The organism is Clostridium sp. D53t1_180928_C8 (assembly GCF_015667795.1).
Taxonomy (GTDB): domain Bacteria; phylum Bacillota; class Clostridia; order Clostridiales; family Clostridiaceae; genus Clostridium.
The window spans coordinates 115343-162028 of record NZ_JADPEL010000006.1 but is presented as its reverse complement, the minus strand read 5'-3'; the positions used below and the strand labels follow the sequence as shown (position 1 = coordinate 162028).

Sequence of the window (46686 nt, the reverse complement as noted above, 5' to 3'; positions counted from 1 at the left end):
GTTAGTATTTTTTATAATTAATAAGTGATATAATAGAAATTAAATGTTTTTCATAATTTAATGAAATAAAAAAATAACAAATGATAAAAAGAGATTATTTTTATATTTTTAGTTAAGGATGATATATAAATGCAAGAAAGAATAGACTATAAAATTTTTAATTTTCAATTAGCGAAAGAAATATTAGGTGGAAAAAATGTAGTATTCACAGGAAGAGGGTTTTTAGTCAGGGGAGAGCTAATGAGATTGGCAAGACAAGCAGGGGCTAATGTAGATTCTGTAGTAACGAAGAAATGTGATATTTTAATAGTTGGAGAAAAGCCAGGAAGTAAGTTAAGAAAGGCTAAGATTTTAGGGTGTGAAATAATTACTATTTCAGATTTCAAAGATATATTACAAGGAAAGATTATGAAAGATGAAATAGAAATAGATGATACTTTGAATATAGATATAGGAAATGATGAAAAAGAAACAATAAATATTTTAAGAAAAAATATTTTATTACTTGTAGTTAATGAGACTATAAGAGAAAGAGTAGTTAGAGGGATTAAGTTAAATGGTGGAAATATAGTAAGAAATATATCTGAAAGTGATATATTAGTTTATCAACCTAGTTCAGGGTTTAATGAAGTTTTAGAAAAAGCAAAAAGTTTAAATATAGAAATATTAACTTTAGGTACATTTAATAAACTGCTTATGAGTAAGTAAATTAATGTTTAGGAGAGGGTAGTGTGAATAAAGGAAGAGACGGACACGTTCATAGTCATTATTGTCCACATGGAAGCAATGATAGCTTTGAAATGTATTTAGAAAATGCAATTAATAAAGGAATTTGTGAAATAACCTTTACTGAGCATATGACAATGCCAGAAGATATAGTAATAGAAGGAATGGAAAATAATTTTTTAGATAGTGTTTCACCAAGTATTGAAAATATAGATAAGTATATTAATGAAGTAAGGTATTATAAGGAAAAATATAAAGGTAAGATTAAAATTAATGTTGGATTAGAAGTAGATTATTTAGAGGGATACGAAGAGTTTACTAAAAAATTACTTAATAAATATGGGGATATATTAGAAGATTCCATTTTATCAACTCATATTGGAAAATATAAGGAAAGATATTATTGTTTTGATTGTATTGAATCTTTTGAAGTGTTATTAAAAGAGATAGGAAGTATAGAAAAACTATATGATTTATATTATAATACATTATTGAAATCAATAAAATGCAATTTAGGTAAATTTAAACCCAAAAGGATAGGACATCCAACTTTGGTTAGGATATTTAATAAAAAATATCCAATAAATTATTCTAATGTAGAACTTTTTAAAAAAATTATGGATGAACTAAATAAAAGAAATTATGAGCTTGATTATAATACAGCCGGGTTAAGAAAAATATTTTGTGGTGAAATATATCCTAGTGGAGAATTTTTTGAAATGGCTATAATAAACAATGTGAAAATGGTTTATGGTTCAGATTCACATGTTGCAAGTGATATAGGTTTTAATTTTAAATAAATTAGTTTATTAGATATAAATATTAAGGAGGAATTTTATGAGAAGCTTAAGATTAAGAAGGATACTAGTTAGTATAGCACTATCATGTGCTATATTTGGAGCAGTAGGTTGTACAAAAGATACTACTAATGGGAAAGAAAATTCAAATATAGCAGTAGATAATTTAAATAAAGAAGATTCAAGCGATAAGACAGAAAATAATAATACAGAAAGTAATAAGACAGAAAATGGTGACTTGGAAGAAATTGGTAGCATAGAAGAAAATACTGAAAAGGAAGCGGATATAAAGTCAATAGAAATGGTTTTATACTCAAAAGATGCAAATACAGAAGAGGAAGTAATAATAGGAAAAGTTGATATAAATGAAACTTTATCATTAGATGAAAAGTTGAAGGATTTAGCAAGTAATTTAAGTGAAAAAGCATTTAATAATCTTCCTATTGATCTTGTTAAAGTTAATGATGTTGATGGGAAGAAAATAGCATTATTTAATCTTGAGGAAATAGGTGAAAATGCTAAAGATATTACTTTTGATAAATATACTGGAGTAAATTGGGTTAATAATTATTTCGCTGGTTCTACCGGAGGAAATATAACAGAGTATACCTTGATAAAAACATTATTACAAAGTAATTATAATGGTGAGTGGATAGATGGATTAGAGTTCACTTACAAAAACTCTAAAATAGAATTTGATCATGTTCCAGAATTGAAAGAAATTATATATAGATAATATAAATTAGGTGAAGTTATAGTTGTTATAGTAGGCATATTAAAAAGTATTAATTTGCCTACTATAATATATATTAAGTGAAAATTATCAAATAGTTGCTTTTATTTTATAATTTAAGTAAAATTGATTTTGTTATTAAAAATATGAGGTGATAATTATGAGTAGTATAGCAGGTCATGGATGTGAAAGAATAGTTCCAGAAGAAGCTAAAAAAACTCTTGAGGAAATAGAAAGAAGTATAGTTAAAAGATATAGAAAACCAATTTGGTCTAAGTTTATAAAAGCTGTTAAAGATTATGAACTTATTGAAGAAGGCGATAGAATAGCTGTTGCAATATCAGGTGGTAAGGATTCTTTACTTATGGCTAAGTTATTTCAAGAGCTGAAAAAGCATGGGCAAGTAAATTTTGAAGTTGAATTTATAGCAATGGACCCAGGATATCATCCACAAATTAAAGAGTTACTTATTGAAAATTGTGAACATTTAAATATTCCAGTACATATATATGAGTCAAAAATATTTGAGATAATTGATGAAAAAGCTAAGGATTATCCTTGTTATCTTTGTGCAAGAATGAGAAGAGGTTCATTATATAATAAAGCAAGAGAACTTGGATGTAATAAATTAGCCCTTGGACATCACTATAATGATGTAATAGAAACTACAATGCTAAATGTTCTTTATGCAGGAAACTTTAAAACAATGTTACCTAAATTAAGGGCAGATAACTTTGAAGGAATAGAGTTAATTAGACCACTTTATTATGTTGAAGAAGAAGCTATTAAGAGATTTATTAAATATACTGGGCTTTGGCCATTAAACTGTGCATGTATGGTAGCTGCAGAAAAGATAGGTAATAAGAGACATGAAATTAAAGATTTAATTGCAGAATTAAAGAAAAACTTTAATGATGTTGATAAATCAATATTTAAGGCTGCAGCAAATGTTAATATGAATTCAATTTTAGGATGGGAAAAGGATGGAGAGAAATATTCATTCTTAGATCCAGAGACACCAAAAAATAAATAATAGGTGTATTTATAAGATATTTTGAGGGAATAAAACAAGCTATCTTGCTAATACTAAGTATATAATTACTTAGTGGAGGTGATATTATGGCAAAAAAAGGTCAAAGAGCAACATGGGAAAATGATCATTTTGAAGGTCCTAAAAAACCAGCAGCAGCAAGAGTGCCTGAAGTAAATAAAGTTGGTAAGAATAAATAGTTTGTCTTTCTATAAAAATTATATAAATATTATTATTAAGCTAAAGTACATATAATTATGGACTTTAGCTTAATTTTATATAAATCGAATTTTTAGATTAAGATAGAGGAGTATAACTGACATTTATCAGAAAAAATATAATTATGAGTAAATGTATTTTATATGATACAATTAATATAAATAATATGTGTACAAATGGAGGAATTTATGGATAAAGAAGCATTATTAAAAATGGATCCTAATATATTAGTAAGTATGATCAATATGAAGCTAAGAGATTTTTATTCTAGTTTAGATAATTATTGTGATGATATGGATATTAGTAGAAGCGTGATTGAAGAAAAATTGGCTAAAGCTGGTTATGAATATAATGTTAATTTAAATCAATTTAAGTAATTTACTAATTTGCTGTATTAATGTATAATTATACTAAATTATATTCTTATAAGTAAGTCGAGGTAAGATAATGAAGATTAAAAAGATGGGAAAGTTAGCAGTTGTATTAGCTGCATCAACTGCATTAGTTGCAACTTTAATAAATGATAAAAAAAATAAAGAAAATACTAAAGATAATTAAATATAAAATGTTTTAAATAATAATTAGATATATTATTCATTATGGAATGTATAATAAAAATAGTTAGCTATAATAATATTTAATTAGAGTTATAAATCAGAAGTGATAAATTATTTATTACTTCTATTTTATTGCAAAAAATAAGAAAGGAGTTAAGGTATGAAAAAAAAGGTAGATTTGGTATCGGACAATATCGTAAAAACATTGTTAACTTTATCATTACCTATTTTAGGTACATCATTTATTCAAATGGCTTACAGTTTGGTAGATATGATTTGGATAGGAAGAGCAGGGAGTGCAGCTGTTGCAGCAGTAGGAACAGCAGGTTTTTTTGCATGGTTCGGAAATTCAATGGTTTTGATAACTAAGACAGGAGCAGAAGTTGGAGTATCACAGGCTATTGGAAAAAATGATGATAAAGAAAGAAATTGTTATGTATATAGCAGTATTGCTTTATGTATTTTAATGTCAATAGTCTATGGAGTTATATTAATAGTTTTAAAAGATGAATTTATAGGATTCTTTAATCTTGGAGATCCTGTAATAATAAAAATGTCTATTGATTATTTAATAATAATATCTATAGGGATGATTTGCGCATTTTTAAATCCACAATTTACAGGTATATTTACTGCGTCAGGAAATAGTAAAACACCTTTTGTAGTTAATACAGTTGGACTTATTATGAATATAATATTAGATCCAATATTAATTTTTGGTATTGGTGGGATAAAACCCTTAGGTGTTGTAGGTGCTGCATTAGCAACAGTACTTTCACAAGTGTTAGTTACTATAATATTTATATATACATTTATAAAAAATGGATATAATTTTAGTTTTAGTAACAAGAAATTTATAAAATTAAAGTACATAAAAAAGATTTGTATTTTAGGGGGACCTACAGCAGTTCAAAATTGCTTATTTACATTCTTCTCAATGCTTATAGGAAGAATTGTAGCAAGTGCAGGACCAGTATCAATTGCAGTTCAAAAAGTTGGATCTCAAATAGAGTCTATATCATGGATGACAGCAGGTGGATTTGCTAGTGCACTAACAGCATTTGTGGGGCAAAATTATGGAGCAAAAAGAAATGATAGGGTTATAAAAGGTTATATTAGTACTATAATTATTTCTTGTATTTTAGGGGTATTTACAACTATACTCTTAGTATTTGTTGGAGGTCCAATCTTTTCAATTTTCATAAATGAAAAAGAAGCTATTTTGCAAGGTATAGATTATTTAAGGATATTAGGATACTCTCAATTATTTATGTGTCTAGAAATAACTACATCAGGAGCATTTTATGGAGTAGGTAAGACAATAACTCCATCAATAGTAGGTATTATATTTACTGGACTAAGGGTGCCAGTTGCAATGTTATTATTCAAACCAGAATTATTAGGAATTAATGGAGTATGGTGGAGTATAAGTGGAAGTAGTATGATTAAAGGAATATTATTAGTAATGCTATTTTACTTTATGGTAATAATACCTTTAAAAAGGGATATAAAATTTAATAATTAGATAGTAGAAGACAAATATATAATTTATTTTGATAATAATATATTTGTCTTTTTTATTATTAAATATGAAATTATAAGGTGTTTAGAATGAAAGTAATTAGATATAAAGTAAAGTCATAAAATAATATAATATATCATGGAAGAAAATAGAAAATAAAAGTAAGATTAAGTAGAAACAATTATATATGATAAATGTAAATTAATGGGAGGGTAAATGGTAATGAAAAATAAAAAGTTAGTTAGGAGTATAGCAACAATTTTATTTTTTAATCTAGCAACAAATACTATATGTTCTGCGGAGGCAATAAAAAAATTTGATAGCGAATATATATGTATGTTGGAAAAAGAAAGTTCTATAGAAAATTTATTGAAAAATGCAAGATTTGAAGAAGAAGGTACTAATGGGATAATTCCAAGTTGGAAGATTTGGAATGGAGGTAGTAAATCTCCGGGGATAGATTTAGAAAATGCATATGAAGGAAACAAATGTGCATATATAGTTGAGAATAGTTCAATAGCACAGGTAATAAATAATTTAAAGCCTTATACAACATATGAATATAAATGTTATATAAAACTTGAAAATAATGAAGATAGTGCTATCATTGGTGTAAAGGATTACGGCGGGGAAGAGATTAAGAAAAATGTTACTGGAAATATCTATACAGAATATACTATTAAATTTACTACAGGAAATCAAAGTAAAGCTGAAATTTATTTGTGGGATGGAGCTGGATTAAGCAAAAGTGGTAAGGCATTTATAGATAATGTATCTTTGGTAGAAACAACAGATAAAGGTGATGCTGAAGTAAAGTTAAATATGAATGAGTTAAAAATATCAGTTGGTGAAAGATATGAATTATTATCAAAGGTTATCCCTAACAGTGTAGTAGATAAAGGTGTAACTTATACAAGTAACAATGAAAATGTAGTTACAGTAGATAGTAATGGAATTATAACTGCAGTAGGTGAAGGTGAAGCAGTTATTACAGCTACTCCGGACTCTGGAGGAACATCATCTACATGTAAAGTAAACGTAACAAAAGATAAGCAACCTTGGTATACAGATGACGAATCAAGATGGACGCTAGTAATGGAAGATGAATTTGAAGGTGATCAGTTAGATACTTCAAAATGGACAGTAAGAGGAAAAGAATATAAAACTTATCATAGGTCTGATATGGTATCAGTTGAAGATGGAAAGCTAAAATTAGGAATACAAAGAGAACCTGATGGACAAGTAGTTTTAGGTAGAGTTGATAATCATGCTGAAGATTTTTCAGAAAACAAAACTAAGTTTGATCAAAAATATGGCTTTTTTGAAGCAAGTGCTAAAATACCGCCTACAGAACAAACGTATTTTGCTTTCTGGATGTTTAATTATCCAGGAGTATTTAATGTAGATGGTACAGGTAGGGAAGGAACTGAAATAGATATTACAGAAACTGTTTTTCAAGGCGATTCAACAGAGAGTACATTACATTGGGATGGATATGAAAGATGGCATAAAAGTAAATCAAGTCATAGAAAGTCAGCACCTAATATTCATGACGGATTTCATAGATATGGCTTAGAATGGGATGAAGATACATTGAAATTCTATTTTGATGGAAAGTTAACATGGACGTATGAAGGGCCAGCTGTACCTTGGGTAAAGGAAATATTAATATTATCTAGTGGATTAGGTATGTGGGGAGAAGGAAATATAAATAATGCAGATTTACCTTATGTTGCAGAAGTTGATTGGGTAAGAGTGTATACAAAGGATGGTTATGATGATAGAACTGATGGAATAAAGCCTATTTTATATGGTTTAAATGATATTAAAATTGCTATTAATAGTGACGATGATTTAATGAGTGGTGTATGGGCAATAGATAATAAAGATGATGAAAGTGAATTAAGTAAGTATATTACAATTGATGAGAAGTCTTTAGATAGATCAGCAGAAGGTATATATAATGTAATTTATTCAGTAGAAGATAAATCAGGAAATATAGAGAGTAAGGAAAGAGAAGTTTATGTTGTAGAAGAGTCTGAGGTGAAAAATAAAGTATTCAATGGTAAGTTTAAAGATCAGACTTTAGATAAATGGAGTGTTTCAGATCAAACAGGGCAAAGTATTGATTCTAACAATGCTGGAATAGTAAATGATGAAATGCAAGGAAGTTATGCATATTTAAGTCAAAAAAAGACAGCTGAACAAGTTGTAAATATAAAGCCAGATACTACTTATAGATTAAGGGCAAAAGTAAGAGGAGAGAATGCTTCTTCTAGAATAGAAATTGGAAGTGAAATGTATGGAAGAGATAAGCAACAAGCCTTTGCAGAAGGAAATGAGTGGCAAGAGATTGAAGTTGAGTTTACAACTGATATAGAGCATACAACTGCTTTAATATACATTCATAACCTTAATGATAATGAAAAGATATTTTTTGATGATGTAATTGTTGAAGAAATAGATAATAGAGATAAAGATGCACCAATAATAACAGGAATAAGTGATATTAGAATTCCATTAGGTAGTGAGTTTGATCCAAAGTATGGAGTTAATGCAAATGATAATAATGATGGAGATTTAACTGTTTGGGTAGATGTTAAGGGAAAGGTAAATATAAATAAGGTAGGAACTTATACTCTTACTTATTATGTTAAAGATATTGCATTAAATGAAACGATAGTTAATAGAATAGTGACTGTTTATGATGAAAACTTTACTGTTATGAATACTGCTCCAGAAATACATGGTGCAGAGAATATTAAAATAACTAAGGGAAATTCATTTGATATTACTAAAGGAGTAACGGCAAATGATAAGGAAGATGGAGATATTACATCTAATATAATAATTGAAGGTAAAATTGATGTAAATATAGTTGGAGAATATAAAATAGTATATAGAGTTGAAGATAGTAAAGGGGCAATTAAAACAATTGAAAGAATTGTAAGCGTAGTTGAAGATGAAGTAATAGAAGTAGATAAATCTAAATTAACTAATCTAATAAATAAATCAGAAAAGTTAGATCCATCAAGATATACTAATGAAAGCTGGAAAGTGTTAAATGATGCAATATTAAAGGCTAAATTAGTACTTGAAGATAAACAAGCAACAATAGAGCAAGTAAAGAAGGCTGAAGAAGATTTAGAGAGTGCAATAAATGGACTAGTTTATAAAGAAAATAACGATAAAGAAAATAACGATCAAAAGCCTGTTTTACCACAAACAGGAGGTGTTGTTAGTTCGTTATTTGCAATAGCAATAGGAACTGGATTAATGTATAGTGGTATCAAAAATATTAACAAGAAAAGAAAATAGTAGTAATTAAATTTGAGTATTAGAATGTAGAAAATTTATAATTTTCTACATTCTTTTAATTAATTATACATTAATGAGTATTGGAATGCTATACATTGTAAAAATAAACAATATATGATAATATTTTGATAATATACCTAATTCAAATAGGGGGAATAAGAGCAGTATGATTAAAATTAGTATTACAAAAAAATATTTTATAGCATTTACATCAATAATAGTCTTACCTATAGTAGTTGTTGGGTATCTTTTATATAGAGGTTATACAGGAATAGTTTTACAGAATGTATCTAATAAATCAGAAGAGTTATTAACTACTATAAGTACTCAAATTGAAGAGAAAAGCAGAGAAGCTCAATTAATTTTATCAACACTTGCTACAGATAGAGTAAATACACTTGAAGGTAATAGACATTTATGTGAATTGGTAAGTCTTTGGGATGAAACTAATGAGATAAGAATGAGATATGAATTATCAAAGGGAATAGATAATGAGCTAGATGAAATATTTTCTTATATAAATGGATTAGGAAGTATAAGTTTCTATTTAGAAAATGAGGGATTTTATTTTTATAGGGATTATCCAGAAAAAGATGAGATACTTATTCGTCAAGAAAAATGGTATAAGGAAGCTGTTGAAAACCCAGGTAAAGCTATAATTATAAATTCTTTTGAAAACGTTATAAATGATAAGGATAACAACTCTTATATATCAGCAGTAATATCACCTATAAAAGGTAACTATGAAAATAATGTTGAATTAATTTTAATAAATATGAAAATTAAATTATTTAATAATATAGCAAAAGATAAGGAGTATCAACTTTCTAGTAATACAATAATATTGGATAAGAATGATAAAGTAATATTTTCTAAGGATAAAACACTAATTGGAGATGAACAAATAGATAATAATAAAGTAAACTGGGGTAATATAGCAGTTAATGACAGTGTAAAATTAAAGATAAATGATGATGATTTTATGGTTTATGCTAAAGTAATTCCCAAAATAAAATGGAAAATAATAAATCTTTCTAATTATAACGATATAATAAAAAGTATTAACTATATAAATAAAATGTCAATTGTATTAATAATTATAATATTAGTTTTATTTATAATATTTTCTATGTATTTTTTAAGTGGAATAATTATCCCTATACATAATTTAACAAATGAAATGAGAAAAATGAGATATGGAGATTTAGATGTACAGGTTAATATAAAAGATGATAGTGAGATAGGAGAACTAGCAGATACTTTTAATATTATGGTAAAGGATTTAAAAAATTTAATTGAAGAAAACAATAATAAAGAAAGATTAAGAAATGAGGCTGAGATGGAAGCTCTTCAAGCACAGATTAATCCACATTTTATAGCTAATACATTAAGTTCTATACGATTTATGGCAATGATGGCAAAGATGAATAATATACGAGAAATGACAGAGGCTTTCATAAATATAGTTACAGCTTCTTTTAATAGAAATAGTAAATATAATACCATAGAAAAAGAAATAGAGATGTTAAGAAGTTATGTATATATTATGAAGGTTAGACATGGAAATAAATATGATGTTAATTTTGAAGTTGAGGAAGGTATTAAAGATAAATTAGTTTTAAAAATGTTGATTCAACCGATTCTAGAAAATGCTATATTACATGGAGTTAGTAGCCTAGATTATAAAGGGAGTATAAAGGTTATTTTTAAAAATATATGTGAGGATTTGATTGTAGAAGTAATAGATAACGGAATAGGAATAAGTAAAGAAGAGATTAATAGACTTCTTTCTATAGATTGTAGAAACAATAAGGGATTTACAAGCATAGGTGTAAAAAATGTAAACAAAAGAATTAAACTTAATTTTGGTGAAAAATATGGAATAGATGTAGAAAGTATTATTGGAGAATATACAAAGATAAAAATATTAATGCCTATAATTACAGGAAAGATGGAGAGGGTATAATGTACAATATAATGATAGTTGATGATGAGCCAATTTTTAGCTTAGCTATTAAATCAATTAGTAACTGGGAAGAAAATAATATTAATATTGCATACGAAGCTGAAAATGGTAGACAAGCATTAAAAATTTTAGAAGAAAAAGATGATATTGATATAATTATAACTGACTTAAATATGCCAGTAATGGACGGAATTGATTTTATAAAAAGTATAAAAAATAGAGGATTAAAGCAAAAAATAGTAGTTATAAGTGGGTATGAAGATTATGATTTAGTAAGAAAAGCTTTTAAATTAGGTGTTGAAGATTACTTGTTAAAAACTGAAATAGATGAAACTAATTTACTAGAGTTATTAAAAAAATTAATAAATGATGTAAATGAAAATAAATCACAAATATATATAAAATCAAAAGAAGAAAAGATTCTATTAAAAGAGAGTATTTTAAAAAGGTTGATAGATAGTACATCTACTATTGAATTAGAGAGAAGTATTATAAAAAATAATATTAACTTATGCGAAAGCAATATTATTTCTCTTTTTTTATGGGTTGATGATTACTATGAGATAGAAGAAAAGTTTAAAGCTTCAGGATTGAAAAATTTTGTTGAATTAGTTAAAAATACAATTAAGAATGTTGTGGATAAGGAGGAGTATGGAGAAATAGTTGTATTATCACCACAAGAATATGTTGTTATTTTTTCAGCTAAAAAGTGTGATATAAAATATTTAAGAAATAAGATAGAAAATATAATAAATAATATTATGGGTGCTTTATTTAATTATCTTAACATTACAGTAACTATTGGAGTTGGAAGTATAGTACAAGATTATGCTAATGTTAGTAAGAGTTATAAGCATTCTGAAAGAAACGTTCGCTTCAGATTTTTATTAGGTAAAAATAGAGCAATATTTAATAGTGATATATCTAATCTTGAAATTAAGGATTATAAGAGTATTTTAAAAAAGATAGATAATTTTTCAGAAGCTTTAAAAGAAGGGGATAAACAGAAAAGTATTATTGAACTTAATGAAGTATTTAAGGCAATTAAGGAAACAAAATATAATGAGTTAAACTATATTAGATTATATTATTCAGATATAGTATTTAGCATTATTAATTCTATAAAAGGGCTTAATGTTGAAATAGAAGATGTTTTAGGTGATGATGAAAAACTTTATGAAAAAATAAGTGAATATGAAACATATAGTGAAATGAATAGATGGATTAGTAGTATGGCCTTAAAATTTATAGAATATAGAGAAAAAAATAAGAAAACTAAATATAGTTATACAATAAGAAGGGCGATAAAGTATATAGAGGAGAATTATGATGATCCTAATTTATCAATTAAAAAGGTTAGTAGTTGTGTAGAATTAAGTGAAAGTTATTTTAGTGTGCTTTTTTCAAGTGAAGTAGGTGAAAATTTTAAGGATTATATTATTAATTTAAGAGTGAATAAAGCTAAAAAGTTAATTGAAGAAACAAATATGAAAATTTATGAAATATGTGAGGAAGTTGGCTACAGAAATGTAGAACACTTTAGTAGAATATTTAAAAAGGTAATAGGTGTTAGTCCAAATATTTTTAAAAAGAATTAGATATCAATAAAAAGAATGAGATATCATTTTAAGGATGTATATATATAAGTATAATATTAGATATAAAGAGATTTTAAAAGTTAGTGTATTAAAGGGTGATAGGTTATGGAATTAAAATTATTAGGATTAGACAGTGAGTTTGAGAGCGTTGTATCTAATGTAAGTAAGTTATTTAATATTTATTTAAAAGATGAAGGAGAAGAAATTAAAGTTTTAAAACTAGAGAATGAATCAGAAAACCATATTGAGATATATATTGGAAGTAAAAATATAATACGATATAAAAATAAAAATAATTTATTTAGGGCTTTAGGATTATATGCTCAATTTATAAGTGAAGGCAAGAAGAAGTATGAATATATTGAAAAGCCTATATTAAACTCATTAACAACACTAATTGATGTGTCAAGAAATGCAGTTTATAAAGTAGAGGAAGTAAAGAAATTATTAGTTAAGTTAGCTTTTATGGGATATAGTAAGTGTATGTTATATACTGAAGATACTTATGAAATTGATGAATATGAGTATTTTGGATATTTAAGAGGAAGGTATTCTAAAAGCGAGTTAAAGGAAATAGATGATTTTGCTTATTCTATAGGTATAGAGATTATACCATGTATACAAACTTTAGGGCATTTAAAGCAGACGTTAAAGTGGGATTATGCTGAGGAAATTAGAGATACAGAAAATGTATTGTTAGTTGGAAATCAAAAAACTTATGATTTTATAGAGTGTATGATAGCTACATTAAGAAGTGTATTTAGAAGTAAAAATATACATATAGGTATGGATGAGGCAATGGATTTAGGAAGAGGTGAATATCTAACAAAAAATGGTTACAAGAATCATTATGATTTGATGATAGAACATCTTAATAAGTTATGTGAAATAGTAAAAAGATATAATTTTAAACCAATGATGTGGGATGATATGTTTTTTAGAGCAGGAGCGCCAAATGGAGATTATTATAATGTAGATTCTATAATAACAGATGAGATATCAAATAGTATACCTAAGGATTTAACTCTAATTTATTGGGATTATTATACATCAGAAGAAGATAAATACGAAATGTTTATAGAAAAGAGAAAGAAATTTAATAATAAAGTTATGTTTGCAGGTGGAGTATGGAAGTGGCTTGGATATGCACCTACATATTCAAAAACTATTCATACAACAAACTTAGCATTAAAAAAATGCAAGGAAAAAGCAATAGGAGATATAATAGCAACAGTATGGGCGGATGAAGGCGCAGAATCACCATTAGATACAGTAATGATGGGATTAATATTATTTGGAGAGCATTTTTACCATCAAGAGGTATCAGATGAGTGGTTAAATAGGAGATGTGAATTTTTAACAGGTTTATCAGTTGATGATTTTATGTCTTTAGAAGAGATTGATTTAATAGGAAATATTAAAAGACCTAATAATAATCAGTTGAATCCATCAAAGTATTTAATATATCAAGATATTTTATTAGGAGCTTTTGATAAGCATATTGAAGGTGTTGAATTAGGAAGTTATTATAATGAATTATCAGATAAATATAAGCACTTATCAAGTAAGTCTATTCAGTATAAGGATATGTTTGAATTATTTGAAGCAATAAGTAGTTTCTTAGCAATTAAAGGCGACTTAGGTGTAAAAATTAGAAAAGCATATTTAGAGGATAATAGGAATGAGTTAAGAAGAATAGTTGAAGTGAAAATACCATTATTAATTGAAAGATTAGAAAAATTTCATGAAGTTTTTAGAAAAAATTGGTACAAGAGATGTAAGGGGCATGGATTTGAAGTAATTGATATAAGATTAGGTGGAATAAGAGAAAGAGCTAATTCCACAATTTATAGATTAAATCAATATTTAGAAGGGGAAATATCAAATATAGAAGAGTTAGATGATGAGAGATTATTTTATACAAAAAATATAGATCTAGACTCCAAACAAGTATCATTTGTAAAATATCAACATATTGCAACACAAAACATTCTGACATGGTAGAAGTTGCTTTTTTATTAAAACTGCTGTATAAAAGTACAGCAGTTTTAATTTTGAAAATACATTTAAACGTGAAATGAAATATCATAAAACAGAATAAAATATCATTTCATAGGGGTTTTAAACAAAGTATAATTAAATTGTAAACGAAAACAAAATAAATGGATTTAGAATAAAGGTAAGGTGAGAAAATTATGAAATCAAAATTAATAAAAAGTATATGTGTAATAACAGCAACTATTATTACAACTAGTGTTGTATTAACAGGATGTGGTAATAGTGATTCTTCAAAAGGAAAAGGAGGTAATGAGAAGGAAATAGTTTTAACTTTAAATGATAACTCAAAGGTTGCAAATGAATATGCTATAACAAATGATATTGTAGCAAAATATAAAGAGGTAGCTCCAAATGTAACAATTGAATTAGAGTCACCTAAAGATGGTACGGATCAAGAAAATCAGTTAAAAATAAGAAAATCAGCTAATGAGTTACCAGATATAATGATTGTAAATAAAAAGCTTATGACTGATCTTAAAGATTCGTTATTACCATTGGATGAACTAGAGTCAGCTAAAAACAATGAACTGTTAGACAATGGAATGATAGATGGTAAGATATATGGATTATGTACTGGATATAACCTTGATTTTGCATTTTATAAGAAAAGTGTATTTGAAGAATTAAATCTTGAAATACCTCAAACTTGGGACGAGTTTATAGAAGTATCAAAAGCTATAAAAAATGCTGGAAAGTATATTCCAATATTAATGGGAGCAAAGGATCCATGGGTAACATTCCCTTTATATGAAGCTATGCCATTTATTGAAGCAAATAATGGAGATGTATATAGCATGATGGCTTCAACAGAGGAACCATTTTCTCCAGGACAACCTTTTTATGATGCAGTTGAAAAAATTCAAAAATTAAATGATGCAAAGGTATATGGAGATGACCCAGTTGGACTTGGATTTGATCAAGTTAAATCAATGATTGGTAATAAAGGGGCAATGCTATTATCTAGTCAATGGTTTTTGGGAGACGCTGAAAAGGCAAATAATGGTGATTTGAGTGATATTGGTGTGTTTTTAATTCCATATAGAGATTCAGCAAGCGATGAGTTTAATGTTTTAGCACATCCATCTTCAAATATCTGTATTAATAAGAATTCAGAAAATGTTGAAGAAGCTAAAAAGTTTGTTGAGTGGTACTTAAGTGAAGAGTGGTTACCTGGTCAGTTGGAAGCAATAACAGCATTTTCACCAATTAAGGGACAAGTTGTTAATTTACATCCAATGATTACAGAGGCTATGGAAGCACAAGAAAAAATTAATTTAATTACTCAAAATATTGGTGGAAATGAGGATTTTATTAAAATTAAGAATGAAATTAAATTTGATGTTGATTCATTAGGACAAGAAATAATAGCAGGAAAAGATTATAAAGTTATCATGGAAGATTTGAATAGGGCTTGGAAGGATGCAAGAGAAAAATTAGGGATTAAATAATAGGAATTAATATAGTAGTAATTATGTTAAGGAAGTAGCTAAAATTAGCTGCTTCCTAATTTATGAAGAATGGAGATGAATTTATGAATAAAGCAATGAGACAAAAAAGAATTCTAATTTGTACTTTTTTAGTTGTACCTGTATTATTAACAGTTGCATTTGTACTATATCCAACTTTAGATATGATTAGAATGAGTTTTACTGATTGGGACGGAGTAAAGGACTTACAAAATTATGTTTGGTTTGATAATTATAAAAAAGTAATATTTGATTCTCCGGAAGTATGGCAGGCATTTAAAAATAGTTTGATTTATTTGGTTATAGGATTGTTATTTATACCGTTAGAAATAATTTTTGCTGTTTTTCTAAATAGTAAAATAAGAGCAGCAGGATTATACAAATCAGTAATATTTATGCCTTATATAATTAATGGTGTAGCAATAGCATATGCTTTTTCTTTCTTTTTTAGTCCAGAAAATGGAGCGTTTAATGGATTGTTAGAGTTATTTGGTTTAGGAAGTTCAATAAGAAATTGGTTAAGTGATACTGAAGTAGTTAATTATAGTTTATCATCAGTATTTATTTGGAGAAATTTTGGGTTTTTTACGATATTATTTTTAACAGGTCTTAAATCAATTCCTGAAGATTTATTAGAAGCTGCAACAATTGATGGAGCTAATGGTATACAAAAATTATATTATGTTGTAGTACCAGGAATTAAAAGAATAATTGATATAGTTATTTTTATGACAATAACATGGGCTTTACAAGTGTTTGATATACCATTTGTAATGACAGCTGGTGGGCCAGGAAATGCAAGTAGTACTTTCTCAGTATTTACAATAAAGACAGCATTTAATTTTAATGGATTTGGATTAGCAGCTGCAATGGGAGTAGTTATGATAGTAATAGTATGTCTAATAATAGGTATACAACAATTTGTTATGAGAAAAGGAGCTGAGTAGAATGGAACGAAAAAATGTTGAATTAGATAAAAGTATGAAGTTATATAATATTAGTAGTAGTAAGAATAGAAATGTAAAAATAAAAAAGATATTAACACATCTAGTTTTAATAGTATCAGTAGTAATAATAGTATTACCACTATTAGTTACATTATTTGCATCTTTTAAAACCCGTCAACAATTAGGAGTTGAGTTTCCATTAAAGCCTCCATCATCAATAAATTTTGAAAATTATAAAGTTGCTTTTACAGAGGGAAAGTTTCTTTTAGGTTTAAAAAATTCAATAATTCTAGTAATTATAGGAGTAATTATAAATACAGTAGTAGGAACAACGACAGCTTTTGTTATAGGACGATTTAATTTCAAATTTAAAAAAGTGATAATTGCTTTATTTATGTTAGGTATGATAGTACCATCAGTTTTAACGGAAATTACAAGATTTAATTTAATTAGTAATTTAGGCGTATATAATACTATATTAGCACCAATTATTATTTATGCTTCTACAGATGCATTACAACTTTATGTTTATCTACAATTTTTAGAAAAAATCCCTGTATCTTTAGATGAAAGTGCAAGAATTGATGGATGTGGATACTTTGGGACATTTTTTAGAGTAATATTTCCACTATTACTTCCTGCAACAGTAACTTTAGCAATAATTAAGACTGTTTGGATAATAAATGATATGTATATTCCATATTTATACATGCCATCACCTAAGTTACAAACATTAACAACTACCTTGATGAAATTTAGTTCAGGTAGATTCTCGTCTTGGGAAAATCTAAGTGCTGCCATTGTTTTAGTAGCGTTACCAACAATAATTGTATTTGTATTTTTACAAAAATATATTTTTGCAGGTATAGTTGCAGGAGCTGTAAAAGAATAAACTTAATTTGATATTCAATGGAGGAACATTAGATGAGAAAAAAATTTGGGCCAGTAAGTGATAAATTAATAAAAATTTATCATGGGGGAGATTATAATCCAGAGCAGTGGATTAAGTATCCTAAGGTTTTAGAAGAGGATATAAGATTAATGAAATTAGCTAAATGTAATGTGATGACAATTGGAATTTTTTCATGGGCATCTATAGAGCCAGAAGAAGGAATATACAACTTTGAATGGCTTGATAATATTCTAGATAAATTATATGAAAATGAAATATATTTTATCTTATCAACTCCTAGTGGAGCAAGGCCAGCATGGATGTCTAAAAAGTATCCAGAAGTATTAAGAGTAATGCCGAATAGAATAAGAAATCTACATGGTGAAAGACATAATCATTGTTATACATCACCTATTTACAGAAAAAAGGTTTCTGATATTAATAGTAAATTAGCAGAACGATATTCAAACCATCCAGGTATTTTAGCATGGCATATCTCCAATGAGTATGGTGGAGAGTGTCATTGTGAATTATGTCAATCTGAGTTTAGAAAATGGTTAAAGAGAAAATATAAGTCGTTGGATAATTTAAATGAGGCGTGGTGGGCAACTTTTTGGAGTCATACTTATACAGAATGGTCTCAGATAGAGTCTCCAGCTCCGCATGGGGAAATGTGTACTCATGGATTGAATTTAGATTGGAAGAGATTTGTTACAGATCAGACAGTAGAATTTTATAAAAATGAAATTAAACCTCTTAAAGAAAAAAATCCACAGTTAAAAGTAACTACTAATTTTATGGAATTATATAATGGACTTAATTATTGGAAATTTAAAGATGTTATAGATGTAGTGTCTTGGGATAATTATCCAACTTGGCATAGTGAAAAAGGGGATGAGTATATAGCCGCTAAGACAGCATTTGTACATGATATAAATAGAAGTATTTTAGATGGAAGACCATTTATGTTAATGGAGAGTACGCCTAGTTCAACAAATTGGCAAGATATAAGCAAGCTTAAAAAGCCGGGAATGCATATTTTATCATCTATACAAGCAGTAGCACATGGAGCGGATACAGTACAATATTTCCAATGGAGAAAAAGTAGAGGATCAAGTGAAAAGTTTCATGGAAGTGTAGTTGATCATTGTGGACATGAAAACACAAGAGTGTTTAGAGAAGTATCCAAATTGGGAAATATGTTAAATGAACTTGATGAGATTATTGGAACAACTGTTGAAGCAGAAGTAGCAATTATATTTGATTGGGAAAATAGATGGGCAATAAATGATTCGCAGGGGCCAAGAAATATAGGTATTAGATATGAGGATACAGTACTAGATTATTATATTCCTTTCTGGAAAAGTGGTGTTCCAGTGGATGTAATATCCATGGATTGTGATTTTTCAAAATATAAAATAGTAGTTGCGCCTATGTTATATATGGTTAGAGAAGGTGTTGCAGAAAGATTAGAATCATTTGTAAAAAATGGAGGCGTATTAGTATCAACATATTTGTCTGGAATAACTGATGAAAATGATTTGTGTTTTTTAGGTGGATTTCCAGGTCCATTAAGGAAAATATTTGGGATTTGGTCAGAGGAAATTGATGCATTATATGATTCAGAGATTAATCATGTAGTTTTTAAAAATGAAAATATATTAAAGATTAATGGTGAATTTCAAATAGGAGATTTATGTGAAATTATAGAATGTGAGGGTGCTGACACGCTAGCAACATATAAATCTGATTTTTATAGGGGTAAACCTGCTATTACGGTGAATAATTTTGGACTGGGTAGGGCTTACTATATAGCTTCAAGAAGTAAAGGTAACTTAAATTTAGAGTTAATTAATGCATTAATTAAAGAAAATAGAATAAGAAGAGTTTTAGATGTAGAGCTGCCTAAGGGCGTTATAGTACAGGAAAGATGTGATAATGAAAATAGATATATTTTTTTAATGAATTTTAATAGTCAAGAGAAAATAATTAATATAAAAGATATTAAATATATAGACATTTTAGGTAATGTAACTGTAAAAGAGCAAATTAAGCTAGATGTTTATGAAGTTAAAATATTGAAGAGCAAAGTAAGTTTGTAAGTGTAACTTAATAATTTAATAAGGATAATAAGTACATAAAAAATGGATTAAAAACTCTATAATTTTAAGATACATTATAGAGTTTAGTAAAATCCATTTTTTATGTTAGTTTTATTTTTTTAAAACATGGTATATTTCAGGAGTATCCACTGTTATTTTTTCAAAAGTATATCCTTGACTTTTGTAATATTTAATAATTCCTTTTATAGCTTGTGAAGTGTTTTTATTTGCAGGAGCATTGTGCATTAATACAACAACGTTATCTTTAGTTGATATTGCCCTGTTTAGTATAGTATCAGGAGAGGAATTAGGGTTAGCTCCATCTAAAGTATCTTGAGTCCAATCATAAATCTTAAAGTTATTTGAATGAACTGAATTTACCATTTCATTAGTAAGTCTATATGTACTATTATTTGTTCCAAATGGGAATCTTAATATATAGTAATTTTCACCAGTAACATCATAAAGAGCCTTTTGAACTTGTTTCATTTCGTTAATAAAATCTGAACTACAACCATAAAGTTTAGATCTTTCATGAGTAAAACTATGTAATCCAATGCTGTGACCTTCATTTTTCATTCTTAAAATTAAATCTTCTTGTCCTTTTACCTGCTCACCGATGATAAAGAATGTAGCAGGAACATTTTCATCCTTTAGTATATCTAATGTTTTTTGTGTTACCTCTCCACCAGGAGCATCATCGAAAGTTAGATAAACAACTTTTTTAGGCGTTTCATTAGCATTATCACCATCTTCACTATAAGCATTTAATTGAGGACATGCTAATAAAGTTAGAAGTGTAAAAATAAATAAGTTTGATAAAAATTTTTTCATATCTAATCACTCTTTTCTATAAGTATATTTTATAAAGCTAATCTTGTGTATAATATATTTATAGTATGTACATGAATTTCAAAATATATTTCTTGATATTTTTTTGTAAAGAGTATATAATAACAAAAAAAGCTTTAAGTCGAAACAGAGAGTTCGGTAAGTTTAGGGTTTGTAGTATATTAATATTTACAGGATAACTATAACTTCTTACCGAAAGTAAGAAGTTTTTTTATTTGCCTTTAATATCAGTTCAGAGAGGCTGAAAAGGGAGAAAGTTAGAATTTCTCCTTAAAAAATAAATAAGGAGTTGGGTTTATGACACAGTTTACAGGAAGTATTTCATCAAAGAGAGAGTCGGAGAAAAGTATTAAGGATACTTTTTTAAAAGTAGTGCTTGCACTTCAGCATTTAATTGCTATGTTTGGAGCAACAGTATTAGTTCCAATGCTTACAGGGTTAGATCCATCTGTTGCATTATTTTCAGCGGGAGTAGGAACTTTAATTTTCCATTTATGCACTAAAGGAAAAGTTCCAGTATTTTTAGGATCATCATTTGCATTTATTCCGGTAATTGTAGCAGTATCACAAAAGTATGGTGATTTAAGATACGCTCAAGGTGGAATTGTAGTAGTTGGAGTAATTTATGTTTTAGTATCTCTTTTAATAAAAAGAGTAGGATTAAGCAATATAAAAAAAATATTACCAGCTCAGGTTGTAGGGCCTATGATTATAGTAATAGGTGTTAATTTAATACCAACTGCACTAGATATGACAGGCGTACCAAGTTTATTAGCAGGTGAAAAAAGTGCTTTAATAGGTGTAGTAATAGCATTAATAACATTAAGTATAGCATTATTAATAAAAAGATTTAGCAATGGATTTCTATCTCAAGTTTCAATATTAATCGCAGTTGCTATTGGATATACGATAAGTTTATTAATGGGACAAGTATCTACAGCAGAAATTCAAAGTGCAAGTTTAGTAGCAATACCACATTTTACATTGCCTAAATTTGATATGGGTGCAATAGCAATTATAGCACCAGTAGTATTAGCTGTATTTATGGAGCATGTTGGAGATATAACTACTAATGGGGAAGTTGTTGGACAAAACTTTATAGAAGATCCAGGTTTAAATAGAACATTGCTAGGAGATGGTGTAGCTACGTTAGCAGCTGGATTTATAGGTGGGCCAGCAAATACTACATATGGTGAAAACACAGGAGTACTTGCAATAACAAAAAATTATAACCCTGCAATATTAAGAATTACTGCAGTATTTGCAATTTTACTTAGCTTTATTTCTAAATTTGGAGCTGTTATAAGAACAATACCACAACCGGTAATGGGGGGAATTAGTTTAATACTATTCTCAATGATTGCAATTGTTGGAGTTAAAACAATTAAAAGAGAAAAAGTAGAGTTTAATTTCTTTAATATTATAACTATGGTGGCTATATTATTTGTAGGATTATCAGGAAACTTTTTAAGCAATGCGATTTCAATTGAAATAACAAAAAGTGTTAGCATATCAGGATTAAGTTTAGCAGCAATAGTAGGAGTTATGTTAAATATTATCTTTGTACAAGCTAATAAATTCATAAAAGAATAAAATTTTTAAATATATAATCACTATACAGAAGTGTTTTGTCTGTATAGTGATTTTTTTGTAAAAAAATATATAAAATTAGAATATTTAAAGTGATTTTATGTATAAATTTTCATATTTATGATACAATTACAGTATGAAAATAAAATTTTGGAGGAAAAAATGGTTTTTAGAGGATCATACGATAGTAGGTTCTATAGTGTAAGCAAAATTTTTGCAATATTTATAGTAATAATAGCATTTGGATTTAGCTATAATAATAGAATTAAATTATCAGAAAGTATAATGATTACTGTAATTTGTATTTTATTATTATTTATACAAAAATACAGGAATAAAATAAAAGAAACTAATAGTGATTATAATCAGTATAAGCAAGGATATGCTTTATCTGTGGAAGCAATAAATGGAGCTATTTGGCGTTGGGATGATAAAAGTAAAATAGTATATATTTCAAATAAAATAAAGATATTATTAGGGTTAGAAAAAGATAAAATTACTTTAGAAGAATGGTATGAATATATTGTTGAAAGTGATTTAAAAAGAGTTAAATCTTATTTTGAAAGTATTTGTTTAAATAAGTTATGTATTACTGCTAATATTAGATATTCAATTAAAGGTAAAGATGGAGAAATAATAGATGTGGAGTACAAGGGTAAGGGAGCTATAGATGAGGGTATATATAGTTTATCAGGAATAATAACTGATATTACTAATGAAAAAGATACTGATAGAGAGATTCATTTTATGAATTACTATGATGAGGTTACTGGAATACCTAATAGAAAAATGTTTACGGAAAAGTTTCAGGAGTTAATTAATGATAACTCAAATAGAAAAAGTCAGTTAGGAATTATTTTTTTTGATATTGATAACTTTAAAAATATAAATGATACATATGGTCATGAGATCGGTGATGAAATATTATTAAAACTTTGTGAAAGAGTTGAGAATATTATTGATGCTAGGCATACCTTTGCAAGGTTTGGCGGAGATGAATTTGTTATTGCTTTTTCAAATGTTATAAATGAAATAGAAATAAAGGAATTTTTAGAAGAGTTATTATTAAAGGTTAGAAGACCTTTTAATATTAGTAATAAGAAAATATATTGTTCAATTAGTATTGGTATTAGTATATATCCTAAAGATTCTGATAATTTAGATGTTTTATTAAAGACTGCAGATATGGCAATGCATAAGGCAAAAGAAGAAGGAAAAAATAGATATAAATTTTTTGATATGGATATTTTAAATATATTAAAAAGACAATATGAGATAGAAAAGGCATTAAGAACAGCAATAGAAAATAAAGAAATTTTCATGGTATTTCAACCTAAAATATCAATTAAGGGTGAAAAGGTAAATGGATTTGAAGCTTTAGTTAGATGGGTGAATGATGAATTAGGATTTATATCGCCAGCAGAATTTATACCAATAGCTGAAAGTAGTGGGTTAATAATAGATTTAGGAAAATATATCATAGAAGAAAGTTTTAAAAAATGTAGAGAGTTATGTTCTATTACTACATCAAACTTTCATATAGCAATTAATATATCAGATATACAATTAAGAGAAGAAGGATTTATTGACTTCGTTTCAGAAATGTTAGAAAAGTATAATGTACCACCAGAGTTTATAGAATTTGAAATAACAGAAGGGGTTATAATGCAATCGGTTGTAAAAAATATTGAGTTATTATTAGGCCTTAAAAGACTTGGAGTATCTATAGCGCTTGATGATTTTGGAACAGGATATTCTTCTTTAAGTTATTTAAAAAGATTACCTATAGATGTATTAAAAATAGATAAAAGTTTTGTAGATGGAATAGGTGTAGATGAGAAAAGTGAGTATATTGCAGAAAGTATAATAAAGCTTTCACATAGCTTAAATTTAAAGGTTGTAGCTGAAGGTGTAGAAACCAAAGAACAATTAGGGTATTTAGATAAAATGAAGTGTGATGTAGCACAGGGCTATTATTTTAGTAAGCCAGAAAAATTTGAAATTATAAAAGAAATGATTTAAAAATAAATATTTTTATCACAAAAAAACTTCCAATTGCGTATTATGTAAATATATGCTTTTAGGAGGTTTTTATGCGTATCAGAATAGATGATGATTTTAACAATGATTTAGATGCAGAATATAAATCAATTGATAATGATACAATAGTAGGAAATGGAGCATTGTCAAAAGAGAATATTCCTATAGTTGATGTAAAATCAGAAGAAGTAAAGGAAGAGAAAATAGATGAAAGAACTATTAAAAAAGATGAAACTAATAAATATAATTTAAATAATGGATTTAGTATTGAAATACAAGGAGCAACGTTGCTAGATGATAATGATGTTAAAAATTATATTAATAAAAAGTTACCAGAGGATAATTTAGAGATAAATAATAAATCAGATTTAAGAAATAGAAAAAAAGAAAATGATGAGTATTTTTCTAATAAGAGTCAACGTGTAAAGGGTAAAATTACAGTAGGGGTAAGACTAGGAGATAGAAAGGGAAATCCTATATCAGAAGCAAAAATAAATCTTTATGCATTAAATGGATTATCACCTAAATTAGTAAGTTCAAAATTAACTGATATAAATGGAGTTGTAGTATTTGATAATTTACCAGAAGGAAGCTACAGAGTTATAGAAATAGTAAATAGAAAATACTTTGAAAAACCAACATATATTCAATGGAATGAAGTGACTATTAGTAAAGATTTAAAAGAAGAAAGTATTATTGTAATTAATAGAATAAAAAAGTATTCAAAGTAAGTTAATAATAGAGTTATAGTCGGAGTATTAAATTAAATACTCTGACTATAAAATATTAAAAATAAATAATATACATAAGTTTTAATAAAAATATAATGGAAATATGATAGAATTATTTTAAACAAAAGAAATGAGGTTTTAAATTATGAAAATGAAAATAAAATACTTTGATGATGCAATTAAGTTAAAAAAAATTAGTAAAGGAAATTGGATTGATGTATATGCTAATAAAGATATCTTTGTAGCTTTAAATGATAGAGCAATGATTCCACTAGGATTTGCATTAGAATTACCACAAGGATGGGAAGGGCATTTAGCGCCTAGAAGCTCAACATTTAAAACATGGGGAATAATTCAAACAAATAGTGTAGGGGTTGTTGATGATACGTACATAGGTGATAATGATCAATGGCATATGCCTGTATATTGTTTGCAGGCTAAGGATGAAAATGGAACATGGATAAGAAAGGGTGATAAAATAGGGCAATTTAGAATTATGGAGGTAATGCCAGAGATTGAATTTGAAGAAGTTGAATACTTTAATAATAGTGATCGTGGTGGTTTTGGAAGTACTGGGAAAAGATAAAATATAATCATAAGATAGGTAGAAGTTTTCATGTAAGCTTTATGTATGAAAATTGAAAAAATTGTTAAAAATTAAAAAATAGCTCATTGTAATTATATGTAAAATATGATAAAATAAACAAACAAAGGGTGGGAAAATTATTAAACAATTAAACAAAGGGGAGAAAGTGGGAAAATGAAATATGTTGACTTATCTTATGATCTAAAAAGTGAGATGCCTGTTTATCCAGGAGATATAGAGCTAAAATCTAATAAAGAGAAAGAGTATGGAAGTGATGGATATAATATATATTCATTTATTACTTCTATGCATGCAGGTACTCATATAGATGCACCTTTACATATGTATGAGAATAAAAAATTTATTTCTGAATATCCAATAGATAGATTTATAGGTAATGCTGTATTATTAGATGTACGTGGAGAAAAAGTAATAGGAATAAAAGATGAGTACTATAGAGAAATAAAGGAAAATGATATAGTATTATTATTTACAGGGTGGGATAATTTTTACGGGAAACAGGAATATTACAATAATCATCCTGTTGTTAGTGAAGAATTAGCAGAACTTTTAATTAAAAAGAAAATTAAAATGCTTGGAGTAGATATGCCATCACCTGATAAAGATGAATATAAAATTCATAAAAAGTTATTTGATAACGATATATTTATTCTAGAAAATTTAAAAAACTTAAAAAAACTATTATATACTGAAGAACTACAACTATTTGCACAACCATTAAAAATTGAAGGGGAAGCAAGTTTAGTTAGAGCAATTGCTGGGTTTAAAGGATATTAAAGTAATATATAGATAAAAAATAACAGAATATATTTTATATTCTGTTATTTTTTTATTCTTTTTAATTAATAGAAAAAATAATGGTTAATATAATAAAGAAAATATATTAAATAAAGGATGGAGCATAAAATGAAAAGAGAAAAAATATTTTTTTTGTTTGGAGTTATTATTATATTAATTTTTATGATTGCTTGTTCTAATAAGAAGAGTAGCGAAAATGATGAGAAAAGTTTAAATATTAATTTATCAAAGCAGGAATATATAACCTATTTAGATAATAACTATAACGAATATCTAAGTAATTTAGATATAGATAATAAATATAATTTAGATACTGCGAATGTTACTTCAAATGATTATCTTGATAACTTAAAAGAAGCTTATAAAGAACTTAATAATAAATTACTTACCTTAAAAAATGAATTAGAAGAAGGAGTAAAAACAACAGACCAAGATATTAAAAATTTAAATGATAATATTATAAATTTAGTAGATGAAACAATTATATCTGTAAATAAAGTAAGTATAGAGTTAGAGGATAAGATTGATAAGATAAAATTAAAAAGTGCAGATGAAATAAAAGCAGATTTATTAAAAATACAAGAAGATAGCAATATAGCTAGGGAGAGACTAGCAAAGGAAGTTAATAATGCTAAATCAAAACTAAAGGTAGAATAAGCTGATAGACTTATTCTACTTTGGGTTTTATATTGCATAAATATCAGAAAATTCTATATTGCATTTTTCAACTTTTGAATGACTAGCATCATCTAAGTTATATATTATAGTAGAGTTTGGTATAGTTATTTTGGGTAGAGTAAAAGTAAATTCAGAACCAATTCCCTCTAAACTATAAACAGCTATTTTCCCTCCATGCATTTCTACTAAAGATTTAACTAGAGAAAGCCCTATTCCACTACCCTCACATTTTCTTGTTAAAGTGTCATCTACTTGCATAAATCGTTCGAATATTATAGCTTGATTTTCACGTGATATTCCAATACCAGTGTCTTTAACTGAAATTATAACATAGTCATCAGTAGTATCTATATTTACATAAATATATCCATTAGAGCCAGTATATTTAACAGCGTTTGATAAAAGATTTAGCATTATCCTCTCAATTTTATCTGGATCACATCCAATAATAAGTTCTTCAGTTGAAGTATCAAATAATAATTCTATATTTTTATCATTAATATATTGAGCAACAGAAAGAGTTATATCCTCTATTACAGAAATTATATTACAATTCTTTTTATGAACTTCATAATATCCTGTATCTATTTTAGTAATATCTATAAGATTATTAGCTAAGCGAAGTAATCTATAGGAATTTTGTTTAATAGAAGAGGTATATTTATTAAAATTAAAGTTATCAGATATAATTATATTATTATTATCAATATTTTGAGCTATAACTTGTAAGCTAGCCAGTATTATATTTAATGGAGTCTTAAACTCATGAGATATATTAGCAAAAAATTCATTTTTTAAGCTTTCTACTTGAAGTGCATCTTCCATTAATTTTTTTTCTAACTCTAATTTTTTTTCATCAGTTATATCTCTACCAGTTGTAATAATAATATTTTCTTCACGAATATAGGAAAAGCTCCAATGAATCCATTTTATATTATGATTTTTATCTTTAACTCTTGCACATGCTTCTAATATTACTTCAGAAAACATATTTTCATTAATTAAATCTTTAATTATAGCACGATCATGTTCGTGAATAATATCATACCAATTTTTAGTAACTAATTCACTTAGTGTATATCCTAAAATATTATGCCATCCATCATTAACTTTTATAAATGAGCCATCAATTGACATAATAGAAGTAATATCAGTAGCTGTTTTCAGAAGAAAAGAAAGTTCTTTTTGAGTATTTATACAGAGCTTAAAGCTTTCTTCTATGTTTTCTGATAATAAGCAATTATAATCAATATCTGTAAATAGAATAAATATACTGTCACGATTTTTAAATGTATTTAAAGATAAATTTAATTTAAAAGGTATTTTAGAATTAAATTTAGTTGAGATATCTACAATATATTCTTCAGTACAATTAATTGACATATCTGTAAAGCTTATTTCAGGATTAATTATTAAATTATTTATATGATCAAGTTCGTTTAATTGATATTTAAGTTGATTTAATAACATCTTATTACAAAATAAAATGTTTCCTGAATAATCGGTAATCAAAATCTTATCTTGTAATTTATTTAAAAAGTATTCCATTATTCCCCCCAATTAAGTGCGGTATATTAAATTTATGCTCTTTAAATAATTATACTAATAATTTAACAAAAAATGTAGTATTTTTACTAAAAATGTTTTAAATAGAAGAAATGTTAATTATAAATATGAGTAATTGTAACTAAATGTGTATAAACTTAATAAATATTTGCACTTTATAGAATCAAAGAATAGTATATAGTATTAGCAATTTATAATGGAGTAATTATGAAAAAAGAAGTTATTATTGATATAAAGAGTGCAAATATTTATGGAAAAGGTAAAGAAGAAACGGTAATTTTAAAAGGGGACTATATACATGAAGATAGTAATTATATTGAAAAAGCAAGTATTACTATTAAAGATGAAGAAGATAATTTAGAGGAGTATCCGCTAAATATTAATGGATACAACCTTAAGCTTTTCACTGGAAAGTTTTCGAATGATAAAAAAGATGACATATATATTTATGGAGAAACAGGAGGTTCAGGTGGATATGCGATTGCTATTGTATATAGATATGATAATGGTGAGTTAGTAGAGAGTTTTAATGGTGAAGTTTTTTCAGAAAAATACAAATGTATTTCTAAGTATTTAGATAAATATACAATAGAAGTTAATTGCCTAGCTGCTGAAAGAAAATATGTTTTAAATATAGAAAATATTGAAAAAAAGTATTTAAATGAAATTTATAATATGGATGGAAAAATAATAACTAATGAGGATCCTATTGTTTCATATATTAATAAGATAGATTTAATAGTTAATTTAGAAGATGGATTAATTAATTTATTAGTTTATCAAACAATAAAAGGAATTAATAATAGTAATATTTTAGGCGAGATTAATAGTGTAATTTCTTTAAGGGGTAATGAAGAAAAAGTATTAAATAAATATATTACTAATGAAGGTGAAAATATTTCTATTATGACCAGAACAAATGATATTAAAGAGAAGATTTTAAATCAACTTCCTAAAGATTCAACTTTTATTAACTTAAATAAGTTTGGAGGTAGTAATGGATTAATTAATATGGATATTGATGGAGATGGAAGTGATGAGATACTTTGTGGCTATAAAGCTAATGGGATTCAATATTTATCTATATTTAGAGAGAGTCAAGATAAAATAATTCATTTAGATACAATTATAGGTGAAGGGTATGATATATCTGATTTAAGAATTGCGAAGTTAAAGCCAAAATCTAATAATAATATTCTTATTGGATGGAGAATAGGTTCAATATGGTCTGTTTTAGATATATTAGAATTTAAGGAGAATAAATTTAATAAATTATTAAAAGGTGATAAAATAAATTACTCTAAAATTGAGATAATAGAATTTGAAGATAGAAGAAGTGGAACGTCGGATATTGCATTATGGAGTCATGAAACTGGAGAAGCTTATAAAGTGCAAATATATTCTTTTAGGGGAGAAAACTTAGAAAAAACATTCAAACATGACAGAGGATATTTTGAAAAAGTAGAAGAATACTATAGAGATTTAATTGATAGAACAAGAGAAACGCCACAATATTTATATTATTTAATAGATGCTGAATACAGAAGTGGTAAGAAAAAGGAAGCTCTAGAAAATATAAATAAGGCTTTGAAACATCCTAGACCTTATCCTTCAATTGAAGAATTAAAAAGATTAAGAAAAAGAATAGGTAACTAACTAAATAAACTGCGAACTAAAGCTTAGATGCCGCGATGCCGAAAATTAATGATATAACCTCCATTAAGTAATATAATTTCGCTAAGAATTTATATTATTATTTCAATAAAACTAGCTAAAGCTTATTATATGATACTTTCTTCCGGTGATATCATTAATTTTTCGTTCTCACTGTAGTTCGCAGTTTATTTAAACTATGATCTAATTACTTCAACTTTGTATCCATCTGGATCTGTAACAAAGTAATAATGTGGGGCTTCTCCAGGAAGACCTTTTAAATCAGTTACTTCGTAACCAAGAGATATATGTTTTTCTCTTAAGGATTCAATTTCAGGATGTCCTATAGCTATATGACTAAAGCCATTTCCAAGCTCATAAGGTTTTTCAGGGTTATAGTTATAAGTTAATTCTAATTCATAACCACCCTCTTTATCTGATAAATAAACTAAAGTAAATTTATATTCAGGGAAATCCTTTCTTCTAGTTTCCATTAACCCTAGAGCATTTCTATAGAATTCTAATGATTTTTCTAAATCCATAACTCTAATACAAGTATGTAACATTTTAACAGACATAATATACCTCCTAAATTATATAAAAATTATTTTATTAATTATATCAATATAGGAATATTATTACAAGCATTTAACTTGTAATATTAAGGTCAGTAGAAATAATTAAATAAATATGATAATATTAATTGGTATATAAAAAACAAAAAATAACCAGTTTATTTTAGAAAAAGATATATTTATTTAGGGGAGAAAATATGTTAACAGATGTTGATCTAATGGATTATGAGGAATATTTAAGTAACGCTAATGAAGAGGAAATGGTATTTATCAATGAGTTATATGAACAAGGCCAAATTTTAGAAGAGGGGCTAAGAGATATAATAACTTTAAATAAACCTGTTAGAATATTAGTTATAACTTCAACTATGTGTAAGGATTCAGCAACAATATTACCATTTTTAATAAAACTTTCCCAGTTTAATGATAATATTAAAGTAAGATTTTTATTGAAAAAAGATAATGAAGAATTATTAAATAAGTTATGTGGAGAGTTGAGGGTACCAGCTATTATGGTTCTAGATAATGAAAAGAATGTAATAAGAAAGTTTGTAGAATTTCCTAAAGGAGTAAAGGATATTTTAATAAGTAATCCTAAGGAGAAAACACAAGAAATAATTGATGAGATGAGAAATGGGAGATATAATAATCTAATTCAGTTAGATTTAATTAAGTTTATTACTGGTAAAAAGTATGAGTATATATCATTTAAAAGATTAGATAAGTAATTAAAGCGTAGGGGAAGTCTCCTATGTTTTTATATAAGGAGAAGATAACAAATGAGAAAGTTTAAAAAGGTTTATATAGAAATCACGAATGTTTGTAATTTGAGTTGTAACTTTTGTCCAAAGACTAAAAGAAAATACAAATTTATGAATAAAGAAGAATTTACGTATATACTTGAGCAAGTAAAGCCTTTTACAGATCATATATACTTTCATTTAATGGGAGAACCTTTATTAAATGAAAATATAGAATATTTTCTAAAAGAGAGTAGAGATAAAGGGCTTCATGTTAATTTAACAACTAATGGAACTTTATTAAATAAGGTTGGAGATAAAATTATAAATTCAAATGCTGTTAGACAAGTAAATATATCACTTCATAGCTTTGAAGCTAATAAAAAAACAGTAGAACTAGAAGAATACTTAAATAGTGTTACCGATTTTATAATTAAGGCAAGAGAAAATAGTAATATAATTTGTGCTATAAGATTATGGAATATGGATACTGAAGATTTAAAAGGTGAGAATAATTTAAATAAAGAAATTTTAAAAATGATTGAAGAAAATTTAGAACTTAAATTTTCACTGTCAGAAAAGCTTCAGGAGTCTAATAAAATTAAATTAAAAGATAAGGTATATTTAAATATGGCAGAAAAATTTCAATGGCCAGATATAAAAATTGATACTTTAGGAGAAAATGTTTTTTGTCATGGCCTTAGAAATCAAATAGGAATTTTAGCAGATGGTACTGTTGTACCATGTTGTTTAGATAGTGATGGAAACCTAGAATTAGGAAATGTTTTTTCAAAAACATTAAAAGAGATATTAAATGGTGAAAGAGCTACAAATATATATAATGGTTTTTCAAGAAGAGTAGCAGTAGAAAGTTTATGTCAAAAATGTGGATATGCTACTAGGTTTAATAAATAGTAAGAAAGAGAAGAAATCACCTAATAAGGGTAAAAAAGCTTATTAGGTGATTTTTAATTTTTTTTAATATTATAATTTTATTTAGAAATAAGATTTAAAAGTATTGGAGTATACTTATCTAACAATTCAAAGTTATCATTAATTTCTTTTTTTATTGATACTAGACATCTATAATTTTTTTGTCGTGAATAACAGCAAGCGTTATTAGATTTAAATTTAGCTTTCCACATTTCACAACCTTGAAATGGATTAGCTGTTCCAATGTAGAGAGTATCAGAGGAATCTATAAATAGAGTTCTTCCACCATAATTGTATCTATTAGCAAATCCATTTAGAAATACTGGTGTGAAGTTAATACCATCAATAGATTCATAGAGGTCAAATCCAAAAGGATATTTAATATTATTTAATTGTGAAACTATAGATTGATATAATTTAATAAGAGAATTAGTTGTATCAATACCAATTTTATTTTCAAGTTCTACTCTATTTGTAGTTATAGTTTCTAATATAAGTTCCATATTAGTTGAAGCATCAAAAGTACTAATAAGCAATTTGCCATGATATTCTTTAATTTGCCATGCATATACGTTAAATGGATTGTTAAATCCAGAGTTTAATTTAGATAAACTAGCAGTTCTTACTCCTTTTGATGGATTAGAAGGGAGTATTGGTTTACTACCTACGACTAATTGCCAACTATCGTTAGTTGAAATTCTTATTATATCGCATCCTATTGGAGAAAGCCAAGAAAGTGGAAGACTTTTAGTACCGCTTACATAAAGATAATTCTTGTAAACTCCCATGCTTAGAGTATATTGATTTGCTGCGTCTCCGAATCCATTATCAACAATTAATGTCCAGTCATTTAATTTTGGTGTAGAATCATTTGTTCTCCAAACTTGAACACCATTAGGATTATTAGTAGAAACATAAACTTTATCATTAAAAACTATCATTTCACTTATAGAACCATTAGGATTTTTTGATTTATCATATAATGGATTACTAGAATCTATAACATCTTCCCAAGGATATAGTTCTGGATCTATACTGCTATATAAATAAGGTGTATTACTAGAATGCATTTCATCAATAGTAGCAATGTATAATTTACCTTTATGGCTTATCATTGATCTAGATGAAGTTCCTTTAAGAATTATATCTGAAATAGGAAACCAGTTCACTCCATTGGTAGATTTGAATATTTTTAAATTTCCACCATAACTAGATGCATAAAGATATTTATTTCCGTTAAAGGGTTTATGGGAAACTATAAATCTAATACCTGATACTTGAAGATATTTTGGAACAGTGTAAACTTTTTCCCAGGAAATAGAATCATTTTGTTTATATCGCCAAATTTCAGGAGAATTATTAGCTACGATTGGAGTGGTCGAAAGTGGAGTAATACTGTCAGGGGAAATATTATTTATAATATTATAAACTATATTTCTACCAGTACCAATATAAATATATTCGCCTAATTGGGCTATTGACAAAGCATAATTATTTTGTCTGCAATTGTTTAAATTATTAGAATCAAATCCATTTATTGGGGTGGTGTTTTTAAAAGAGTACATCTTATAATCTCCTTTATCCTTTGAATTTTAGGTGCTTTACACCTAGTATATATAATATGATTATATAGAATTGTAGTTACATATATGGATATAAAGTAGGTTGACATTTGTTTAAAAGTTGTTAAAATTACATGTGTAGTAAAATGTCGAAAAAAGTATTTTGAAATTTATATTTCATTAAAAATAGGGTAAAGATAGAGGTTGCAATATTAAATAGTAATATTAATGAGGTAAGCACGATGAATTAATATGAAAGGTAATATTGCCGAAGTATATGGACTATGCTTTAAATCTATATATTGGGTTTGTATAAAATATATGCAAAACTGTCACAATAATAATTGTGGAGAGCTATCTTTGTGTTTGTTTATTAGTAAGTACAAGCTCAAAGATTAGCCTTTGGGCTTATTTTTTTACCCCAAACAAAGGAGGAAAAATGGAAAACAAGAGTTTAAAAAAAGAAATTAGTCTTTTTATGGCTACAATGCTTGTTTGTGGTAATATGATTGGTTCTGGAGTATTTATGTTACCATCAACATTAGCGCAGGTTTCAGGACCAGGAGCTACAATAATTGCATGGATTTTAACAACGCTTGGTTCTATACTAATTGCTATATCATTTGCAAACCTTGGAACAAAATATCCATCAACAGGAGGAGCTTATCAATATACCAAGGAGGCTTTTGGAGATTTTGCAGGGTTTTTAAGTGCATGGCTTTATTGGAATGGATCATGGATTGGAAATGCAGCTATAATAGTTGCTATTACTAGTTATGCATCAGCGGTGATTCCAGCATTAAATAATCCATTAGTATCAATAATATTTTCAAGTGCAATTTTATGGATTTTTACATTTATAAATATGGCTGGAGTAAAAAAAGCAGGGAAAATTCAATCTTTTGTTACTGTGTTCAAAATAGGGTTCTTTGCATTATTTATAATAGTTGCATTTTTAAATTTTGATAAAGCAAATATATTACCAATGTATCCAGAGGGAAAGGGAATTAGTACAATTCCATTAGCAGCAACATCAACACTTTGGGCATTTATAGGACTTGAAAGTGCAACGGTGGCAGCTGGAGAACTGAAAGATCCAGAGAAGAATGTGAGAAAGAGTACAATTTATGGACTTTTAATAGCCGCAATAATATATTTATTAATAAGTATAGGTAGTATGGGAGCTATGAGTAATTCAGAACTTGCACAAAGTTCAGCACCTCTTACAGATATACTTACTAATGCGCTAGGAAGTGGTGTTGGGAAAGTATTAACAATTGCTGTTGTTGTTTGTATCTTAGGAACAGTAATTGGATGGCTTTTATCAACGGCTAGAGTTGGGTATGCAGCAGGGGTTGATGGTGTATTTCCTAGGTTCTTTGGAAAACTAGATGAAAGGACTGGAACACCAATAAATTCATTAATATTTGGATCGGTATTAGTTAATATATTATTAGTTATGAATTTTCAAAAGGGAATGGTTGATACATTTACATTTGTAACAATACTAGCAACACTTTCTTATTTGCCAGTTTACATTTTAAGTGTAGCAGCAGAAATGATGCTTTCTTTTAAAGAGGAAAATAAATTTAATCTTAATATATTTATTAAAAAGTCAATATTACCTTTATTGGCATTTATCTATGTTATTTGGACTATATATGGCTCTGGTGCAGAAACTGTTATGTGGGGATTCATATTAATGTTAATAGGTATACCTATATATGTATATAATTATCATAAAAATAAATTAGGATAAATTTAAATGGAAAAGTCAGTGATTTTTATTGCTGACTTTTTCATTTGGATTTAATTTAAACAAATAATTAACTTTAGAAAATATTAATAAAATTTTAATGTAAAGTATGTTAAAATAAAAGTACTATTTTATAATATGGAGGACAAAAATGAAAATAAATTGGAATAATAAATATGCAACAATAGCAATATATGCATTTTTAGTTATTTGTGGAAGTATTCTTTTATATTTAGGAATATCACAGATGAGTATAATAAAATCAAGTATTAGTGATTTTATGGGGACATTACAGCCATTTATTATAGGAGGAGCATTAGCTTATTTATTAAATTTTATTTTAAGATTTTATGAGGATTATATATTATCACATGAAGCTTTTAATAAGTTGAAAAAGTCAGGTAAGAGGGGTATAGGATTACTATTAACGTATATAACTGCAAGTATAATTACATATTTATTTATACAATTTGTGTTACCTCAATTAATGGATAGTATTATTGGATTAGTAAATAATATACCTCAATATGTAAATGATGTAACGAATGTTACCAATAACATAGTTGATAATTTAAATTTGCAGCCAGAATATATTAATTTAATTACTGATAAGTTCGGTGAAGCAATTACATATATTATAACAATATTAAGTAATTTAGTACCAGTAATAGGGAATTTTGTAGTAGGTGCAACATCTAGCATATTAAACATAATAATAGGAATAATAGTTTCTATTTATATATTAATAGATAAAGAAAAATTTATGGCATTAGGTAAAAAAATTGTATATGCCGTATGTTCAGAAGAAAAAGCTAAATTTATTTTAAGATTAGCAACTCAAAGTAACATGACATTTAGTAGATTTATTGGTGGTAAAATTTTAGATTCATTTATAATAGGTGTATTAACATTTATAATATTAAGTATATTTAAAATGCCATATATATTATTAATTTCAGTAATAATTGGTGTTACTAATATTATTCCATTCTTTGGGCCTTTTATTGGTGGAATACCAGCAGCAATAATTATATTATTTGTATCTCCAATACAAGCATTATGGTTTATTATAATTATAATTGTAATTCAACAAATTGATGGAAATATAATTGGACCTAAAATACTTGGAGATTCAATTGGAATATCTGCATTTTGGATATTATTCTCATTATTAGTTGCAGCTAAATTTATGGGATTTGTAGGTATGATAGTAGGAGTTCCTTTATTTGCGATATTCTATTCTATAATAAAAGAAATTATAGAGAATAAGTTAAGTAAAAAAGGGTTACCTGTAGAAACAGAAAAATATAAATAATATTATTAATTATGTATATAATTTTTAAAAGTGTTTATACTATTATAATGTAAAGACACGGAAGGTATACAAACGGTAACTAATAATTTATTATTTTGTTGTTATTTTTGTTTAAACCTTTCATAATATGGAGGAATTTTAAATGTCAGACAAAACATTAACATGCAGAGACTGTGGAAATGAATTTGTTTTCACAGAAGGAGAACAAGAATTCTACAAGGAAAAAGGGTTTGAAAATGAACCAACAAGATGTCCTGCTTGTAGAAAAGCTAAGAAACAACAAAATAATAGAAGATAATTATAAAGTATGTTTCTTAAGAGCTATAGATTTATTCTATAGCTCTTTTAATATAAAAAAATATTATAACTTATTATAAAGTTATAATATTTTTTTATTATATAGAATTTAATGATTTTACCATAACGGAATTAAGAGCTTGTTCAACATCGTTTTGGCTTATTAAACTTACTAAAGACTCATTTAAACCTTGGGCCTTTCTTAGTAAGTCAATTGATTTCTCAAAGTTTCCATTTTTATTTTCTATTAATGCAGTATAGTAGTATGGTTCAATAAAACGAACATTTAAATCTATTAAAGGTTCAAAATATTTTTTTGATTCATCAAACTTTTCAAGCTTATAGCATATTTCGGCATAGTTAGATTTAATAATATTATTATCAGAATTAAATTCCATTGCTTCAGCAATATATTTATTTGCTTCATCAAATCTACCAGAACATAATAATAAAGATGTTAGTGTTTCATAAATATAAGTATTTTTATTATTTTCTAATAAATTTTTTAAAGAATTTATTGCTTCTTCTTTAGAACTAGTTTTCCAAGTAACAATTGCTTTTGTAACTTCTAAATTTGTTGATTGAAGAGGTTTTACTATCTTAGATTTCAAATTTTCATTTATGTATTCTTGAGCTAAAGATGGTTTACCGTATTTTAATTCACAAATTAAATAATTAGTTATTATTGGAGCGTTAGCCCATGATGACATAGCAGCATCTCTATAACATTCTAATGCAGTCTGATAATCTTCTAACTTATATGCCTTTGTGCCCTTAAATACCTTAATATAATGTTTTTTTGTCACAATTAAGTAACATAGAAATAATAGTAAGAATAAAAGAATAGCTAATTGTATTCCTATAAAAATACTTGATATTAAGGAAATTGCAGCTATAGACAATAAAATAATAGTATTTTTGTTTAAATTTTTTCCCATAAAATCCTCCATTAATTGCATTGTTTAAGTAAAGTTTATTAAAATATTTAGAGTAATAACTAGCAAAAACTAGTACAATATAATATTATTATACAATATGTAAATAATTTCACAAGCAATTAATAAAAAGTTAATAGTTTTAATTCTAATGAAAAGGAGTATAATAAATTTGATATAAAATTGAGATGAGGAGAATGATTATGAGAGTAATGTCTTTTAATTTGAGAAGTGATTTTATTTTAGATTTTAAAAATAGATGGGATAATAGAAAGCATATAGTTTATGAGATAATAGAAAAGTATAATTGTGATATTATAGGTGTTCAAGAAGTAACTAATAAAATGTATGAAGATATAACTTCAAATATAAAACATTATAGTATTGTGGGCAGTGCAAGAAGTAAAAAGTTTTTTTCAGAGAGAAATAATTTATTTATTCAAGAGAATCATAGCATTTTAAAGCATAGAACATTTTGGTTATCAAAGAGTCCAGATAAAGTAGGAAGTCAACTTTGGTATTCTTTATATCCTAGAATATGTACAACAGCAGTAGTAGAAACAAGAGAGGGTGAAAGAGTAAGGGTATATAATACACATTTAGATTGCCTTTTACCACAAGCTAGGGATTTTGGATTAAAGAAATTAGGGGAAATTGTTGAAAGAAATCGTAAGGAAGAAAAATTACCTGTAATTATAATGGGAGACTTTAATGCAACTCCAGATAGCAAAGTTATTAAGAAGTTTGCGTCAGGAGAATATAGTACAGATAGATTTGTAGCAGTCCAAGAAGTTAAGAAAGAGTTGTATAGTAAATCAACTATGAGTAGCTTTAAGGGAAAAGAAAAAGGGCTTCATATTGATTATATTTTTGTTAGTAAGGAGCTGGAAATAGTTGATGTTGACATTATTAAAGACAATATAAATGGAAAATACCCATCTGATCATTATCCCTTGATTGCAGATGTTAGAATGAAAAAATGCAAAAATTAGTATAATTAAAATGAAAGATAACTATAAAATTAGTTATCTTTTTTTAGTTAATTTAATGTTAACTATTTTTAAAATATGTAAATTATGTTGATGTATAAGTTAATAAGTGTTAAAAAAGCACATTGAATAAAAAGTTTGCTATATAATTCCCTTTGTAAGTAATTACAAGGGGGGGGAATATTAAAATGATAAAAAGAACTAAAAAAGTAATGGCAGCTTTAATGATTGCTGTAATGATGAGTACAACAAGTTATACTGTATTTGCTGCAGAAAATGATGGGTGGACTGAAGCACCTTATACTGAAGCAGCACAGGGCGGGAGTTGGGAAGCTTGGTGTGAAAAGTGGGAAACAATTAAAAATGATTGGACTCAATTATCAATAACACCAGGCAAAAATGCAACAGAATTAAATTTTGCTTGGTATTCTGAAAAAGAAGAAACTTTACCAAAAGTAAAAATAGGGAAAAGTGCAGATATGAGTAATTCTATTGAATTTGAAGGCACTCAAAGTAAAGCAGTAACTAATAAAGAAACTAATGTAGAATATGTATCAAATAAAGTAACTATAACAGGTTTAGAAGAGGAGGATACATATTACTATAGTTATGGAACAAATGGAAATTGGAGTAATCCTGTAGCAATTAACACTCAATCTACTGATAGTTTTAGTTTTTTCTTAGTTGGTGATCCACAAATAGGTTCATCGTTAAAAAATACTGCAACAGGTGAAATTGAAGCTATAGGGCAAGATAGATCAGTAAGAAATGATAGTTTTAACTGGAATAATACAATAAAAAAGGCATTATCTTTATCTCCTAATGCAAGTTTTATGATTTCAGCAGGAGATCAAATTTCAATAAGAGATAAAAAAGCTAATACTGAACAAGCTCTTGCTTATACAGAAAATGAAATTGAATATGCGGGATATTTAAGTCCAGAATCATTAAAATCATTACCAGTTGCGACAACATTAGGAAATCACGATGCTGTTAGTGGAAATTATTCTTATCATTTTAATAATCCTAATGCTAGTGATTTAGGATCTACCGTAGGGGGAGGAAATTACTATTATACATATGGTAATACTCTATTTATTATGTTAAATACTAATAATACAAATGCAGAAGAACATAAGCAGTTTATAGAACAAGCCGTTGCTGAATCAGGAGATGCAACTTGGAAGGTTGTGACGTTACACCAAGATATATATGGATCAGGGGAACATTCTAATGAGCCAGAAATTGCAGAATTAAGATATAAATTAGTTCCAATTTTTGAGGAAAATGATATTGATGTTGTTTTAACAGGGCATGATCATACTTATGCTAGATCTAAAATTTTAAAAGGGGGAGTAAAGGATGAAGGTACATTCTTAACAGATGATGAGTATGAAGAATTTTTTGATATAGAATTTGAAAGTGATTACACTGAATTAGTTGAAGATGAAAAGTATTTAAGCTATTTAGAAAGTATTGAAGACAAGAATGCTATAGAAACAGATTTAAGCGTAAGAGGAGAAAATATTTCAAATCCAGAAGGAATATTATATATAACTGCTAACTCAGCATCTGGTAGTAAGTATTACAACAATGTGCCAAGACAACAATCATATATTGCAAATAGATGGCAAGAAGATGTGCCAACATTTTCAACTATAAATGTTGATAATGTAAGCTTATCAATTAGCACATATAGAACAGATACTATGGAAAAAATTGATGAAACAGTTACTATTATTAAGTCAGTTGAATACGGAAATTTAGTAGAAAAAATTGAAGAAGCAGAGTCTAAGATTTCAGAAAAGGATATGTACACATCATCAACTTGGAGTGTATTTAAGGCCACCCTTTTAAATGCACAAAAAATAGTAGAAGATTCAAATATAAGTGAAGAAGTAATTTCACAAACTTATGGTAACTTAAAAGTGGCTATTGATCAACTTGTAGTAAGGGGAAATGTGAATGAATTAAACAATGAAATTACAGTTGCTGAAGAATTGATAAAAAATTCTGTAGTTGGAAATAAAGTTGGAGAATATCCACAAGAGGCTAAGGATACATTAATAAAAGTAATTAATGAGGCAAAGGAATTAATTTTATCTGATGATTCTAGTCAAATAGTTATAGATGACGCAGTTACAAAGTTAAAAGAAGCTATTAAACTATTTAAGGATAAGGTAATAGTTGAACAAACAATTGTAGGTGGAACAGGAAATAATGAAAACAATGGAAATACAAATAGTGGGAATGTAAATAATAGTACAACAAATAAACCAAGTAATAGTGTAAGTACTGGAGATAAATCTAGTATATTTGTTTATGGAATTTTAGCAGTAGCAACACTTGGAGTAGTAGCTTTAAACTTTAAAAAGAGAAAAGAAATAGTACAGTAATATGAGAATAGAGTTAGCTTAAAAAGTTCTTTTCTCTTTGAGTAAACTCTATATAATTTGGAGGAATAGTATGTTAACAGGTTTGTTAAAGAATATAAAGAAGATAAAAAACAGTATTATAGTTGTAAGTATTATTATATTATTTTTTATATTTCTATATTTTTTTAATAATATTGAAAAGGTAGAACTAATTAATCGTACTGGAACAAGTTATGAAAAAGCTGTTGTTGTAGAAATTATAGAAGATAACCTTCAAGAAGATGGGACAAGAATTGGTTATCAAAAGGTTAAATTAAAAATATTAAGTGGCAATTTAAAGGGAAATATATTAGATGGAACAAGTTTTGCAGGATACTTATATGGTGCAGATTGCACTATAGGAATGAAGGTTATAGCAAGTATAAGTGAATATGATGCTAATGCTTCAGTATCAGTATATAGCTATGATAGGTCTAATATTATTTACTTATTTGTAGGATTATTTTTACTTATGCTTTGGATTATAGGAGGGAAAAAGGGATTTAAATCAGCAATAGGATTAGTGTTTACTTTTATCTGTATAATATATCTGTTTTTACCTATGTTATATAGGGGATATTCTCCATTTTTATCAGCGGTAGTTGTAATAATATTAATAACAATAATCTCATTATATTTAATTGACGGAATAAGCAAAAAGTCAATTTCAGCAATTATTGGAACTATAATAGGGGTAATAATTTCAGGAGTATGTGCAGCTGGATTTGGAAATGTAGCTAAAATATCAGGGTATAATGTAGCAGAGGTTGAGGAGTTAGTGTTTATATCAAATAATACTAATCTAAAAGTTGGGGGAATATTATTTGCTGCTATACTTATTGCATCATTAGGAGCAGTTATGGATGTAAGTATGTCTATAGCATCAGCAATGACTGAGATATATAGTCATAATAATAATATAAGTAAAAAAGAACTTTTCAAATCAGGGATAAATGTTGGAAGAGATATGATGGGAACTATGTCAAATACATTAATATTAGCTTTTACTGGTGGTTCTATAAATACGTTGATTTTAAATTATGCATATGCATTAAAATATAACCAAATTATCAATATGTATCAAATTGGTATTGAAGTAATGCAAGGAGTTTCAGGAAGTATAGCTATAATATTATCTGTTCCATTGGTATCTATTATTTCATCTTATTTATTAACTTTTGAAAGAAAAAACTATCCTAAAAGTGAGATATGTTATGAAGATAAAATTTAAAAATATAATTAGTTTTATATTATTTATAATAATTATCATATGCCTTACAGTAATATTAAATAAAAATTATAAATATAATAAATCAATTAAAACATATCAAGAAATTAGGGCAATAATAAATAATTTAGAATATAATGATGAAGTTGAGATTAAAGATAAGAAGTTAGAAGAAATTAATCCAGAATATAAGTTTTGGCTTAATATACCTGATACAGTAATAGATTATCCAGTAGTACAGGGTACAGATAATGAATTTTATTTAAAAAATAATTTTTACAAGGAAGATGATGTAGGTGGGACCATTTTTATTGATTATGAAAATAATATTTTAAAAGATAAAAACTTAATTTTATATGGGCATAATATGAGAAATGGAAGCATGTTTTCTGATATAAATAAATTTAAAGAAAGGGAGTTCTTTGAAGAGGGAAAAATTATTATAAATAAAGATAATAAGAATTATTACTATGAAGTATTCTCCGTATTTGTAGAACAGAGCGAAAATATTATTTTGAAAAATAGTTTTTATAATAATGATGAGTTTAATGATTATATTAATAATTTAAAAGAAAAATCTATGTATAATAAGGAAAATAAAATTAAGGAAAATTCAAGTATAATTACATTATATACTTGCAGTTATGAGTTTGATGGAGCAAGAACTATAGTATCGGCTTCATTAGTAGATAAAGAGGACTAAACTAGTCCTCTTTTTATTTTCTTAAAAAATATAATTGTATTAGGAATTTATAAATAAATTATTAATTAGGTATTATTTTTCTTAGGTGAAATTTTGAACAAGTTGTTAATTTTTAATTAATAAAAATAAAATGAAAGACTAGAGGCTAGAAAAATCAACGGTTTCAAAAGAGCAAAATGAAAACAAAAGATAAGTTGAGGAAAATAAAGGAAAAGGGCTATGAATACGATATAAATACTGTTTTTAATTGAAATATAGGAAAAAAAATACAGAAAACTGAAATTGAAAAAATAGTTTAAAGAGTATAGAGTTTAGAGAAGAGAAGAATGGGGGGATAACAGGATGAAAAAAATATCACGGGCAATAGCCAAAAGTAGAATTTTTATTTTGATAGTAGCCATTATTTTATTAATACCATCTGCAATAGGATATTTTAATACAAAAGTTAATTATGATATCTTGAGTTATTTACCAAGTGATTTGGAAACAAGGAAAGCTCAAGCAATATTAAAAGATGATTTTGATTGTGGATCCTTAGCTATGTTAATAGTTGAAGGTATGGATAATAAAGATGTAGCTAAACTAAAGGAAAAAGTAAGTGGTGTTGATGGGGTATCTGAAGTTATATGGATAGATGATGCACTAGATATATCTGTGCCTAAAGAGATATTACCAGCTGAGATAAGAGATATTCTTTTTTCGGATGATTCAACACTTATGATTGTTAAGTTAACTGATACTGATGCAAGCCAATCTACTGAGAAAGCAATAGAAGAAATAAGAAGCATTACAGGTAAACAAGCATTTTTAAGTGGAATTGGTGGTGTAATAAAGGATACTAAAGACTTAGCTGATAAGGAGACACCTATTTATGTTTTAATAGCTGTTATATTATCAATTGTAATTTTAAGTTTAACTATGGAATCATTTATAATTCCAATTATATTTATGTTAAGTATAGGAATTGCAGTAATTTATAATATGGGTACAAATATTCTATTTGGAGAAATTTCGTATATAACAAAAGCTCTATCAGCTGTATTACAACTAGCAGTAACAATGGACTATTCAATTTTTTTACTTAATAGATATGATGAAGAAAGAATAAATCAACCCAATAAGACGGAAGCTATGGCAGTTGCAATAGAAAAAACCATGGCATCTATTGCGGGAAGTTCATTAACTACAATAGCTGGATTTTTAGCATTATGTATTATGGAATTAGGATTTGGAAAAGATATTGGGTTTGTAATGGCAAAAGGTGTTGTATTTGGCGTTATATGTACTATAACAGTATTACCAGCAATGATATTAACATTTGATAAGCTTATTCATAAGTATAAGCATAAAACTTTACTACCAAGTTTTAAGAAAAGTTCAGTATTTGTAATAAAGCATCATAAATTATTTGTTATTATTGGAGCCATTGCCTTGATACCAGCTATTATAGGAAATAATAATACAAAGGTCTATTATAATCTAGATGAATCACTACCAAAGGATTTACCTTCTATTATAGCTAATAATAAATTAAAGTCAGAGTATAATATGATGTCAACTAATATAATTTTGGTGAGAGATGATTTAGAAGGTTATAAAATTGATCAAATGATTGATGAATTAAAGGCTGTTGAAGGCGTAACTTCAGTAGTAGGTTTAGAGGATATATTGGGTCAAAGAATTCCTCAAACTTTTATACCAAATGATTTATTAGAAAAAATAAAAAGTGGTGGATATGAAGAAATAATGCTTAATTCAGAATATAAGGCGGCATCAAATGAGGTAGGAGTTCAATTAAAAGAAATAAATAATATTGTTAAAAAGTATGATGAAAATGGCTTAGTAGGTGGTGAAGCACCATTAACAGAAGATTTAATTACAATAGCAGATAGTGATTTTAATAAGGTTAGTGTAGCGTCAATTTTAGCTATATTTATAATAATATTATTTGTATTTAAATCAGCCATAATTCCTATATTGCTAGTTTTAGCAATTGAATTAGCTATTTTTATAAACTTAGGAATTCCTTTCTATATGGGTACAAGTATTCCATTTATATCATCAATAGTAATAGGAACTATTCAATTAGGAGCAACAGTAGATTATGCAATATTGCTAACATCTAGATTTAAAGAAGAGCTAGCTTTAAATTGTGATAAGAAAAAAGCAATGACAATAGCATTACAAAGTTCATCAAGATCAATTGTGACTAGTGCATTAACTTTTTTTGGAGCAACTGCAGGTGTAGGAATTATATCGGATATGGAAATGATAAGTTCCTTATGTACTTTAATGGCTAGAGGAGCAATTATAAGTATGTTCGTAATACTATTTGTATTGCCAGGAATATTATTACTTTGTGAAAAGTTAATAGTTAAAACAAGTAAAACTTTTGTTGAATGTGTTGAGGGAGGAAAAGAAATATGAGAAAAGGAATATCAAAAAGATTAGCATGTTTAGTTGCATTAATAACAGTTACAACTAATTCTGCAGCTTTTGCTCAAGATATTAAAAAAGATGAAACTGTATATGTAATATTAGATGAAAATGGAAATCCAACAGAACAAATAGTTAGTGATTGGATTAAGGGAAGTGAAACTTTAGGAGGATTTACAGATAAGTCAACATTAACAGATGTTAAAAATGTAAAAGGTGATGAGGAGCCAACTAAAAATGGGGAAAATTTAAGTTGGAATATAAATTCAAATGAACTTTATTACCAAGGTAAGAGTAGTAATAAGCTACCAATAACTATTTCAGTTAATTATGAATTTAATGGTAAGAAAGTAGATC

Annotated in this window: 37 protein-coding genes and 1 riboswitch (1 of these 38 running past the window's edge); of the genes, 32 read left to right on the top strand and 5 right to left on the bottom strand. The window is 26.8% G+C overall.

Going from position 1 to position 46686, the window contains the following annotated elements; all coding sequences use genetic code 11:
* Positions 1-129: 129 nt before the first annotated feature.
* The 14 genes from I4V51_RS06640 (at position 130) to I4V51_RS06575 (ending at position 19931) form a co-directional block, all read left to right on the top strand.
* A complete protein-coding gene (locus I4V51_RS06640) occupies positions 130-708 on the top strand; it encodes a BRCT domain-containing protein (protein ID WP_195987538.1) in 579 nt (192 codons plus the stop codon).
* 23 nt (positions 709-731) lie between these two features.
* Complete coding sequence (gene hisJ / locus I4V51_RS06635) at positions 732-1526, top strand: histidinol-phosphatase HisJ (RefSeq protein ID WP_195987537.1); 795 nt, start codon at positions 732-734, stop codon at positions 1524-1526.
* A gap of 37 nt (positions 1527-1563) precedes the next feature.
* Positions 1564-2259 (top strand): hypothetical protein, encoded by a 696-nt coding sequence (locus I4V51_RS06630; RefSeq protein ID WP_195987536.1) that lies wholly within the window; start codon positions 1564-1566, stop codon positions 2257-2259.
* Between the two features lie 157 nt (positions 2260-2416).
* Positions 2417-3289, top strand: a complete 873-nt coding sequence (locus I4V51_RS06625) for an ATP-binding protein (protein ID WP_195987535.1) — start codon at positions 2417-2419, stop codon at positions 3287-3289.
* A gap of 404 nt (positions 3290-3693) precedes the next feature.
* Entirely contained in the window at positions 3694-3882 is a 189-nt protein-coding gene (locus I4V51_RS06620) for a DUF4250 domain-containing protein (RefSeq protein ID WP_195987534.1), read from the top strand.
* A 340-nt stretch (positions 3883-4222) separates the two neighbouring features.
* Complete coding sequence (locus I4V51_RS06615; RefSeq protein ID WP_195987533.1) at positions 4223-5587, top strand: MATE family efflux transporter; 1365 nt, start codon at positions 4223-4225, stop codon at positions 5585-5587.
* 219 nt (positions 5588-5806) lie between these two features.
* Entirely contained in the window at positions 5807-8902 is a 3096-nt protein-coding gene (locus I4V51_RS06610) for an immunoglobulin-like domain-containing protein (RefSeq protein WP_195987532.1), read from the top strand.
* A 166-nt stretch (positions 8903-9068) separates the two neighbouring features.
* Positions 9069-10868, top strand: coding sequence for a histidine kinase (locus tag I4V51_RS06605; RefSeq protein ID WP_195987531.1), 1800 nt, complete (start codon positions 9069-9071; stop codon positions 10866-10868).
* Entirely contained in the window at positions 10868-12466 is a 1599-nt protein-coding gene (locus I4V51_RS06600) for a response regulator (RefSeq protein ID WP_195987530.1), read from the top strand. Before I4V51_RS06605 ends, I4V51_RS06600 begins: the two co-directional genes overlap by 1 nt.
* 105 nt (positions 12467-12571) lie before the next feature.
* Positions 12572-14470 (top strand): beta-N-acetylhexosaminidase, encoded by a 1899-nt coding sequence (locus I4V51_RS06595; RefSeq protein WP_195987529.1) that lies wholly within the window; start codon positions 12572-12574, stop codon positions 14468-14470.
* A 191-nt stretch (positions 14471-14661) separates the two neighbouring features.
* Positions 14662-15972 (top strand): ABC transporter substrate-binding protein, encoded by a 1311-nt coding sequence (locus tag I4V51_RS06590; protein ID WP_195987528.1) that lies wholly within the window; start codon positions 14662-14664, stop codon positions 15970-15972.
* An 83-nt stretch (positions 15973-16055) separates the two neighbouring features.
* On the top strand, positions 16056-16937 hold the full coding sequence (locus I4V51_RS06585) for a sugar ABC transporter permease (RefSeq protein ID WP_195987527.1): 882 nt from the start codon (positions 16056-16058) through the stop codon (positions 16935-16937).
* 1 nt (position 16938) lies between these two features.
* A complete protein-coding gene (locus I4V51_RS06580) occupies positions 16939-17829 on the top strand; it encodes a carbohydrate ABC transporter permease (RefSeq protein WP_347708646.1) in 891 nt (296 codons plus the stop codon).
* Between the two features lie 32 nt (positions 17830-17861).
* Positions 17862-19931, top strand: a complete 2070-nt coding sequence (locus I4V51_RS06575; RefSeq protein ID WP_195987526.1) for a beta-galactosidase — start codon at positions 17862-17864, stop codon at positions 19929-19931.
* Between the two features lie 111 nt (positions 19932-20042).
* On the opposite strand, the gene I4V51_RS06570 is transcribed toward I4V51_RS06575, so the two are convergent.
* On the bottom strand, positions 20043-20765 hold the full coding sequence (locus tag I4V51_RS06570; RefSeq protein ID WP_195987525.1) for a polysaccharide deacetylase family protein: 723 nt from the start codon (positions 20763-20765) through the stop codon (positions 20043-20045).
* A 315-nt stretch (positions 20766-21080) separates the two neighbouring features.
* Here I4V51_RS06570 and I4V51_RS06565 point away from each other — a divergent pair, with 315 nt between their 5' ends.
* From I4V51_RS06565 to I4V51_RS06540, 6 genes are all read left to right on the top strand, one after another.
* Positions 21081-22376 (top strand): uracil-xanthine permease family protein, encoded by a 1296-nt coding sequence (locus I4V51_RS06565; protein ID WP_195987524.1) that lies wholly within the window; start codon positions 21081-21083, stop codon positions 22374-22376.
* Positions 22377-22535: 159 nt separating this feature from the next.
* Positions 22536-24395, top strand: coding sequence for a GGDEF domain-containing protein (locus I4V51_RS06560; RefSeq protein WP_195987523.1), 1860 nt, complete (start codon positions 22536-22538; stop codon positions 24393-24395).
* Positions 24396-24466: 71 nt separating this feature from the next.
* A complete protein-coding gene (locus I4V51_RS06555) occupies positions 24467-25144 on the top strand; it encodes a prealbumin-like fold domain-containing protein (protein WP_195987522.1) in 678 nt (225 codons plus the stop codon).
* Between the two features lie 145 nt (positions 25145-25289).
* A complete protein-coding gene (locus I4V51_RS06550) occupies positions 25290-25730 on the top strand; it encodes a deoxyuridine 5'-triphosphate nucleotidohydrolase (RefSeq protein ID WP_195987521.1) in 441 nt (146 codons plus the stop codon).
* A 174-nt stretch (positions 25731-25904) separates the two neighbouring features.
* Positions 25905-26528, top strand: a complete 624-nt coding sequence (locus I4V51_RS06545; RefSeq protein ID WP_195987520.1) for a cyclase family protein — start codon at positions 25905-25907, stop codon at positions 26526-26528.
* A gap of 129 nt (positions 26529-26657) precedes the next feature.
* Positions 26658-27206 (top strand): hypothetical protein, encoded by a 549-nt coding sequence (locus tag I4V51_RS06540; protein ID WP_195987519.1) that lies wholly within the window; start codon positions 26658-26660, stop codon positions 27204-27206.
* Positions 27207-27233: 27 nt separating this feature from the next.
* Here I4V51_RS06540 and I4V51_RS06535 read toward each other — a convergent pair whose 3' ends face one another.
* Positions 27234-28775: a PAS domain-containing sensor histidine kinase gene (locus I4V51_RS06535; RefSeq protein ID WP_195987518.1), complete on the bottom strand. Its 1542-nt coding sequence runs from the start codon at positions 28773-28775 to the stop codon at positions 27234-27236.
* A 225-nt stretch (positions 28776-29000) separates the two neighbouring features.
* Here I4V51_RS06535 and I4V51_RS06530 point away from each other — a divergent pair, with 225 nt between their 5' ends.
* Complete coding sequence (locus tag I4V51_RS06530; protein ID WP_195987517.1) at positions 29001-30449, top strand: hypothetical protein; 1449 nt, start codon at positions 29001-29003, stop codon at positions 30447-30449.
* A 194-nt stretch (positions 30450-30643) separates the two neighbouring features.
* Here the strand turns inward: I4V51_RS06530 and I4V51_RS06525 are convergent, their stop codons facing one another.
* Positions 30644-31024 carry a VOC family protein gene (locus I4V51_RS06525; protein WP_195987516.1) on the bottom strand — a complete coding sequence of 127 codons (381 nt, stop codon included), beginning with the start codon at positions 31022-31024 and terminating at the stop codon, positions 30644-30646.
* Positions 31025-31218: 194 nt separating this feature from the next.
* Between I4V51_RS06525 and I4V51_RS06520 the strand changes: the two genes are divergently transcribed.
* A complete protein-coding gene (locus I4V51_RS06520; protein WP_195987515.1) occupies positions 31219-31749 on the top strand; it encodes a thioredoxin family protein in 531 nt (176 codons plus the stop codon).
* Positions 31750-31800: 51 nt separating this feature from the next.
* The gene (locus I4V51_RS06515) at positions 31801-32676 is read left to right on the top strand and encodes a radical SAM protein (RefSeq protein ID WP_195987514.1); all 876 of its coding nucleotides are present in this window, start codon (positions 31801-31803) and stop codon (positions 32674-32676) included.
* Positions 32677-32753: 77 nt separating this feature from the next.
* Here the strand turns inward: I4V51_RS06515 and I4V51_RS06510 are convergent, their stop codons facing one another.
* Complete coding sequence (locus I4V51_RS06510; RefSeq protein WP_195987513.1) at positions 32754-34259, bottom strand: hypothetical protein; 1506 nt, start codon at positions 34257-34259, stop codon at positions 32754-32756.
* 187 nt (positions 34260-34446) lie between these two features.
* Positions 34447-34621, top strand: a riboswitch (Lysine riboswitch).
* Positions 34622-34695: 74 nt separating this feature from the next.
* Between I4V51_RS06510 and I4V51_RS06505 the strand changes: the two genes are divergently transcribed.
* From I4V51_RS06505 to I4V51_RS06495, 3 genes are all read left to right on the top strand, one after another.
* Positions 34696-36015 (top strand): amino acid permease, encoded by a 1320-nt coding sequence (locus tag I4V51_RS06505; protein WP_195987512.1) that lies wholly within the window; start codon positions 34696-34698, stop codon positions 36013-36015.
* A gap of 148 nt (positions 36016-36163) precedes the next feature.
* Positions 36164-37327 (top strand): AI-2E family transporter, encoded by a 1164-nt coding sequence (locus I4V51_RS06500; protein WP_195987511.1) that lies wholly within the window; start codon positions 36164-36166, stop codon positions 37325-37327.
* 142 nt (positions 37328-37469) lie between these two features.
* The gene (locus I4V51_RS06495) at positions 37470-37625 is read left to right on the top strand and encodes a zinc-ribbon domain-containing protein (RefSeq protein ID WP_195987510.1); all 156 of its coding nucleotides are present in this window, start codon (positions 37470-37472) and stop codon (positions 37623-37625) included.
* 97 nt (positions 37626-37722) lie between these two features.
* Here I4V51_RS06495 and I4V51_RS06490 read toward each other — a convergent pair whose 3' ends face one another.
* On the bottom strand, positions 37723-38562 hold the full coding sequence (locus tag I4V51_RS06490) for a hypothetical protein (protein WP_195987509.1): 840 nt from the start codon (positions 38560-38562) through the stop codon (positions 37723-37725).
* Between the two features lie 200 nt (positions 38563-38762).
* On the opposite strand from I4V51_RS06490, the gene I4V51_RS06485 reads away from it, so the two are divergent.
* From I4V51_RS06485 to I4V51_RS06460, 6 genes are all read left to right on the top strand, one after another.
* Positions 38763-39551 (top strand): endonuclease/exonuclease/phosphatase family protein, encoded by a 789-nt coding sequence (locus tag I4V51_RS06485; protein ID WP_195987508.1) that lies wholly within the window; start codon positions 38763-38765, stop codon positions 39549-39551.
* 185 nt (positions 39552-39736) lie between these two features.
* Complete coding sequence (locus tag I4V51_RS06480) at positions 39737-41944, top strand: metallophosphoesterase family protein (RefSeq protein WP_195987507.1); 2208 nt, start codon at positions 39737-39739, stop codon at positions 41942-41944.
* A gap of 70 nt (positions 41945-42014) precedes the next feature.
* Positions 42015-43193, top strand: a complete 1179-nt coding sequence (locus tag I4V51_RS06475; protein ID WP_195987506.1) for a YibE/F family protein — start codon at positions 42015-42017, stop codon at positions 43191-43193.
* On the top strand, positions 43177-43893 hold the full coding sequence (gene srtB, locus I4V51_RS06470; protein ID WP_195987505.1) for a class B sortase: 717 nt from the start codon (positions 43177-43179) through the stop codon (positions 43891-43893). The genes I4V51_RS06475 and srtB overlap by 17 nt, the downstream gene beginning before the upstream one ends.
* 342 nt (positions 43894-44235) lie before the next feature.
* Positions 44236-46320, top strand: a complete 2085-nt coding sequence (locus I4V51_RS06465; RefSeq protein ID WP_195987504.1) for an MMPL family transporter — start codon at positions 44236-44238, stop codon at positions 46318-46320.
* On the top strand, positions 46317-46686 hold the 5' end (the start) of the coding sequence (locus tag I4V51_RS06460; protein ID WP_195987503.1) for a hypothetical protein. It continues 2513 nt past the right edge of the window; only the first 370 of its 2883 coding nucleotides appear in the window; the start codon lies at positions 46317-46319; the stop codon falls past the right edge of the window. Before I4V51_RS06465 ends, I4V51_RS06460 begins: the two co-directional genes overlap by 4 nt.

What these genes read in the sequence shown, in the direction of transcription:
- I4V51_RS06475 (WP_195987506.1), top strand. Translation starts at nt 42,015, where the DNA reads ATGTTAACAGGTTTGTTAAAGAATATAAAGAAGATAAAAAACAGTATT.
- I4V51_RS06600 (WP_195987530.1), top strand. Translation starts at nt 10,868, where the DNA reads ATGTACAATATAATGATAGTTGATGATGAGCCAATTTTTAGCTTAGCT.
- I4V51_RS06560 (WP_195987523.1), top strand. Translation starts at nt 22,536, where the DNA reads ATGGTTTTTAGAGGATCATACGATAGTAGGTTCTATAGTGTAAGCAAA.
- I4V51_RS06555 (WP_195987522.1), top strand. Translation starts at nt 24,467, where the DNA reads ATGCGTATCAGAATAGATGATGATTTTAACAATGATTTAGATGCAGAA.
- I4V51_RS06610 (WP_195987532.1), top strand. Translation starts at nt 5,807, where the DNA reads ATGAAAAATAAAAAGTTAGTTAGGAGTATAGCAACAATTTTATTTTTT.
- I4V51_RS06575 (WP_195987526.1), top strand. Translation starts at nt 17,862, where the DNA reads ATGAGAAAAAAATTTGGGCCAGTAAGTGATAAATTAATAAAAATTTAT.
- I4V51_RS06505 (WP_195987512.1), top strand. Translation starts at nt 34,696, where the DNA reads ATGGAAAACAAGAGTTTAAAAAAAGAAATTAGTCTTTTTATGGCTACA.
- I4V51_RS06620 (WP_195987534.1), top strand. Translation starts at nt 3,694, where the DNA reads ATGGATAAAGAAGCATTATTAAAAATGGATCCTAATATATTAGTAAGT.
- I4V51_RS06535 (WP_195987518.1), bottom strand. Translation starts at nt 28,775, where the DNA reads ATGGAATACTTTTTAAATAAATTACAAGATAAGATTTTGATTACCGAT.
- I4V51_RS06550 (WP_195987521.1), top strand. Translation starts at nt 25,290, where the DNA reads ATGAAAATGAAAATAAAATACTTTGATGATGCAATTAAGTTAAAAAAA.
- I4V51_RS06515 (WP_195987514.1), top strand. Translation starts at nt 31,801, where the DNA reads ATGAGAAAGTTTAAAAAGGTTTATATAGAAATCACGAATGTTTGTAAT.
- I4V51_RS06615 (WP_195987533.1), top strand. Translation starts at nt 4,223, where the DNA reads ATGAAAAAAAAGGTAGATTTGGTATCGGACAATATCGTAAAAACATTG.
- I4V51_RS06640 (WP_195987538.1), top strand. Translation starts at nt 130, where the DNA reads ATGCAAGAAAGAATAGACTATAAAATTTTTAATTTTCAATTAGCGAAA.
- I4V51_RS06485 (WP_195987508.1), top strand. Translation starts at nt 38,763, where the DNA reads ATGAGAGTAATGTCTTTTAATTTGAGAAGTGATTTTATTTTAGATTTT.
- I4V51_RS06605 (WP_195987531.1), top strand. Translation starts at nt 9,069, where the DNA reads ATGATTAAAATTAGTATTACAAAAAAATATTTTATAGCATTTACATCA.
- I4V51_RS06530 (WP_195987517.1), top strand. Translation starts at nt 29,001, where the DNA reads ATGAAAAAAGAAGTTATTATTGATATAAAGAGTGCAAATATTTATGGA.
- I4V51_RS06480 (WP_195987507.1), top strand. Translation starts at nt 39,737, where the DNA reads ATGATAAAAAGAACTAAAAAAGTAATGGCAGCTTTAATGATTGCTGTA.
- I4V51_RS06540 (WP_195987519.1), top strand. Translation starts at nt 26,658, where the DNA reads ATGAAAAGAGAAAAAATATTTTTTTTGTTTGGAGTTATTATTATATTA.
- I4V51_RS06500 (WP_195987511.1), top strand. Translation starts at nt 36,164, where the DNA reads ATGAAAATAAATTGGAATAATAAATATGCAACAATAGCAATATATGCA.
- I4V51_RS06545 (WP_195987520.1), top strand. Translation starts at nt 25,905, where the DNA reads ATGAAATATGTTGACTTATCTTATGATCTAAAAAGTGAGATGCCTGTT.
- I4V51_RS06585 (WP_195987527.1), top strand. Translation starts at nt 16,056, where the DNA reads ATGAATAAAGCAATGAGACAAAAAAGAATTCTAATTTGTACTTTTTTA.
- srtB (WP_195987505.1), top strand. Translation starts at nt 43,177, where the DNA reads ATGAAGATAAAATTTAAAAATATAATTAGTTTTATATTATTTATAATA.
- I4V51_RS06625 (WP_195987535.1), top strand. Translation starts at nt 2,417, where the DNA reads ATGAGTAGTATAGCAGGTCATGGATGTGAAAGAATAGTTCCAGAAGAA.
- I4V51_RS06510 (WP_195987513.1), bottom strand. Translation starts at nt 34,259, where the DNA reads ATGTACTCTTTTAAAAACACCACCCCAATAAATGGATTTGATTCTAAT.
- I4V51_RS06525 (WP_195987516.1), bottom strand. Translation starts at nt 31,024, where the DNA reads ATGTCTGTTAAAATGTTACATACTTGTATTAGAGTTATGGATTTAGAA.
- I4V51_RS06520 (WP_195987515.1), top strand. Translation starts at nt 31,219, where the DNA reads ATGTTAACAGATGTTGATCTAATGGATTATGAGGAATATTTAAGTAAC.
- I4V51_RS06580 (WP_347708646.1), top strand. Translation starts at nt 16,939, where the DNA reads ATGGAACGAAAAAATGTTGAATTAGATAAAAGTATGAAGTTATATAAT.
- I4V51_RS06495 (WP_195987510.1), top strand. Translation starts at nt 37,470, where the DNA reads ATGTCAGACAAAACATTAACATGCAGAGACTGTGGAAATGAATTTGTT.
- I4V51_RS06595 (WP_195987529.1), top strand. Translation starts at nt 12,572, where the DNA reads ATGGAATTAAAATTATTAGGATTAGACAGTGAGTTTGAGAGCGTTGTA.
- I4V51_RS06590 (WP_195987528.1), top strand. Translation starts at nt 14,662, where the DNA reads ATGAAATCAAAATTAATAAAAAGTATATGTGTAATAACAGCAACTATT.
- I4V51_RS06565 (WP_195987524.1), top strand. Translation starts at nt 21,081, where the DNA reads ATGACACAGTTTACAGGAAGTATTTCATCAAAGAGAGAGTCGGAGAAA.
- I4V51_RS06630 (WP_195987536.1), top strand. Translation starts at nt 1,564, where the DNA reads ATGAGAAGCTTAAGATTAAGAAGGATACTAGTTAGTATAGCACTATCA.
- I4V51_RS06465 (WP_195987504.1), top strand. Translation starts at nt 44,236, where the DNA reads ATGAAAAAAATATCACGGGCAATAGCCAAAAGTAGAATTTTTATTTTG.
- I4V51_RS06570 (WP_195987525.1), bottom strand. Translation starts at nt 20,765, where the DNA reads ATGAAAAAATTTTTATCAAACTTATTTATTTTTACACTTCTAACTTTA.
- I4V51_RS06490 (WP_195987509.1), bottom strand. Translation starts at nt 38,562, where the DNA reads ATGGGAAAAAATTTAAACAAAAATACTATTATTTTATTGTCTATAGCT.